Here is a 57,364-nt window from a genome sequence, read left to right as displayed (position 1 = left end):
CCAATTGCCCGGATCGGGAAATCCGCCGCGAATGGATTCAGCGCCTGCTCGACCACGACGGCGCCCCCGGCGAAGACGGCGGTATCGAAGCCTGGCTGCGTCTCGGTCAAGCGGTCGGTCTCGACCCGGATCAACTGCGCTCCCAGGAACTGGTGCTGCCCGGCGTGCGTTTCGCCGTCGACGCCTACGTCAACTTCGCCCGCCGCGCCAGTTGGCAGGAAGCCGCCAGCAGTTCGCTGACCGAGCTGTTCGCGCCGCAGATCCACCAGTCGCGCCTCGACAGCTGGCCGCAGCATTACCCGTGGATCGATCCGGCCGGTTACGAATACTTCCGCACCCGCCTCGGTCAGGCGCGGCGTGATGTCGAGCATGGTCTGGCGATCACGCTGGAGCACTACAAGACTCGCGAAGGTCAGGAGCGCATGCTGGAAATTCTCCAGTTCAAACTGGACATTCTTTGGAGCATGCTCGATGCCATGAGCATGGCCTACGAACTGAACCGCCCGCCGTACCACAGCGTGACCGAACAACGGGTCTGGCATAAAGGAATCACCTTATGAGTTTCGACCGCAGCAAAGTCCCGAGCTGGCGCCCTGGCTACCGCTTCCAGTACGAACCGGCGCAGAAAGGTCACGTGCTGCTCTATCCGGAAGGCATGATCAAGCTCAATGAAACCGCTGCGTTGATCGGCGGCTTGATTGACGGCGAACGCGATGTGGCGGCGATCATCGCCCAACTCGACGAGCAGTTCCCCGGCGTGCCCGAGCTCGGTGACGACATCGAGCAATTCATGGAGGTTGCCCGTGCACAGCACTGGATCGAACTTGCCTGATCTGCCGCCCAAGCCTGAAATCGGCCTGCCGCTGTGGCTGCTCGCCGAGCTGACGTATCGCTGCCCGCTGCAATGCCCGTACTGCTCCAATCCACTGGATTTCGCCGAGCAGGGCAAAGAGCTGAGCACCGAGCAGTGGATCAAAGTCTTTCGCGAAGCGCGGGAGATGGGCGCGGCGCAACTGGGCTTTTCCGGTGGTGAGCCGCTGGTGCGTCAGGATCTCGCCGAGCTGATTCATGAAGCGCGGCAGTTGGGTTTTTACACCAACCTGATCACTTCCGGCATCGGCCTGACTGAGCAAAAAATCAGCGACTTCAAGAAGGCTGGTCTCGATCACATCCAGATCAGTTTCCAGGCCAGCGACGAGCAAGTGAACAACCTGCTCGCCGGTTCGAAAAAGGCTTTCGCGCAGAAGCTGGAAATGGCCCGCGCGGTGAAGGCCCACGGTTATCCGATGGTGCTGAACTTCGTCACCCATCGGCACAACATCGACAAGATCGACCGCATCATCGAACTGTGCATTGCGCTTGAGGCCGACTTTGTTGAACTCGCCACTTGCCAGTTTTACGGTTGGGCGCAGCTCAATCGTGTCGGCCTGCTGCCGACCAAAGAGCAATTGGTGCGCGCCGAACGCATCACCAATGAATATCGAGCGAAGCTGGAAGCCGAAGGGCATCCGTGCAAGCTGATTTTCGTCACCCCGGATTACTACGAAGAACGCCCGAAAGCCTGCATGAACGGCTGGGGCAGCATCTTTCTGACGGTCACTCCGGACGGCACCGCCCTGCCCTGCCATGGCGCCCGACAGATGCCGGTACAATTTCCCAATGTGCGCGATCACAGCATGCAGCACATCTGGTACGACTCGTTTGGCTTCAACCGCTTTCGCGGTTACGACTGGATGCCCGAGCCGTGCCGCTCCTGCGACGAGAAAGAAAAAGACTTCGGCGGCTGCCGCTGCCAGGCATTCATGCTCACCGGTGATGCGAGCAACGCTGACCCTGTGTGCAGCAAATCCGAACATCACGGCGTGATCCTCAAGGCCCGCGAAGAAGCCGAGACCGCCACCCAAACCATCGAACAACTGGCCTTCCGCAATGAACGAAACTCGCGCCTCATCGCCAAGGGCTGAGCCTTTCAGCGCTTCGCAAGCCGTCGCTGCCGGCATGGACTTCGCCGAACTTCAGCTCGGCGTCAACGGGTTGTTCTGGAATGAATATCGCCCGGAAGATGCCGCGTGCCGGATCTGGCACTGGCGCGACGGCGTGGCGAAATGTCTGACGCCGAACGGCTTCAGTGTCCGCAGTCGCGTGTACGAATATGGCGGTGGCGCGTTTTGTCTGACGCCGGATGGGGTGGTTTTCGTCGCGGAGGCGGATCAGCAGCTGTATCGGCAGACGCTGGATGGAGCACCTGAGGCGCTGACGTCGGGCGAGTGTCGGTTTGGCGATCTGCATTTTGCGTTCGGCCAAGTGCTGGCGGTCGAAGAACAGCAAGATCAGCATCGGCTCGTAGCAATCGATCTGGCTGACGGGACGCGGCATTCATTGGCTGAAGGCGCGGATTTTTATGCGGCGCCAATCCTTAGTGTGGATGGCCAGCGTTTAGCGTGGATCGAGTGGAGTCGCCCGCATCAGCCATGGACGTCGACTCGGTTGATGGTGGCTGAGCGATTGACTGACGGGGCATTTGGTTCGCCGCGATGCGTTGCCGGCGCCGAGTTTGAAGAGTCCATCCAACAACCGCGATTCGATGCCGAAAATCGCCTGTATTGCCTGACCGATCGTGGTGGATTCTGGCAGCCGTGGGCTGAGACTTCCGACGGTTTGGAACCATTGCCTGCTGCACAAGCCGATCACGCGCCAGCACCGTGGCAACTGGGCGGCTGCACTTGGCTGCCTGTTGATAATTCGTATTTGGCGAGCTGGAGCGAAGGTGGTTTTGGCCGCCTGACGCTCGGTGACGAAGATTTCACGGGTGACTACAGCCGCTTCCGTCATCTCGCTGTGGATGAGCGACTTATCTACTGCATCGCCGCCTCACCGATCAGTCCTTCGGCGGTCATCGCCATTGATCGAACCACGCGAGAAGTGAACGTGCTGGTGGGTGGCGTGGCGCCCTTGCCTGCTGAACGCATCAGTCGTCCGCAAACACTGCGCTACCCAAGTGGTTCAGGCCAAGCTCACGGGTTCTTTTATCCAGCCATGAGCGGCGAGGCAAAACCGCCGCTGGTGGTGTTCATCCACGGTGGCCCGACATCGGCCTGCTACCCGATGCTTGATCCGCGCATTCAGTACTGGACGCAACGTGGCTTCGCCGTTGCTGATCTCAACTATCGCGGCAGCAGTGGATATGGCCGGGAATATCGCCAGGCCTTGTACCTGAGCTGGGGTGAGGTGGATGTCGAGGATGCTTGCGCGGTGGTGAGTTATCTGGCCGAGCAGGGTTTGATCGACGGTGATCGCGCGTTCATTCGGGGCGGCAGCGCGGGCGGTTACACAACGTTGTGTGCGCTGGCGTTCAAGCAGGTCTTCCGCGCCGGCGCCAGCCTTTACGGTGTCAGTGACCCGGTAGCGTTGGCTCGGGCGACGCACAAGTTCGAGGGGGATTATCTGGACTGGCTGATCGGCGATCCCGAACAGGACGCCGAACGCTACGCTGCCCGCACGCCGTTACTGCACGCGAGCAACATCCGCGTGCCGGTGATTTTCTTTCAGGGTGAACTGGACGCTGTGGTGGTCCCGCAACAGACCCGCGACATGGTCACGGCCCTGGAGCAGAACGGCATCCCGGTCGAAGCCCATTACTACCCCGACGAACGCCACGGCTTCCGCCGTGCGGCCAATCAGGCGCATGCGCTGGAGCAGGAGTGGAAGTTCTATCGGCGGGTGATGGGATTTACAGACTGAAACCCTCTCCCTGTAGGAGCTGCGGCACGCTGCGATCTTTTGATCCTGATCCTCGAATTAAAATCAAAAGATCGCAGCGTGCCGCAGCTCCTACAGGTTTATGCCGCTGACTCAGCGCTTGGCGATGATGTACACCGCATGCACGATCCCCGGAATATACCCGCACAACGTCAGCAGAATGTTCAACCAGAACGCCCCGCCAAACCCGACCTGCAGAAACACACCCAGTGGTGGCAACAGAATAGCGATGATGATGCGAATGAAATCCATGGGGCAGCTCCTGTATGGGGGTTGGCTCACTTGAGCCATACAAGCTAATCGACCTGCGCCGTTCGTCAGGGTTCAGTGCAACTGCCATTTGATCGCCACCACCTCAAAAAAAACGCCCCACGCCAAAAGAATCAGGCGTGGGGCGTGCGTTATACCGCGAGACGGTTCTGGAAATCAGGTAGGAAACTTCAGTTCAGACGGCAATCCCCTTGCGGCATTGCAGTTGTGCGGTGCGCACTCGCGAGAAGGCGCGGCCCAGGCGCAGGAGCATTTCGTCGATGTTGCTTTTGCTGACGGTGAGTGCCGGGGTGAAGCGCAGGCAGTTGGCTCGCGGGGCGTTGAGCAGCAGGCCTTCGTGGAGGGCGGCGTGGACCACGGCTTCGGCGGAATCGTCTGACAGGGTCAGTCCGTAGAACAGGCCTTGGCCGCGCAGTTCGCCGTGGTCGTAGCGGTGCGCCAATCGAGCCAGACCCTCGCGCAGGTGCTGACCGTTGTCGTTGACCTGCTGGAGAAAGCTGCGGTCGTGCACGCTGTCGAGCACCACCAGACCGGCGGCTGTCATCAGTGCGTTGCCGTGATGCGTACCACCGAGTTCGCCCGGCTCGAAACAGCAGGCCTTGCCCCGCGCCAGCAGCGCTGCCAAGGGCACGCCGCCGCCAAGCCCTTTACCGAGCACGACGATATCGGCGCGCACGCCGTAGGATTGTTCGGCGAGCAAGGATCCGCAGCGGCCGATGCCCGTTTGCACTTCGTCGAGGATCAGCAGAATGCCCAGTTCTCGGCACAGCCGCTCGACACCTTTGAGGTAATGTTCGGTGGCCGGCACAACCCCGGCATCACTCTGGATCGGTTCAAGCATGATTGCCACGGTTTGCGCATCGACCGCCGCATGCAGCGCCGGCAAGTCGTTGAATGGCACCAGATCGAAACCTGGCAACAGCGGCGCGAAACGGTTGTGCAGGTTGCAACTGTCCGAGGCAGAAATCGTCGCGAGACTACGGCCATGACACCCCTGCTTCGCGACAATAATCCGCGAGGCGCCGCCGCGATGCAGTTGGCCCCATTTGCGCGCCAGTTTGATTGCCGCTTCACAGGCTTCGCTGCCGCTGTTGAGCAAGTACGCCTGATCGCTGGAAGTGGCGGCGCACAGACGCTCGGCGAGGTTGAGCATGCCGCGATTATGCAGATTGAAACCGGGGTTGATCAGTGCTTGCGCCTGACTGCTGATGGCTTTGACCAACGCCGAGGGGCTGTGGCCAAGGCTATTGGCGCCACCGGCCTGGGAAAAGTCGAGATAAGCGCGGTCATTACTGTCCCACAACCACGATCCCTGCCCCCGGACGAACACCTGTTGCGGTCGTTCGACGCTGGGCATCAGGCGCTCGGCGCTGAGATTTTCGCTGTGGTCAGAAGGATTGGCCTCGAAAGCGAGGTCATCAAGACTCGGCATCTGGCGCCGCAAACTGAACAGATTCATTGAAAAACACCTCGTTTGAGGTGTTTTGAACTGCCTATGTAAACACTATCAAAGCGAACGCTATTCATCGCGCTTTCTGGCCCTGTAAGCCTTGTGAATGCGGTTAGACTAGGCTCACTGACGCCTTCGGGCCATTTCGATTTCCCAGCATTTTCGATAAGCATTACTTATGGATTTCAAACAACTGCGTTATTTCGTCGCGGTCTACGAAGAAGGCCATGTCGGCCGTGCCGCTGAACGCCTGTCGATCTCGCAACCGGCGCTGTCGCAGCAGATTCGCCAGCTCGAACAGAATCTTGACGTCACCCTGTTCGAGCGCAGCAGCAAACGCCTGCTGCCCACCCTCGCCGCGCATACTTTGTACAACCACGCACTGCCGCTGCTTGACGGTCTGCAACGGGCGCGCGAGGCATTGGGCAACTTCAAGGGCCAGGCCTTGCGCACGCTGGCGATTGGCGTGCTGCAGACGGTGCACACCAGTCTGGTGCCGCAAATGCTCGAGCGGGTGCGCAAGGCGCAGCCGCATCTGGTGGTGCAGATTTACGAATTGACCGGGCTTGAGATCGAACGACGTCTGCTCAACGGCTCCCTGGATATCGGCATCAGTTATCTCCCGCCGCGCCAACCGGGCTTGCACGGCGTGATGCTCTACGAAGACGAACTGACACTGGTGATCCCGGCGGATCATCCGCTGCGCGAATTCAAGAAAGTCTCGATGCGCCAGGCCGCTGAATTGCCGATGTTGCTATTGGGCGAAGAGTTTCAGATCCGCCAGATCTGGCAGGCACAACTCACTGCCCTCGGGCGACGTCCGCAGGTGCAGGCCGAGCTGAATAATATGGTGGGGATTCTCGACAGTCTGCCGCACACCAAACTGGCGACGGTGCTGCCGGGTCGTTCGCAGAAGGAATACGACGATCAGGACCTGTTGTGGAAACCGCTGAGCGAACCACGGGTGCCACTGAAGGTTGGTTTGGTCTGTCGTGATGTACAGCGCCAGCAAGCACCTTTGGCGCTGTTGCAGACATTGCTGGAGGAAGTGATACAGCGCGAAGTGAGGCCTGAGCAGGAACCTCTGGCCTGATCACTTTTCTGCGGGCAAAAGAAAACCCCGCCGAAGCGGGGCTTTGCAGACTGTTTCCCTGACATCCATTTCACTCCGCCACCCTGGCAGAATCCTACGTGTCCGTGTTGTTGCTTTGCGCTTCCTGCGCGACGTCCATGAAATGTAGATTAGCCGTGGATCCAATCTACGCATATGGGAGAACAGCAGCACGTCATGTAAGAGAATGCTTACATGACGCTATCGCATCAGAATTGCGCTGCATCCAACAGGAACAACGACTCGCTACCGGCCTTCACTGAGGCGCTCAACGAGTGGATGCGCGGCAGCAGACGGGCGAAGTAGAAGCGCGCAGTGCCAAGCTTGCTGGCGTAGAAATCGTCCTGCGTTTCTTTGCCCAGCGAAGCCTTGGCCATCAGTGCCCACATGTAGGCGTACGCCGTGTAACCGAACGCTTGCAAATATTCGACCGAAGCCGCGCCGATTTCGTTCGGATTGTTTTTCGCCCGATCCAGCAACCACGACGTCAGTTCGTCGAGGGTGTCGACAGCGTCGTTCAACGGTCTGGTGAATTCGCCCAGATCGGCGCTGGCCGTTGCGGTGAAATGACGGATCTCGTCAGCAAACAACTTGTAGAACGCGCCGCCGCTGCCGACGATCTTGCGACCAACCAGGTCCAGCGCCTGAATGCCGTTGGTGCCTTCGTAGATCTGGGTGATGCGCACGTCACGCACCAGTTGCTCCTGCCCCCACTCGCGGATGTAACCGTGGCCGCCGAAAATCTGCTGGCCGTGCACGGTGGTTTCCAGACCCAGATCGGTAAGGAATGCCTTGGCCACTGGCGTCAGCAGAGCGACCAGATCCTCGGCTCGCTTACGCGTTGTAGCGTCTTCACTGAACTTGGCGGTGTCGAGTTGCATCGCCACGTAGGTGGAGAACGCACGGCCGCCCTCGTTCGAGGCTTTCATGGTCAGCAGCATGCGACGCACGTCCGGGTGGACGATGATCGGGTCAGCGACTTTGTCTTTGTTCTGCGCGCCGGTTGGCGAACGGCTTTGCAGACGGTCGCGGGCGTATTCAACCGCGTTCTGGTACGAACGCTCACCAGTCGCCAGGCCTTGGATACCAACGCCCAGCCGCTCGTAGTTCATCATGGTGAACATCGCGGCCAGGCCTTTGTTTGGCTCGCCGACCAGATAACCGACAGCTTCGTCGAAGTTCATCACGCAGGTCGCGGACGCCTGGATGCCCATTTTATGTTCGATCGAACCGCAGTTCGCCGGGTTGCGTGCGCCCAGGCTGCCGTCGGCATTGACCATGAACTTCGGCACCAGGAACAGCGAAATGCCTTTCGGGCCCGCCGGGGCATCTGGCAGTTTGGCCAGCACCAGGTGAATGATGTTTTCGGTGAGGTCGTGTTCGCCACCGGTGATGAATATCTTGGTACCGCTGACCTTGTAGGAACCGTCGGCCTGAGGCTCGGCCTTGGTGCGAATAATCCCCAGGTCGGTGCCGGCGTGCGGCTCGGTCAGGCACATCGAACCGGCCCAGACGCCGGCATACATGTTCGGCAGGTAGGCGGCTTTCAGCTCTTCGCTGGCGTGGGCGTTGATCGACAGGCAGGCGCCAGCGGTCAGCATCGGGTACAGACCGAAGGACAGGCTGGCGGAGTTGACCATTTCTTCAACTTGGGCCGAGACGGCTTTGGGCATGCCCATGCCGCCGTATTGCGGATCGCCACCGACGCCAACCCAACCGCCTTCAGCGTAAGTCTGATAAGCCTGTGGGAAACCGGCCGGGGTGGTGACGGCACCGTCGGCCCAGTGGCAGCCTTCTTCGTCAGCGGCACGGCTCAGTGGCGCGATGCTTTTGCTGGTGACCTTGCCGGCCTCTTCGAGAATGGCTTCAACGGTTTCGGCGTCGACGGTCTCGGCCAGCGCCGGCAGTTCGGCCCAGAGTTTGGCGACTTCGAACACTTCATTGAGGACGAAGCGCATATCGCGCAGCGGCGCTTTGTAGTCAGCCATGGCAAACCTCGCAAGATCTAAACAGGTGATTCGTGGAATGGTGTTTTCGTTGAGCCGGAGTGTACCTCAACAACTTTTGCGACACATAGGGTCAACCGGTGACTGATTTGTTATTTTTAGTCATAACAAAAAAGATCGCAGCCTTCGGCAGCTCCTACAGAGAAATTAGATCCCGTGTAGGAGCTGCCGAAGGCTCGGGCCGCGATTGGACGATCTTTTGATCTTCCTTAAAGCGCAAACTCCTCCGCCGGCAACTTCATCAAACAATCACTCCCCGCCTCGATCGCCGCTCGATGCGCCGCCGTACGCGGCAACAATCGCTTGAAGTAAAACTCGCTCGTCGCCAATTTGCCCCGCAGGTAATCCGCCTCACCCTCGCCCGCTTCCAGTTGCGCCTGCGCCACCAACGCCATGCGCAACCACAGATAACCGAGAATGATGTAACCGCTGTACATCAGGTAATCCACCGACGCCGCGCCCACTTCATCCGGATTCTTCATCGCCGCCATGCCGACCTTCATGGTCAGGTCGCCCCACTGCTGGTTCAACTGATTGAGTTGCGCAACGAAACTGCCCAGTTGCGGATGTTCGGCGTTGGCTGCGCAGAATTTGTGGACGATTTTGGTGAAGCCACGCAGCAACTTACCCTGACTGCCCAGCACCTTACGTCCGAGCAGATCCAGCGCCTGAATGCCATTGGTGCCTTCGTAGATCGGTGCAATCCGACAGTCGCGAACCAACTGCTCCATGCCCCACTCGCGAATAAAACCGTGGCCACCAAACACCTGCATGCCGTGGTTGGTCACTTCCAGCCCGGTGTCGGTCATGAACGCCTTGCAGATCGGCGTGAGGAACGCCAACAGGTCTTCCGCCTCCTGCCGTGCCTCGGCGTCGCTGCTCAGATGCGCGACATCGAGCAACTGCGCGGTGAAGTAGGTCAGCGCGCGGTTGCCTTCGTTGAAAGCTTTCATGGTCAGCAACATGCGCCGCACGTCCGGGTGGACGATGATCGGGTCGGCCGCTTTTTCCGGGGCTTTGGCGCCAGTCAGTGAGCGCATCTGCAAGCGGTCGTTGGCGTATTTGATCGCGCCCTGAAAGCTTGCCTCGCCCAGACACAACCCCTGCATGCCGGTGCCGAGCCGCGCGTGGTTCATCATGGTGAACATGCAGTTCAGGCCCTTGTTCGGTTCGCCGATCAGGTAGCCCTTGGCGCCGTCGAAGTTGAGCACGCAAGTGGCCGACGCTTTGATGCCCATCTTGTGCTCGATCGAACCGCAAGACACGCCGTTGCGCTCGCCTGCTTCGCCCGCCGCATCTGGCAAGAACTTCGGCACGATAAACAGCGAAATCCCTTTGGTCCCTGCCGGCGCGTCCGGCAGTTTCGCCAACACCAGATGGATGATGTTGTCGCTCATGTCGTGCTCGCCGGCGGAGATGAAAATCTTGCTGCCGGTGACCGCATAACTGCCGTCAGCCTGAGGTACGGCGCGGGTCTTGATGATGCCCAGGTCGGTACCGCAATGGGCTTCGGTCAGGCACATGGTGCCGGTCCATTGGCCGGCGGTGAGTTTGCTCAGGTAAGTTTCTTTTTGCTCGGCAGTGCCGTGGGCATGGATTGCCGACATCGCGCCGTGGGTCAGGCCCGGGTACATGCCCCAGGAGGTATTGCTGGAGCCGACCATTTCGCTGATCACCAATCCCAGCGAACTCGGCAAGCCCTGGCCGCCGTAAACCGGATCTGCTGCCAGACCGTGCCAGCCGCCCTCGACGTATTGTGCGAAGGCTTGCTTGAAGCCTGTAGGCGTTGTCACCACACCGTTGTCGAAATGGCAGCCCTCTTCGTCACCGCTGCGATTGAGCGGCGCGAGGACGTTCTCGCAGAACTTCGCACCCTCTTCGAGAATCGCGTTGATCATGTCCGGGCTGGCGTCGTGCGCGCCGAGGGCAGCGTAATTGGCGTGGAAGTCGAAGACGTGGTCGATCAGAAAGCGCATGTCGCGCAGGGGAGCTTTGTACTCAGGCATGGTGGCTTCTCCGTCAGCAGATTTCTCCAACCTACTGCTGGCCACCACGCCCCACAATCACTGTGCAGACGCTGAATGCGCCGTCATCACTCAACCTGCGGCCGTGTCCATGCGCACCGCGCCGCGGCGGTTTTGTCCGTATGCCACCACGCAGTTACGCCCCGCGCCCTTAGCGGCGTAAAGCGCCTCGTCGGCGGACTTCAGCACTTGCTCCGGATTGCGCTGTTCCACTCGTTCGGCGACGCCGATGCTCACCGTCACCGATACGCTGGAGGCACCCGAGCCGGCGCGGCGCTGACGACCTTGCTGATCATCCTGCGGACGGTTTTCCTGATTGCGCAATTGAATGCTGTAGGAAGCAACCGACTCGCGGATCACTTCCAGATGCGGCATGCACTCTTCAAGGGTTTTGCCTGCAAACACCAAGGCGAATTCCTCACCACCATAGCGATACGCCCTACCGCCACCGCTGATTTTCGACAGTTTGCTGGCGACCAGACGCAGCACCTGGTCACCGACATCGTGGCCATGGGTGTCGTTGAATTTCTTGAAGTGATCGACGTCACTCATCGCCAACACGTAGTTACGACCGAGGCGTTGCATGCGTTCGTTAAGTGCGCGGCGGCCCGGCAGACCGGTGAGTTCGTCGCGGAAGGCCATTTGATATGCCTCATGCGCAACTGCTGCGGCAATCATCAGCATCACCTGGCTGCACATGATGTTCAGGGTGAACGGCAGGATGAAGGTTTTCGGCAGCATCCAGAACACGCCGAGCAAGCCGACCAGTTGCGCCGCGTGCAGTGGACGCGGGTTACGCCAGTACTGCCAGGCCAGCAACAGGAAAGCCGAAATGAACACTGGATACGAGAGCTGGATCAGGCTCATCCACGCGCCGTGCAGTGCTGGCCAGCGAATCTCCGACAGCCAGATCAGCAAAGCCTGGGGATAACTTTGCTCAAGGCCCAACGCGACGCTGCCGAATGCCAGTAAAACGGCAAACCGCGCCACCATGTCCTGAAACAGATGCGTGCGCTCCTGCCACGCGGCGAACAAGCCGAATAACAACGGCAGCAATAAACAGACGAGGTGGAAGACCACCGCAGCGTCTTCGCGCACCTTGCCGTTGTCACGGTAATAATCGGTCTGGGTATCGAGAAGAAAGTAGGCGATGTACACCGTGAGCATCAGAAACAGTTCACGCTGACGGCGGTAAACCGCGCAATAAGCACCACCCAACAACAGCACCAACGTCGGCAACACATTGAACAGCGAAGTGAAGAACACGTTGAGGTCTTTGACGTACGCAGCCGCCAACCCCGCGAGTAATAAAAGCAGTGAAGGTAGGAAATGACTGAAACGTACAGCGGAAGAACGCGGCAAGGGTAAAGCTCCGACCCGTCATGGCAAAGAGATGGCATTGTGCCTGCAAAGTGCAGCCAAGCCCACACAATGTGATCCAGATCACACACTGTCTCTTTAACGGCCGGAAGCCCGACTATCTGAGCGATTCGCCAACAAAAAAACCGCTGCCCCCTAACGGGAGCAGCGGTTTTCATAAGACAGCGCTAGAGCTTAGTAACCCAGCGCGAAGTCTTCTTCTTTCATGTCCATCAGGTTGTTGGCGCCCGACAGCATGGTGGCCACGTGCGTACGGGTACGCGGCAGGATGCGCTGGAAGTAGAAGCGCGCAGTTTGCAGCTTGGCGGTATAGAACGCTGCGTCTCCAGTGCCTTCTGCCAGCTTCTCGGCAGCCAGACGCGCCATGTCGGCCCAGAAGTAAGCCAGGCAGGCATAACCGGAGTACATCAGGTAATCCACGGAGGCCGCGCCGACTTCTTCGCGATCTTTCATGGCAGCCATACCGACCTTCATGGTCAGCTCGCCCCACTCTTTGTTGATGGCTGCCAGCGGTGCGACGAACTCTGCAACGGCTTCGTTGCCTTCGTTGTTCTGGCAGAACTTGTGGACGATCTTGGTGAAACCTTTCAGAGCTTCGCCTTGAGTCATCAGCACTTTACGGCCGAGCAGGTCGAGCGCCTGAATACCGGTGGTGCCTTCGTACAGCATCGAAATGCGGCTGTCGCGAACGTTCTGCTCCATGCCCCACTCGGCGATGAAGCCGTGGCCGCCGTAGATCTGCACGCCGTGGTTGGCGGATTCGAAACCGACTTCGGTCATGAACGCCTTGGCGATCGGAGTCATGAAGGCCAGCAGTGCGTCGGCTTTCTTCTTCTCTTCTTCGTCCACACCGTATTTGACGATGTCGACCTGTTTGGCGGTGAAGTACACCATCGCACGGTTGCCTTCGGCGAACGCCTTCATGGTCAACAGCATGCGGCGTACGTCAGGGTGCACGATGATCGGGTCAGCGGCTTTTTCCGGCGCTTTCGGGCCAGTCAGGGAGCGCATTTGCAGACGATCGCGAGCGTATTTCAAGCCACCCTGGAAACCGATTTCGGCGTGGGCCAGACCTTGCAGCGCGGTGCCCAGACGTGCGGTGTTCATAAAGGTGAACATGCAGTTCAGGCCTTTGTTCGCCGGGCCGATCAGGTAACCGGTAGCGCCGTCGAAGTTCATCACGCAAGTGGCGTTGCCGTGGATGCCCATCTTGTGTTCCAGCGAACCGCAGGTCACTGCGTTGCGTGCACCGACGGTGCCGTCAGCATTCGGCATGAACTTTGGAACGATAAACAGCGAGATGCCTTTGGTGCCAGCCGGCGCGTCCGGTAGGCGAGCCAGTACGATGTGGACGATGTTGTCGGCCATGTCGTGTTCACCGGCCGAGATGAAGATCTTGGTGCCGGAGACTTTGTAGGAACCATCAGCCTGAGGTTCGGCCTTGGTGCGCAGCATGCCCAGGTCGGTGCCGCAGTGTGGCTCGGTCAGGCACATGGTGCCGGTCCATTCGCCGGAAACCAGTTTGGTCAGATAGGCTTCTTGCTGCTCAGGGGTGCCGTGCTCGGAGATGGTGTTCATCGCGCCGTGCGACAGGCCTGGGTACATGCCCCACGACCAGTTGGCTTCACCAACCATTTCGCTCACTGCCAGACCCAGCGACTCAGGCAGGCCTTGACCGCCGTGCTCAACGTCGTGGGCGAGGCTTGGCCAGCCGCCTTCGACGAATTGCTTGTAAGCCTCTTTGAAGCCGGTCGGGGTTTTCACGCCGGACTCGCTCCAGGTGCAACCTTCGAGGTCGCCCACGCGGTTCAGCGGTGCCAGTACCTGCTCACAAAACTTGGCGCCTTCTTCGAGAATGGCGTCAACCATGTCCGGAGTTGCGTCTGCGCAAGCCGGAAGGCTCTGATAGTGCGCTTCGTAGCCGAGCAGCTCGTCACGAACGAAGCGAATATCACGCAAGGGGGCCTTGTAGTCAGGCATAGCGATAAACCTCTGCTGATGTAACCGGGAATGAACGACCGTGTTGATTTGTTGTGACGGTCAAACAGTTGTTTGAAACATACGTTTACGCCGAAATCTTGTCAAGCATCGATCTTTTGCCGTTCGTCATCAGATTTTTAAAACGTCGGACACAGCAAACCGCCATGCACTCGAACGAGCCACGGGCGCTGAAAAAAGATTAGTTGAGGGAGAAGGACTTACAACAAAAAACGCCGCGAAAGGTCGCGGCGTTCAGCGTGCAGAAGACAAGAAAATCAGGCGAACGTATCGATGATCGTACCGAGCACTTCATCGGAAGCCTTGGCGACTTTCACACCCAGCTCTGCCTGGATCTTGCCCTGAGACATCTCGACCACATTGCTGGCCAGATCCGATTGCTGGGCACGATCGACACCACGCAGACGATCGATTTGCACTTCGGACGACTGGCTGGTCACCGAGCGTTCGATGGTGTTGTTGGCTATCTGGCTGGCCGCCTGATCGACGCGGTTCTGACCGCTCTGGATCGAGCTCAAACCTGCATAAAAAGCTGTGTTACCGGAGATTTCCATAACAGTTCTCATCCTTGGGAAGGATCAATGACCGCCATTGAAGCAGAGGCGTCAGAAAAACACCCGTCAAAAACACTAATGGCACAGTGCCTGCCCATAGAGAAAAGCTTAGTCGAGCAGATCCAGCTGTAAATGATCTGCCACCGCTTCTGCACTCAAGGCCTTGAGTTTAGGCACGCGTCCAAGACACGGTGCCGGAATCCGCTCAGCCAGCGTCGCGAGATTCTCCTCCAGCCGCGAAGTCTTCGGGTCGATGATATTCGCCACCCATCCCGCCAGTTGCAAACCATCACGGGCAATCGCCTCGGCCGTCAGCAAGGCATGACTGATGCACCCCAACCGCACGCCCACCACCAGAATCACCGGCAGCTTCAGCGCAATCGCCAGATCCGACAGATTATCCTGATCGGCCAAAGGCACTCGCCAGCCACCCGCGCCCTCGATCAGAGTGAAATCGGCGTTCATCGCCAGAATTTCGCGCATCGGTGCCAGCAGCGATTGCACGGTCAAAGCCACGCCCGCCTCTCGCGCCGCCAAATGCGGAGCGATCGCCGGTTCGAACGCCACCGGATTGACCTGTTGATAACTCAGCGGCAACGAACATTCGGCCAGCAGCGCCAACGCATCGGCATTGCGCAACCCCTTGGGCGTCACTTCGCACCCGGATGCCACCGGTTTGCCCGCCGCTGTACTCAACCCGGCGGAGCGCGCCGCATGCAGCAACCCGGCGGCAACCGTGGTCTTGCCGACATCGGTGTCCGTTCCGGTAATGAAATAGGCTGCGCTCATACGGGTTTCTCCAACACGGCGTAGACCACCTGATAAGTCGCCGGCAATCCCGACGCCTCACGGAACTGCTCGTAAGCTTCGACCAGCCCGAGAATCCGCGCGCGCCCGGTCAAACCGCCCGGCCGTCCCGGATTCAGATTGTGCGCACCCAAGGCTTTCAACTCGTGGGTCAAACTGCGCACATCCGGGTAATGCAGTACATGCGCCTGATTCTCCAGACTCAGCGTGCGCAAACCACTCGCCGTGCACAGTTGCTGATAGCGGGCGAACTCGCGGAAGCGGTTGACGTGCACCAGCCCGTCGACCTGCCGCCAGCTATCGCGCAGCTCAAACAACGTCCCTGTACAAAGACTAGCAAACGCAAAGATTCCGCCCGGTTTCAATACGCGAAAGGCTTCGCTGAGCACTGCGTCGAAATCCGCACACCACTGCACCGCTAGGCTGGAGAAGATCAGGTCGCAGGTCGAATCCTGTAACGGCAGCCGTTCCGCATCGCCGGCAATGAAATGCTGCGCGCCACCCAACGGACGTGCGTGCTCGAGCATGCCCTCGGCAATGTCCAGCGCCACACCGTGGCTCTCGGCAAACCGCGAAGCCAACGCGCGGGTGAAGTAACCCGTGCCACAACCGAGATCCAGCCAGCGCGCCGGGACGAAATCCGTCGACAGGCGCTGAATCAACTGTGTACCAACATCACGTTGCAACTCGGCGACGCTGTCGTAACTGGCCGCTGCACGGGAAAAAGACGCTGCGACCTGACGCTTGTCAGGCAAGCCGCCAGGCAGCACAAGAGACAAATCAGTCATCACCGCACTCATGTAAAAAAGCCTGGATCGCACCCGCCAGTCCGTGGGGGTCTTCCAGAAGAAACGCATGACTGGCCTGTTCGATCAGGCCAATTTCGATATCCGGCAAAAGCGCGAACAACGCCCCCGCCGCTTCGGCCGGGACCAGACCGTCCTGCCCGCCGAACAAATGAAACTGCGGGCCACGAAACGCCTGCAGCGCGTCGCGGGTGTCGATCTGCGCGAGCAATTCCAGTCCCGCCATCAACGCCGCCGGCGTAGTCTGCGGTACGCCGCCGAGCATCAATCGCGACAAGCCGCGCGGATCCTGCGCACCTTGAGCACACAGCAGCGAGAAACGTTTGAGGGTCATCCGCGAATCAGCCTGGCAACCGGCAAGAAACGCATCGAAGGTCTCACCCGGCATCGCGTTCGGCCAATGTTCATGAGCAACAAAGGAAGGATTGCTCGCCAGCGTCAGCAAACCGCAGCAACGCTCGCCACGCCGTGCCGCCAATTCGGCCGCAAGCATGCCGCCCAGCGACCAGCCGCCCAGCCACACGTCCTGAGGAATGCGCTCGTCGAGTTCGTCGAGCCAGTCTTGCAGGTCGCTGGAATCCAGCTCCGGCAACGGCTCGATTTCAATGTTGAGATGTTCATCGAGCCCCTGCAGTGCCGCCGCCAGAGGCTCCATTGGCGAAATACCGAGGCCCCAGCCGGGCAGCAGAATCAGGCGATTACGCATGGTTTGGCTCCGGCGTCAGTTGGGCAAAGCAATCAGCCAGTCCCTCTAACAATAGCTGCACCTGCGCCTCGCTGTGAGCAGCGGTCAGGGTCACGCGCAGCCGAGCGCTGCCGGCAGGAACGGTCGGCGGGCGAATCGCAGTGACCATCAGCCCACGCTCGCGCAACATCTGCGACAGACGCACCGCGCGCCCGGCGTCGCCGATCATGATCGGCTGGATCGGTGTGAAGCTGTCCATCAACCCCAGCCCGATCTGCTCGGCGCCACGGCGGAACTGGCGGATCAACGTCTGCAGATGCGCTCGGCGCCAATGCTCGGTGCGCAGCAGTTCAAGACTTTTCAGCGTTGCACACGCGAGCGCCGGCGGCTGGCTGGTGGTGTAGATGTACGGGCGGGCGAACTGGACCAGACTTTCGATCAGCTCCTCGCTGCCAGCGACAAATGCCCCAGCGGTGCCGAACGCTTTACCAAGGGTGCCGACCAGTACCGGCACATCCTCCTGGCTCAAACCGAAATGCTCGACGATGCCACCGCCATTTGCCCCCAGCGGCCCGAAACCGTGAGCGTCATCGACCATCAGCCATGCACCTTTGGCCTTGGCTTCGCGGGCCAGTGCCGGGAGGTCGGCCAGATCGCCGTCCATGCTGAACACGCCGTCGGTGACCACCAGCGTGTTGCCGGTGGCTTTCTCCAAGCGCTTGGCCAGGCTCTCGGCGTCGTTGTGCAAATAGCGGTTGAAACGCGCGCCGGACAACAATCCGGCATCCAGCAACGAGGCATGATTGAGGCGATCTTCCAGCACTGTATCGCCCTGCCCGACCAGCGCGGTGACCGCGCCGAGGTTGGCCATGTAACCGGTGGTGAACAGCAGCGCACGCGGACGGCCCGTGAGATCGGCCAGGGCTTCTTCGAGGGCATGATGCGGACTGCTGTGGCCGATCACCAAGTGCGAAGCACCGCCACCGACGCCCCATCGCTGCGCGCCGTGACGCCAGGCTTCGATGACTTGCGGGTGATTGGCCAAGCCCAGGTAATCGTTGTTGCAGAAGGCGAGCAACGGTTTGCCGTCGACCACCACTTCGGGCCCCTGCGGGGACTCAAGCAGCGGGCGCTGGCGATAGAGGTTTTCGGCACGGCGGGCAGCAAGGCGTGCGGCGAGATCGAAAGACATGCAGGCCTCACATCTGAAAAATGACTGTGTAGGAGCTGCCGAAGGCTGCGATCTTTTGATGTTGTTTTTTAAAGACAAGATCAAAAGATCGCAGACTTCGGCAGCTCCTGCATGGGATCCGTGGGGCGATCAGACGGCGGCGTTGTAGAACTGCTCGCTGCTCTTCTGCTCCACCAACGCCTGCTCGATCGCAGCCTGGTGAACCTCGTCGGCATGCTCTTCACGCGCTTCCGGCTGGATACCCAGACGCGCAAACAATTGCATGTCCTTGTCCGCCTGCGGGTTGGCGGTGGTCAGCAGTTTGTCGCCGTAGAAAATCGAGTTGGCGCCGGCGAAGAACGCGAGCGCCTGCATCTGCTCGTTCATCGCTTCGCGGCCGGCGGACAGGCGCACGTGGGATTGCGGCATGAGAATGCGAGCCACGGCGAGCATGCGGATAAAGTCGAACGGGTCGATGTCTTCGGCATTTTCCAGCGGCGTGCCGGCGACCTTCACCAGCATATTGATCGGTACCGATTCCGGATGCTCCGGCAGATTGGCCAACTGGATCAACAGATTGGCGCGGTCATCCAGCGATTCGCCCATGCCGAGAATGCCGCCGGAGCAGATCTTCATCCCCGACTCACGCACGTAGGCCAGCGTTTGCAGGCGCTCGCTGTAAGTGCGGGTGGTGATGATGCTGCCGTAGAACTCAGGCGACGTGTCGAGGTTGTGGTTGTAGTAATCGAGGCCAGCCTTGGCCAGCGCTTCGGTCTGATCCTGATCGAGGCGGCCGAGGGTCATGCAGGTTTCCAGGCCCATGGCTTTCACGCCTTCGACCATCTTCAGCACGTACGGCATGTCTTTCGCCGACGGGTGCTTCCACGCCGCACCCATGCAGAAACGTGTCGAGCCGATGGCTTTGGCGCGGGCAGCCTCTTCGAGGACTTTCTGCACCTCCATCAGCTTTTCTTTTTCCAGACCGGTGTTGTAGTGACCGGACTGCGGGCAGTACTTGCAGTCTTCCGGACAGGCGCCGGTCTTGATCGACAGCAGAGTCGAAACCTGAACACGGTTGGCGTTGAAATGTGCGCGGTGCACCGTCTGCGCCTGGAACAGCAAGTCGTTGAATGGCTGTACGAAGAGTGCTTTGACTTCGGCCAGAGACCAGTCGTGACGCAGGGTGGCGGTGGTGCTCGCGCTCATGGCTAATTCCTTGGTTATGCTTGCTGGCGGCTGCGGGAATGGAATACCCACAGGCGCTACACGGATGTTCGGCATATTTAAGGAAGAGACATGCGCTGTCAACCACCATGCAAAGAGTCGGTTTACATCTGTTTAAAAAACGTACAAACCTGTTTGTTGTGTGATGAGCCGGCAGAAGCAGAAATGCCAATGTGCGTGGCCTGCGAAACTGAATTGCCCTGGCTCGGCGATCACTGCATCTCCTGTGCTTTGCCGCTTCCCTCCGCCGGTCTGACCTGTGGCGAGTGCCAGCTAGAGCCGCCAGCTTTCGAAGAGGTGGTGGTGCCATGGCTGTATGGCTTCCCGGTCGACAGTTTGATTACACGGTTTAAACACAACGCAAAATGGCCGTTTGGCCACCTGCTCGCCGACGTTCTCGGGCAATACCTGCAACATCGCTTCGATGAGGGTTTGCCCAGACCCGATGCGTTGTTGCCAGTGCCGTTGGCGCGTAAACGTCTGCGCCAACGGGGATTCAATCAGGCTGCGATGCTGGCGCAGTGGCTGAACAAGTCGCTTGATCTGCCAATTGAGGAGACTGTTCTGCGTCGTATCAAAGACACTGATGCCCAACAGGACCTCGACGCCAAGTCGCGTAAACGCAATCTGCATAAAGCCTTCGACCTCATGCCGGACGCGCAGGTGAAAGGCCGGCATCTGGCGCTGGTTGATGATGTGCTGACCACTGGCGCCACTGCGCAGGCGCTTGCGCGTCTATTGGTGGACGCTGGCGCTGCGCGGGTCGATGTCTATTGCCTGGCGCGCACGCCGAAACCCGGAAGCTGAAGCCAACACAATCCCCCTGTAGGAGTGAGCCTGCTCGCGATAGCGTCATCAATGCCAACATCTATGCTGACTGAACCACCGCTATCGCGAGCAGGCTCACTCCTACAGGGATTTGGGTTCGGCTTGACTCTCACGTCGCTAGCGGCCAACTTCCACGTCCACCGCCACAAAAAGCACCCATCCATGTCCATGCCTTCCCTGTTGTCCCAGCACATCGTCCGCCGTCCGCAGCGTATCGCCCTGCTGCAACACATCGCCGAACAGGGCTCGATCACCCGCGCGGCGAAAAGCGCAGGCCTGAGCTACAAAGCGGCGTGGGACGCGATCGATGAGCTGAACAACCTCGCGCAGAAACCGCTGGTCGAGCGTGCCGTCGGCGGCAAGGGCGGCGGCGGCGCGAAACTCTCCAGCGAAGGCGAGCGCGTTTTGCGTCTGTACCAAAAATTGCAGGCCTTGCAGGCGCAGGTGCTGGAGGCAGCGGAAGATGCCAGCGACCTCGATCTGCTCGGTCGGTTGATGCTCAGAACCAGCGCGCGCAATCAGTTGCACGGCAAAGTCGTGGCAATCGAAACGCAGGGCCGTAATGACCTGATCCGCCTCGAACTGGCCGAAGGGCTGTGCCTCGACGCGCAGATCACCCACGACAGCACCGTGCATCTGGAGCTGCAAGCCGGTACCGAAGTGGTGGCCCTGATCAAGGCCGGCTGGCTGGAATTGCTCGGCAGCGAGCAATCTGCAACGTCTGGTCACAATCTTCTGCAGGGCACCATCGAAGCGATTCTCGACGCCGAAGACGGCCCGAGCGAAGTGCGGATTACCCTGCCCAACGGCCATACCCTCTGCGCCCTGGCTGAGCCGCTCGACTTGCGCACGCGCGGATTGAGCGTGGAACAACCGGTGCAGGTGCAGTTTTCGCCGTCCAACGTGCTGATCGGCACACCGCTGTAATCAGGCGCTGCAACGAAAGCGTCATCGACGCTCATTAAGGTGGCTGCCAAAACCAAGCAGGGAGCCTGATGTGAGCCTATTAGAAGAAAACCAATCCACTGACCTGGAAAAAATGGTCGGCCTCAGCCGTCGCGGTTTCATCGGCGCCGGTGCGCTGTGCGGTGCGGCGATGTTCCTCGGCGGCAGCCTGTTGAGCCGCAGCGCGCTGGCCACAGGCATTAGCGCCGGCAACAGCCGTTTGCTCGGCTTCGAGAGCATTCCTGCCGCGACCACCGACGTCATCACACTGCCCAAAGGCTACAAGTCTTCGGTGCTGATCAGTTGGGGCCAGCCCCTGCAAAAGAACGGCCCGGCGTTCGACCCGAGCGGTAACGGCACCGCTGCCGCACAGGAAGTGCAGTTCGGCGACAACAACGACGGCATGAGCTTGTTCGCCTTCCCCGACGACCGCAACCGCGCGTTGATGGCGATCAACAACGAATACACCAACTACCGCTACCTCTACCCGCACGGCGGCATGCCGCAATCGGCCGAAGACGTGCGCAAGGCGCTGGCTTGCGAAGGCGTGTCGGTGATTGAAGTGCAACGCAAGAACGGTCAGTGGCAGTTCGTTCAAGGTTCGCGCTACAACCGGCGCATCCACGGCAACTCGCCGCTGCGTATCAGCGGCCCGGCGGCCGGTCACGATCTGATGAAGACCGCTGCCGACAAGCACGGCAAGAAAGTCCTCGGCACGTTCCAGAACTGCGCCAACGGTAAAACTCCGTGGGGCACCTATCTGACCTGCGAAGAAAACTTCACCGACTGCTTCGGCAGCAGCAATGCCCAGCAGCAGTTCGACCCTGCGCAAAAACGCTACGGCGTCTCGGCTGCCAGCCGCGAAATCAACTGGCACCCGTACGACCCGCGCTTCGACATGGCGAAGAACCCCAACGAACTCAACCGTCACGGCTGGGTGGTCGAGATCGATCCGTTCGATCCGCAATCGACCCCGGTCAAACGCACGGCACTGGGCCGCTTCAAACATGAAAACGCCGCCCTGGCCGAGACCGACGACGGTCGCGCCGTGGTGTACATGGGCGACGACGAGCGTGGCGAATTCATCTACAAATTCGTCAGCCGTGACCGCATCAACCATCGCAACGCCAAGGCCAACCGCGACATTCTCGATCACGGCACCCTGTACGTGGCGAAATTCGATAATGGCGACAGCAACCCCGATCACCCGAAAGGCCAGGGCCAGTGGATCGAGTTGACCCACGGCAAAAACGGCATCGATGCCAGCAGCGGCTTTGCCGATCAGGCTGAAGTGCTGATCCATGCGCGCCTTGCCGCCAGCGTGGTTGGCGCAACGCGCATGGACCGTCCGGAATGGATCGTCGTCAGCCCCAAGGATGGCCAGGTTTACTGCACCCTGACCAACAACGCCAAGCGTGGCGAGGACGGCCAGCCGGTGGGTGGGCCGAACCCGCGTGAGAAAAACGTCTACGGGCAGATTCTGCGCTGGCGCACCGACCGTGACGATCACGCGTCGAAGACGTTTGCCTGGGACCTGTTTGTGGTCGCTGGCAACCCGGGCGTGCACGCGGGTACGCCGAAGGGCGGCTCAAAGAACATCACCCCGCAGAACATGTTCAACAGCCCGGATGGCTTGGGTTTCGACAAGGCTGGGCGCTTGTGGATTCTCACTGATGGTGATTCGAGCAACGCCGGCGACTTTGCCGGGATGGGCAACAACCAGATGCTGTGTGCCGATCCGAAGACCGGTGAGATTCGCCGGTTCATGGTCGGGCCGATTGGCTGTGAGGTGACCGGGATCAGCTTCTCGCCGGATCAGAAGACCCTGTTTGTCGGGATTCAGCATCCGGGGGAGAACGGCGGTTCGACCTTCCCTGAGCATTTGCCGAATGGCAAGCCACGGTCTTCGGTGATGGCGATTACCCGCGAAGACGGCGGGATCGTCGGCGCCTGACAGGCCCTCATCGCGAGCAGGCTCACTCCTACATTTGGCATGCGTGCGTTCCCCTGTAGGAGTGAGCCTGCTCGCGATGGCGTCAGCACAGACACCAACCACCTGCCCCGCTGCCATCTGCGCTACCATGCTGGGCCGGACGCGGCAGCCTGCTGCGCGCAGGAGTCAGCATGGCCCACCCGTTTGAAACCCTCACACCCGACCTCGTGCTCGATGCCGTTGAAAGCATCGGCTTCCTCAGCGATGCGCGCATCCTGGCGCTCAACAGCTACGAAAACCGTGTCTATCAGGTCGGCATCGAAGACTCCGAACCGCTGATCGCCAAGTTCTACCGCCCGCAGCGCTGGACCAACGAAGCCATCCTCGAAGAACACAAGTTCACCTTCGAACTGGCCGACGTCGAAATCCCGGTGGTGGCGCCACTGATCCACAACGGCGAAACCCTGCACGAACATGCCGGTTTCCGCTTCACGTTGTTTCCGCGTCGCGGCGGCCGGGCGCCGGAGCCGGGCAATCTTGACCAGCTGTATCGCCTCGGCCAGTTGCTCGGACGCATTCATGCGGTTGGCGCGACCAAGCCCTTCGAACACCGTGAAGCCCTCGCAGTGCAGAACTTCGGCCACGCCTCGCTGAACACCTTGCTCGAAGGCAATTTCATTCCGAAAAGCCTGCTGCCGGCCTACGAGTCCGTCGCCCGCGATCTGCTCAAGCGCGTGGAAGATGCCTACGCCAACACACCGCACCAGAACATCCGCATGCACGGCGATTGCCACCCCGGCAACATGATGTGCCGCGACGAGATGTTCCACATCGTCGACCTCGACGATTGCCGCATGGGCCCTGCGGTGCAGGACATCTGGATGATGCTCGCCGGTGATCGTCAGGAATGCCTGGGGCAGTTGTCGGAATTGATGGATGGCTACAACGAGTTCCACGATTTCGATCCGCGTGAACTGGCGCTGATCGAACCGTTGCGTGCCTTGCGCCTGATGCACTACAGCGCCTGGCTGGCGCGGCGCTGGGATGATCCGGCGTTCCCGCACAGCTTTCCGTGGTTTGGCACCGAGCGTTATTGGGGCGATCAGGTGTTGGCGCTGCGTGAACAGCTGTCTGCGCTTAACGAAGAACCACTGAAACTCTTCTGATCAAAGATCAAAAGATCGCAGCCTTCGGCAGCTCCTACCCTGGAATACATTCCCATGTAGGAGCTGCCGAAGGCTGCGATCTTTTTGCGTTCTGACACGACACATCTATACAACCTCCTTACAATCCCTCCTTTGTCAGCTGCCTGAGCAAGGATTCTGCATGCAAGCCGCCAACCCGCGTCGCGGGTACATTCTGGGCCTGAGTGCCTACATTATCTGGGGCCTGTTCCCGATCTACTTCAAAGCCATCGCCGAAGTGCCGGCCGTCGAGATCATCATCCATCGGGTGCTGTGGTCGGCGCTGTTCGGCGCGCTGCTGCTGATGGTGTGGAAACACCCGGGCTGGTGGCGCGAACTGCTGGACAACCCGAAACGTCTGGCAATTCTGGCGTTGAGCGGGACGTTGATCGCGGCCAACTGGCTGACCTATGTGTGGTCGGTGAACAACGGACGCATGCTCGAGGCCAGCCTCGGTTACTACATCAACCCGCTGGTCAACGTGCTGTTGGGGATGTTGATTCTTGGTGAGCGTCTGCGGCGGATGCAGTGGCTCGCGGTCGGTTTGGCGGCGGTTGGTGTGGCGCAGCAGGTATGGCAAGTCGGCAGTTTGCCGTGGGTGTCGCTGGTACTGGCGTTGACCTTCGGTTTCTACGGCCTGATTCGCAAACAGGCACCGGTCAAGGCGTTGCCAGGGCTGGTGGTGGAAACCTGGATGCTGGTGCCGATTGCCATTGCCTGGCTGCTGTTCAACCAGACCGCGACCAGCGCGCAACCGGAGTTCTGGACCACGTCCCAAGCCTGGTGGCTGGTGGCGGCCGGCCCGGTGACATTGGTGCCGCTGGTGTGCTTCAACGCCGCCACGCGCCACTTGCCTTACACCACCATCGGCTTCCTGCAATACCTGGCGCCGACCCTGGTGCTGTTGCAAGCCGTGCTGTTGTTCGGTGAGCATCTATCGTCCAGCACACTGATCGCGTTCATCTTCATTTGGGCCGGTCTGGCCGTTTATAGCGTTGACGCCGTGATCAGTTTGCGCCGGCGCAGCTGATCAAAAAACGCACAAACCCTCGCAGGCCGCGGTTCTCGTGGCCTGCATCGTTCTTTCCCAAGGTTATCCACAGCGTGATCCCCGCCGTTTGTGCGCAAGTCACTGAATGTTGGCGGTTTTTTGATCAACTCCAGCAAAGCCACGGCGGGCTTGGCGATGCGGGCAGTCTCTACAGGTTATCCACAGGCAGGTGCACGTTTAAACTGGATAACCTGGGAGACGCTCAAAGGTCTGTGCGTAACACCAGTTCGACCATCAGATCATCGGCCAGGGTTTCCAGGCGCGACTGCAAGACGTCGAGTGACAAAGTCAGCGGTACCGCGAGAATCGCCTCAGCATGGAACAGCGGCTCGCTGCTCATCGGTGCCGGACGCACTTCCGTCACCAGCCGTTCAAGGTTGACGCCCTGCTCGCTCAAAAGCCGTGTGATGTCGCGGACGATGCCAGGCCGATCATTGCCCACCAACTCCATGGCGATCGGCTTCCATGTGCAGGACTGCTCAATGCCACTCTCGGCAATCAATACGCGAATGCCATGCGTCGACAATGCTTGTAGGGAATCGACTAATTCGTCGTAAGCCTCTGCCGGCACGCCCACCCGAAGAATCCCGGCGAACTGCCCGGCCATCCGCGACATGCGACTTTCCAGCCAGTTACCGCCGTGCTCGGCGATGCATTGGGCGATGCGCTCGACCTGTCCGGGCTTGTCCGGGGCAAAAACGGTGAGTACGAGATGGTCCATGGCGTCGCCCTCTTGTCATGACTTTTGTTGTAGAAGGGGAAGTATAGGCAAGGGTCGATTTTGCGTTGAGGCGACCGACGCTTTCGCGAGCAGGCTCGCTCCCACATAAACCGCTGCCATAGCAGCCAAATAGTATTTATGTGTACAACTTTTGATATTTAGCTGGAACAATCCAATGGTTTTTTGAGAACATCCTGTTCCGCGATGTGACCGCAATGCGACATGAGGTCGCAGAACGACGTAATTAGTCTGATTTTCACAAGCGCAACTCATCATGTAGTATGCCGCAGCGCGCACTACATAACGCTGGATCGATGTCTGCCCAAGGCATGTTCGCAACCCTGAAAGCCCCGTCAGCAAGGCCCCAAGCCTTTGATTGGTCCCAGCCCAGCCGCCAGCAATGGCATGTACTGGTCGGCAGGTTTGTGGTTTAAATGGCCAGAGGCTTCATTGTCAAAATTGAAGAGCTGAAAAGCGAAATAGCTGAGCAGAGTGAGGCAAGCAATGACTGAACACGTTCAAGTCGGTGGCCTGCAGGTCGCCAAAGTCCTGTTCGACTTCGTGAACAACGAAGCCATTCCCGGTACCGGCCTCACCGCCGAAAAATTCTGGGAAGGTGCCGACAAGGTCATTCATGACCTGGCGCCGAAGAACAAAGCCCTACTCGCCAAACGCGATGACTTCCAGGCTCGTATTGACGCTTGGCACCAGGAACGCAACGGTCAGGCGCACGACGCCGTGGCCTATAAAGCCTTCCTGCAAGAAATCGGTTATCTGCTGCCAGAAGCGGCTGATTTCCAGGCAACGACGCAAAACGTCGATGATGAAATCGCCCGTACCGCCGGCCCGCAACTCGTTGTGCCGGTGATGAACGCCCGCTTCGCTCTCAATGCTTCGAACGCCCGCTGGGGTTCGCTGTATGACGCCCTCTACGGCACCGACGCGATCAGCGAAGACGGTGGCGCGGAAAAAGGCAAAGGCTACAACAAGGTGCGTGGCGACAAAGTCATCGCCTTCGCCCGAGCCTTCCTCGACGAAGCTGCGCCATTGGCTGCTGGCTCCCATGTCGATTCGACCGCCTACAAAATCGCTGACGGCAAACTGCTGGTCACCCTCAAGGGCGGCAGCAACACTGGCCTGCGCGATGACGCACAACTGATCGGTTTCCAGGGCGACGCCAACGCGCCAATCGCGATCCTGCTGAAACACAATGGTCTGCACTTCGAAATCCAGGTCGATGCCACCACCCCGGTTGGCCAGACCGATGCTGCCGGCGTCAAAGACATCCTGATGGAAGCGGCGCTGACCACCATCATGGATTGCGAAGACTCCGTGGCTGCCGTCGATGCCGACGACAAAGTGGTGATCTACCGCAACTGGCTCGGCCTGATGAAGGGCGATCTGGCGGAATCCGTGTCCAAGGGTGGCCAGACCTTCACCCGCACCATGAACCCGGATCGCACCTACGCCGTGCCGAATGGCGGTGAAGTGACGCTGCACGGTCGTTCGCTGTTGTTCGTGCGTAACGTTGGCCATCTGATGACCATCGACGCGATCCTCGATAAAGACGGTAACGAAGTGCCGGAAGGCATTCTCGACGGTCTGGTCACTTGCCTCGCGGCGATGCACAACCTCAACGGCAACACCTCGCGTCGCAACACCCGCACCGGTTCCGTGTACATCGTTAAACCGAAGATGCACGGCCCGGAAGAAGCAGCGTTCACCAACGAGCTGTTCGGCCGCATCGAAGACGTGTTGGGCCTGAAACGCAACACCCTGAAAGTCGGGATCATGGACGAGGAGCGCCGCACCACGGTCAACCTCAAGGCCTGCATCAAGGCTGCCAGCGAGCGCGTGGTGTTCATCAATACCGGTTTCCTCGACCGCACCGGCGACGAAATCCACACTTCCATGGAAGCCGGCCCGGTTGTACGCAAGGCTGACATGAAGGCTGAGAAGTGGATCGGCGCGTACGAAAACTGGAACGTCGATATCGGTCTGAGCACCGGCCTGCAAGGTCGTGCGCAAATCGGTAAAGGCATGTGGGCGATGCCGGATCTGATGGCGGCAATGCTCGAGCAGAAAATCGCTCACCCGCTGGCCGGCGCCAACACCGCTTGGGTACCGTCGCCGACCGCCGCTGCACTGCACGCGCTGCATTATCACAAGGTCGACGTGTTCGCCCGTCAGGCCGAACTGGCCAAACGTGCGCGTGCTTCGGTAGACGACATCCTGACCATCCCGCTGGCGGTCAATCCGAACTGGACGCCAGAGCAAATCAAGAACGAACTGGACAACAACGCCCAGGGCATTCTCGGTTACGTGGTGCGTTGGATCGACCAGGGTGTCGGCTGCTCGAAAGTGCCGGACATCAATGACGTCGGCCTGATGGAAGACCGTGCCACGCTGCGTATCTCCAGCCAGCACATCGCCAACTGGCTGCGCCACGGTGTCGTCACCGAAGCACAAGTGATGGAAAGCCTCAAGCGCATGGCGCCGGTGGTGGATCGTCAGAACGCCAACGACCCGCTGTACCGTCCACTGGCCCCGAACTTCGACAGCAACATCGCCTTCCAGGCGGCGGTCGAACTGGTAGTCGAAGGCACCAAGCAGCCGAACGGTTACACCGAGCCGGTATTGCACCGTCGTCGTCGCGAGTTCAAGGCTGCCAATGGCCTGTAAATTTGCGTAGATGGTGGATATGAAAAAGCCCTGATCGAGAGATCAGGGCTTTTTTGTTTATGCGGCGGGGCTGGGTTTTCTGGTCGACTTAAGATCCATCCCCCTCACCCCAGCCCTCTCCCCCATGGGGTAGAGGGGAAAGGGAGCAGATCTGTATGCCTTTCAAAATCTGAGCTCGGCTCAGGAATTGCCAAGGATAGAGGGGCAACGGAGCAGATCTTGGTGCTTTTCAAAACCTGAGTTCGGCTGGGAATCTCAGGTCGGTGTACCTCGAACATCCACCGCGGTCAGTCCCCTCTCCCTCCGGGAGAGGGCTAGGGTGAGGGGCTCTTAGGGTTCAATCCCCAATTCATGTTTCACCAGCGCCAACAACTTGCCCGTATCAATCGGCTTGAGCAGAAAATCCACCACGCTCAAATGCATCGCCGCAATCGCGTCTTTCACATCGGCATCGCCGGAGACGATGATGATCGGCAGCGCCGCCCGCACCGACTCACGCACCTGGCGGATCAGTTCAAGGCCATCGACATTGCCCATGCGCAGATCGGTGATCACCAGGCCAATCGAAGGTTTCTCGGCGAGCATCTTCAGGGCTGTCTCGCCACTGGCCGCCGTCATGCAACGAATACCGTCCAACGCGAGAATCTCCGACAACAGCTCCCGGGCGTCCTTGTCGTCATCGACGATCAATACGCGCTGCGGTGGAAGATCAGGTTCGAGCATGACTGCACTGAGCGCTTCTCGCTCGGCATCGCTCAAAATATCGTGGTCGGACATGGCGTTCTCTAAGTGTTCAAAACAGTCCCTTGGCAAGTGGTCAGACATCGCTGGGCAGAGCTTCAATGTGCACTTCGTCGGATTTTTTTCCAAGGGGGTAATCGAGGGAATTTCCGACTGTTTGCGTAGGGCATCTCCGAAACTTCGCCAATGGTGGCAAAACCTAGACTTACGTCCAATGGGCACCCTGTCCGTAGGGGCCGACCATGGCCATAACGATCCGACAACAACAATTCGAAAAAGACTGCGGTAATGGTTATGAGTAAAGCGGATGCCTTCACCCAGGCAGGGAAAACCGCGGTATTGCAGAACATTCAGGGCACCCTGCAATTCCTCCAGCGCTTCCCGCCCTTCAATCAGATGGAACACGCCCACCTCGCTTATCTGGTGGAACAATGTCAGCTGCGGTTTTACGCTCAGGGCGAGAGCATCATCAAACCCAGCGACGGCCCGGTCGAACACTTCTATATCGTCAAGCAAGGCCGGGTGGTCGGCGAACGCCAGCACATCACCAAACCCGGTACCGAAACCACTTTCGAGATCACCACGGGCGAATGCTTCCCGTTGGCCGCGCTGCTTGGCGAGCGGGCAACGCGTACCGAACACCTGGCTGGCGATGACACCTTCTGTCTGCAACTGAACAAACTGGCGTTCATCAAACTGTTCGCGCTCTCCAGCAGCTTCCGTGACTTCGCCTTGCGCGGGGTCAGCAGCCTGCTTGATCAGGTCAATCAGCAAGTGCAGCAGAAAGCCGTGGAAACCCTCGGCACACAGTATTCGCTGAATACCCGCCTCGGCGAACTGGCGATGCGTCATCCGGTGACGTGCAGCCCGGACACGCCACTGCGCGAAGCGGTGAAGTTGATGCACGAACAGCAGGTCGGCAGCATCGTCGCGGTGGATGAGCACAAGGCACCGCTGGGGATTTTCACCCTGCGCGATTTGCGTCATGTCGTGGCGCAAGGCATCGGCGACTTCAGTGAAGCCATCGAGCGTCACATGACTCGCGCGCCCTTCTATCTTTCACCGGATCACAGCGCATTCGATGCGGCCATTGCGATGACCGAACGGCATATCGCCCACGTCTGCCTGGTCAAGGATCAGCGCCTGTGCGGCGTGGTCTCCGAGCGTGATCTGTTTTCCCTGCAACGGGTCGATCTAGTGCATCTGGCGCGCACCATCCGCAGCGCCCAACGTGTCGAGCAACTGGTGACCTTGCGCGGCGAGATCGGTCAACTGGTCGAGCGCATGCTCGCCCACGGTGCGTCGTCGACGCAGATCACCCACATCATCACCTTGCTCAACGACCACACCGTGTGCCGGGTGATCGAGTTGACCCTCGCCGAAAAAGGCGACCCCGGCGTGCCGTTCAGTTGGCTGTGTTTCGGCAGCGAAGGCCGCCGCGAACAGACACTGCACACCGATCAGGACAACGGCATTCTGTTCGATGCCCGTGATGCGGCACATGCCGCCGAGATTCGCGGCAAGCTGTTGCCGATTGCCCAGCAGATCAACCAGAGCCTGGCGCAGTGCGGCTTCACCCTGTGCAAGGGCAACATCATGGCCGGCAACCCTGAGCTGTGTTTGTCGCGGGCGGAATGGGCGCGGCGTTTTGCGGCGTTTATTCGCGAGGCGACACCGGAGAATCTGCTGGGCTCGAGCATCTACTTCGATCTGCGCGTGGTCTGGGGCGATGAACAAGGTTGCGCGCAACTGCGCCGGGGCATTCTTGATCAGGTCGGCGACAACCGTTTGTTCCAGCGCATGATGGCCGACAACGCGCTGCGCAATCGTCCCCCGGTGGGACGCTTCCGCGAGTTTGTGCTGGCGCGCAAGAATGGCGAGAAAGCCACGCTGGACCTCAAGGTTCAAGGCCTGACGCCGTTCGTGGATGGCGCGCGACTGTTGGCGCTGGCCAACGGTATCGACGCCAACAACACCCTCGAACGTTTCCGCCAGTTGGTCGACAAAGAGGTCATCGAACGGCTCGACGGCGCAGCGTATGAAGAGGCGTATCACTTCATTCAACAGACGCGCATGCAGCAGCATCAGTTGCAGACCCGCGAGAATCTGCCGTACTCCAATCGCGTCGATCCCGACAGCCTCAATCACCTCGACCGGCGCATCCTGCGTGAATCCCTGCGCCAAGCGCAGCGCCTGCAAACCAGCCTGACCTTGCGGTATCAGCTATGAGCCTGTTTTCGTGGCTGCGCCCGGCCAGTCCGGTGGTGCCGGCGCAGTTGCAGCAGCGTTTGGCGAAGCTGCCGGCGACCGGCGAGTTGAGCGACTGTACCCTGCGCGAGCAGCGTTGGGTGGTGCTGGATCTTGAAACTACAGGGCTCAATCTGAACAAGGATCGGGTGTTGTCGATTGGCGCGGTGGTGATCGAGGATGGCGCGATCGATTTCCGTCAACAGTTCGAACGCACGCTGCAGTGCCGCGAATTGAAGTTGAGCCCCAGCGTGCTGATTCATGGCTTGGGGCCGAATGCGATTGCAGCCGGCAGTGAACCCGCCGAGGCCTTGCTGGAACTGCTCGAGTTTATCGGCGACAGCCCGGTGCTGGCATTTCATGCGCCGTTCGATCAGCACATGCTCGGGCGGGCGTTAAGGGAACATCTGGGGCACAGGTTGCAGCAGGTGTTTCTGGATGTCGCTGATATTGCGCCGCTGCTGTGTCCACAGGCGCAGATTCGCGAGGCCGGGCTGGATGAGTGGATCGAGTGGTTCAAGCTTGAAGTGTTCGAACGGCATAACGCGAGTGCCGATGCGCTGGCCACGGCGGAGCTGGCGTTGATTCTGTTCAGCCGGGCGCGTCAGCAGCAGATTCACAGTCCGATAAACCTTCAGCAACGCCTGAGCCAGTGGAAGCGGCGGCAGCAGGCGCCGTCGTTCTGAAGTTCAGTCAAGTCCAAGATCCATCCCCCTCACCCCAGCCCTCTCCCAGAGGGAGAGGGGGCCGACCGCGGTGTCTGAAGCTTTTCATCGACCTGAGAAATCGAGTCGGTTATGGATTCACTGAAAATCGTTCAGGTCGGTGCACCTCCAGAATATCCCCCGATCAGTCCCCTCTCCCTCCGGGAGAGGGTTAGGGTGAGGGCAGCCCTTCAACGGCTCACCTGACCAGTGGCCAATTGCTAACCATTCCCACCTCTGCCAGAATCGCGAACAATTCGCGTTAGTTAATATTTCCCAATCGGTGATATTTGGTGTCTTCAGCTCAGAGTCCTCACAGTGAACTCGTTGGTGCGATGTATCGCGACCATCGCGGTTGGCTATTGGCCTGGCTGCGACGCAATGTGGCGTGCCCGCAACGGGCCGAGGATCTGAGTCAGGACACTTTCGTGCGCCTGCTCGGCCGCGATGAAATGCTGACACCCCGCGAGCCACGAGCGTTTCTGGTGGCGATCGCCAAAGGCCTGCTGTTCGACTATTTCCGTCGCACCGCGCTCGAACAGGCCTACCTCACCGAGCTGATGCTGATCCCCGAAGGCGAGCAGCCTTCTATAGAAGAGCAGCAACTGATCCTCGAAGACCTCAAGGCCATCGACCGCTTGCTCGGCCAACTGTCGACCAAGGCCCGCGCCGCTTTCCTCTTTAACCGCCTCGATGGCCTCGGCCATGCCGAGATTGCCGAGAAGCTCGGCGTATCGGTGCCGCGTGTGCGCCAATACCTGGCGCAGGGCATTCGGCAGTGCTACATCGCCCTGTACGGTGAGCCGACGTGAGCCCGGCCAGTTCCCGCCCCGTCCCGGCGCATGTGCTGGACGCGGCGATTGCCTGGCAACTGACTCTCGATTCGAGCAGCCCGCTGGAACGCGAAGAGTTCGCCAAATGGCACGCCGCGCATGAAGAACACGCCCGCGCCTGGCGCCAGTTGGGCATGCTTGATCAACGTTTCAGTGTGGCCAAAGGCCCGGCGCGCAGTGCACTGCTGCAATCACGCGAAGGCATCCGACGGCGAGTGCGCAAGCTCGGCAGCGGGCTGGCCAGCGTTGTGGTGATCGTCGGTCTCGGGCTGTTCGCCAGTGAACGGTGGCTGCCGCTGGACTACTGGCTCGCCGATCAGCGTACGGCCACGGGCGAACAACGCACCGTGCGCCTGGCCGATGGCACCGTACTCAACCTCAACACCCACAGCGCGGTAGATGTGCGTTTCGATGACAAGCGCCGACTGATCGTTTTGCAGGAAGGCGAGATTCTCGTCGAAACCGGTCATGGCGATGCGCGGCCGTTTATAGTCGAAACCCGCGAGGGCAGCATGCGCGCCCTCGGCACGCGGTTCCTGGTCAAGCGCGAGGAAGATGGCACCCGCCTGAGCGTGTTGCAGTCGGCTGTCGCCGCCCATGCGCAGGCAAATCCTGATGAACAGATCCTGCGTGAAGGCCAGCAAGTGCTGCTGCGCAGTGATGGCCTGGGCTCGATTGTCGCCCTTAATCCCGGCGCCGATGCCTGGACGCGCGGGATGCTGGTGGTTGACAACGCACGACTGAGCGATCTGGTGCATGAGCTCGGACGTTATCGCCGTGGGCATCTGGGCGTGGCGCCGGACGTGGCGGACTTGCGTATTACCGGCAGCTTCCCTCTGCATGACACCGATAAGGCTTTGAGCGCGCTGCTGCCAACTTTGCCGGTGCAGATCGAGCGGCATACGCCGTATTGGGTCACAGTCGCGAAGGCTGATTCCAAGCCTGAATGATCGGGTGGCTGAGTGGTTGCCATCGCGAGCAGGCTCACTCCTACAGTTGAAATGCGTTCCCCTGTAGGAGTGAGCCTGCTCGCGATGGCGTCATCCGCCACACCGCTGTTTTCCTTAATCAAAATTATTTTCACCCAGCCCTATCACTTTTCGAGTTTCATCCGGCACACAGGCAATTGAGAAATATTTCCATTCAGGAGCCGCCGTATGTCCCGTTCGCTAGACACCTTGTTGCGCCCCAGTCTGCTGGCCGTCGCCATCGCGCTCAGCGCGCCGCTGATCAGCAACCCGTTGCTCGCTGCTGAACAAGCGTCCAGCGTGCGCGCCTACAACCTGCCGGCAGCTCCGCTGTCGACCACCCTCAACCAGATCGCCAGCCAGGGTGGCCTCGCGCTGTCGCTGAGCCCGGCACTGGCGGCGGGCAAGACCTCGGCACCGGTCAACGGCCAATACGACGCAGCCGGCGCTCTGCGCGCAGCCCTGCGCGGCACCGGTCTGCAACTGGAGCAGAGCGGCGCTGGCACCTACACTTTGGTCGCCGTGCCTGACGGCGCGATGGCCCTGCCGGAAACCGCGATCATTGGCGCGGAAAACAGCGAAAGCGCCTGGGGCCCGGTCGAAGGCTACACCGCCACTCGCACCGCCGCCGGCACCAAGACCGACACCGCGCTGGTCGAAGCGCCGCGGTCGATCTCCGTGGCCACCCGTCAGCAAATGGAAGATCGTGGCGTGCACAGCCTCGACGACGCGGTGCGTTACATGCCCGGCATCACCGCCAGCAGCTACGGCAGCGACACCCGCATCGACTGGCTGCGCGTGCGTGGTTTCGAACCGACCCAGTACCTCGATGGCCTGGCGCTGCCACGCGGCATATACGCCAACCCGAAACCGGAAACCTGGAACCTCGACCGCCTCGCCTTGCTCCGTGGCCCGGCGTCTTCGGTGTACGGCCAAACCCCGCCAGGCGGCCTGCTCGACATGGTCAGCCGTCGTCCGAGCGCCGAAGCCAGCAGCGAAATCCAGTTGCAGTACGGCAGCGACAACCACCGCCAGATCAACTTCGCCAGCACCGGCAAGATCGATGAAGCAGGCCAGTTCCTGTATGGCATCAGCGGCGTCGTGCGTGACAGCGATACGCAGATCGACCACATCGAAAACAAGCGCTACAACATTGCGCCGAGCCTGACCTGGAACATCGACGACGACACCAGGCTGACCTTGCTCACGCAGTTCACCCGTGACGATACCGGGGTCACCAGCCAGTTCTACCCGATCCAGGGCACCAAGATCGACATGCCCTTCGGCAAGATCTCCCACCACAAGAACCTCGGCGATCCTGACTACGATTTCTACGACCGCACCTACTACGCGCTCGGTTATGCCTTCGAACATCGTCTGAACGATGTCTGGCAATTCAAGCAGAACCTGCGCTACACCAAGTCGGATCTGGCGTTCCAGACCGTCACCGTCAATAGCTACAACCCCTCGTTCGCCGGTTTCACCGTGGACAACCAGGGCAATGTCGGTCGCGGAACCACCAACGTCGATGAGGACATCAGCCAGTTCGCCGTGGACAACAACTTCCAGGCCGACTTCGCTACTGGCGACATCCGTCATACCCTGCTGCTGGGTCTCGATCACCAGCGCAGCAACGACAACTACACCTCGATCTTCGGCAGTGCGCCGGACATCAACGTCAACAACCCGGTCTATGGCCAGACGATCGTTCGTCCACCGCGCTCCAGCGCGTTTTACGATTACGACCAGAAGACCACCCAGACCGGCCTCTATGTGCAGGACCAAATGGCCCTGGACCAATGGCGTCTGACCCTGGGCGGGCGCGAAGACTGGGTGCACACCAGCACCAGGTTCTTCAACAAGGACGACGCCACCAACACCCAGCGTGACAAAGCGTTCAGCGGCAACGCAGCGATCAGCTACGTGTTCGACTCGGGCTTCGTGCCGTACCTGTCGTACGCCGAATCCTTCCAGCCGACCGCTGGCGCCGATGCCACCGCCACGGACTCCTTCAAGCCGACCGAAGGCAAGCAGTGGGAACTGGGCATCAAATACCAGCCACCGGGCAGCAAAACCCTGCTCAGCGCCGCGGTGTATGACCTGACCCAGAAGAACGTCTCGGTCAACAGCATCGTCAACAACGTGACCATCACCAGCCAGACCGGCGAAGTGAAAGTCAAAGGCCTGGAGCTCGAAGCGGTCTCCGACGTGACCGACAACCTGAAAGTCATCGCCGCCTACACTCTGGCCAAATCCGAAGTGCAAAAAGGCGTCGACAAGGGCAATCGCCTGCAACTGATGCCGAACCAGCAAGCTTCGCTGTGGACTGATTACACCTGGCACTCCGGCGTGCTCGATGGCTTCGGCATCGGTGGCGGTGTCCGATACACTGGCAACACCTACGGCGACAAAGGCAACACCTGGCTGGGCAAGGCGGACGCCTACACCGTGTTCGACGCGGCCGTGCATTACGACCTCGGTCGTCTGGACAACAGCCTCAAAGGTGCGTCGCTGGCACTCAACGCGACCAACCTGTTCGACAAGGATTACATTTCCACCTGTGACGGTTTCTATTGCTACTACGGCGACCAGCGCAGCGTCGTCGCCAGTGCCACTTACAAGTGGTAAACCACTGAGCTGAAACAGGCCCTGTTACCAGGCCGTCCTTCGTGGACGGCTTTGGTGTTTTTGAAGGTCATGAAATGAAAAGTAAAACAATTCGTCGCTGGTCGTTTATCCACACCTGGACCAGCCTGATCTGCACCGTGTTTTTGCTGATGCTGGCCTTGACCGGTCTGCCGTTGATTTTCAGTCACGAAATCGACCATTTGCTCGGTAACGCCCCGGAATTGCGGGAGATGCCGGCCGACACGCCGCAGCTCAATCTGCAGCAACTGGTGGATGCCGCGCAGCAACATCGACCGGGCGAGGTCATGCAGTACTTCGGTTATGACGACGAAGACCCGAATGCAGCGTTCGCGATCATGGCGAAAACCGCCGGCACCGAGCCCAACTCCTCGCACACCTTCATGCTCGATGCGCGTACGGGTGAAGCACTGGAAACCCCGTCGGCCAACGGCGGTTTGATGCTGTTTATCCTGCGCCTGCACGTCGACATGTTCGCCGGACTGCCGGGCAAGTTGCTGCTGGCGTTCATGGGGCTGCTGTTTGTCGTGGCCATCGTGTCGGGGACGGTGTTGTATTTGCCGTTCATGCGACGCTTGAACTTCGGTACGGTGCGTCAGGACAAGTCCACGCGGTTGCGCTGGCTCGACCTGCATAACCTGATCGGCGTGGTCACCCTGACTTGGGCGTTGGTGGTCGGCGTGACCGGCGTGATCAGCGCCTGCGCCGATCTGCTGATTGCCGCCTGGCGCAACGACGCACTGACCGCGCTGATCGAGCCTTACCGCGATGCGCCACCGCTGACACACCTGGCACCGGCCACCCGCTTGCTCGACATCGCCGCTGAAGTCGCCCCGGGCATGAAGCCGGATTTCATCGCGTTCCCCGGCACGCGGTTTTCCAGCGAGCACCATTACTCGGTGTTCATGAAGGGCGGCACGCATTTGACTTCGCACTTGCTGACGCCGGTGCTGATCGACGCCACGACCCTGAAGGTCACCGCCGTAGCCGAAAGGCCGTGGTACATGGACGCCATGGGCATGTCGCAACCGCTGCACTTTGGTGACTACGGCGGCATGCCGATGAAGATCCTCTGGGCCACGCTTGATGTGCTGACCATCATCGTCCTCGCCAGTGGCGTGTATCTGTGGGTGGTGCGACGCAAGGCCGCCAAGCCTGTGCTGGAAACGGCGGAGGCATCTGCATGAAGCCGCGTCAGTCGAATTTCTGGAAAGTCTTCAGCACGCCGATCGTGATAGCGCTGCTCAGTGCGGCGGGGTTGTTTGCGGCGTTGCTGGGGGATGGCATCTGGGATGCGTTGAGCTGGGTCGGCTTGGGTGTTCCTGCGGTTCTGGCCATAAGAGGTCTACTGCTGCGAAGCTGAAAAACCTTGGTAGGAGTGAGCCTGCTCGCTATAGCGGTGGGCCATCCAACATTGATGTTGAATGTGATTGCGCTATCGCGAGCAGGCTCACTCCTGCATTGGGTCCGGCGTGAGGCTTGAGCTCGTGCGCTGACGCGCTATGCTGCTCCCTCATCGTTCTGATCGAGACCCTGCCAATGTCCGCCCCCAGCATGACCCTTTACCACAACACGCTCTCCCCGTTCGTACGCAAAGTGATGGTGTTGCTGCACGAGACCGGTCAGCAGGATCGCGTCGCGCTGCAAGACTGCGTGCTCAGCCCGGTCAGCCCCAGTGCTGAACTCAATGCCGACAATCCGCTGGGTAAGATCCCGGCCCTGCGTCTGGCCGACGGCAATGTCATCCATGACAGCCGTGTGATCCTCGAATACCTCGACCATCAACATGTCGGCAACCCGCTGATTCCGCGCGAAGGCGCGTCCCGCTGGCGCCGTCTGACCCTCGCCTCGATGGCCGACGGGATCATGGATGCCTCGGTGATGGTGCGTTATGAACAAGTATTGCGGGCCCCGGAAAAACACTGGGACGAATGGCTGGAGGCGCAACGCGAGAAGATCCGCCGTGCGTTGAACCTGCTGGAAAACGATGCGATTGCCGAGCTGACCAGCCACTTCGACGTGGCGGCGATCAGTGTGGCCTGCGCGTTGGGCTACCTCGATCTGCGTTTCCCCGATCTGGGCTGGCGTGAAGCCAACCCGCAACTGGCCAACTGGTTTTTTGAAGTGAGCCAGCGACCGTCCATGATCGCGACCATGCCCAAGCCTTAGTTTTTTGGCGCCTGCTCCGGCATCATCGCGAGCAGGCTCACTCCTACAGTTGAGCGCATTTCCCTGTGGGAGTGAGCCTGCTCGCGATGGCCCCACCTCGGTTCCACAGGCAAAGAACCGATAATCCGCGTCACCAACTCATCCTTCCAGCGCTGATCCTCACGCAACCCCAGCGACCGGCTCATTCCACCACCCCGATATCAAACTCCAACGGCTTGCCCGGCTTCTGCCCGATCCCGTACCAGTCCAGTTTTCGCGTCAGCACCATAAACACGCCAAGCAAGCCGAACAGCAACAGCGAGCCCATCAGCAACGCGTAATCCTCGGCACTCAGCAATCCATACAGCAGGCCATACAAGGCCGCCAGCCCCGCCGAAAAACTCAAGCCATGACGCACGCTGTGCAGCACATGGCAGACATAAAAGCCGATCAACAACACACAACCACTGGCCGACAGCAAATACGCCAGAGCGAACCCGATGTGTTCCGACAACGACAGCAACAACAGGTAAAAGAACGCCAACGCTACGCCCACCAGTGCGTACTGCACCGGGTGCACCGCCAGGCTTTTGAGCACTTCGAAGAGAAAGAAACCGGCGAACGTCAGAACGATGAACAGCAGCGCATATTTGATCGCCCGGTCACTCTTCAGGTACTGATCCACCGGGTCGATAAAACTCACGCCGAAACTGCGGCCGTTGAACGCCGCGCAATCATTGCTGGCCACACAACGGCTCATCGCGTCCTGCAAATTGGTGGAAAAGAATGTGGTCTGCCAATCAGCGTTGAAGCCCTGATCATTGATCTCGCGCTTCGCCGGCAGGAAGTTGCCGATGAAGCTTGGATGCGGCCAGTTGGCACTGAGGCTGACACTGCTGGTTTTGCCCACCGGCAGCACTTGCAATGAACCGGTGCCTTGCAGGCGCAGGTCGAACGCAAAGGCCAGCTCGGTGTTTTTGCTGGTATCGAGCAGCGGCAACGTCACGCGCACACCTTCGCCGAGCCAGCCGACCTGCGTACCCGGCACAAAGTCCAGGCGCTGTCCCTCGAACTCCAGTTTCAGGGCATTTTCGATCCCGCGAATGTCGCTGATACCGACCGCGAGAAATGGCGCATCAAACCGATAGTCAGTGAAATCTTCCTTGATGCCCAATTGCGCCGGCAACGAGAAATGTCCGTCGATGCGATTGTCGGCGTGGAACAGCCGCGCCTCGTAAATGCCCCGGGCGCGCAGTTCAGTCTGCACCTGGCCATCCAGCTCGAAACGCTCCGGCAGGAAGTACAGACGCCCGCGTTCCTCGTGTGGATCGTCGTAGCGCTGATTGGTCTTGTCGTTGATCTTCCAGTTGTGAATCACTTTACGATACGGCACCACCATCACCGGCCCGCTCAATTGCTGGCTGTAACTGGAGCTGCGGGCGATGTCTTCGAGTACGCCGTCACGCAGTTGCTGACGCTCGTCGATGACGCCATCGATCATCAGCAGGGGAATCAGCAACAGCAGGATCAGCAGGGCAATCGCCCCCAGTTTCAGTGCCAGACTTCGGTTCATCAGGACGCTCCCTTGTTGGAATGGGGCGAGTCTGCGAGCGCTGTGTGGTTTTGTGATGGAGGTTGTGTGGGATTTGCGTGGAAATACCTGTAAAAGGTTTTTCCCATTTACGGGGCAGTGCTCAGACAAAGGACGATCACGTTGCGCAACAACTCTTTCGATTTGATCAGGCACCTGGCGGCGCTGATGGTGCTGGTCAGTCATCACTTTGCCCTGTCGGGCCTGGAAGAACCGGGCATTGCCGGTTACAACTCGCTGGGCGGTATCGCCGTGACGGCGTTCTTTTCGATTTCCGGCCTGCTGATCAGCCAAAGCTTTTTCAACTCGCGCAGCTTTGCCGATTATCTGGGCAAGCGCGTTGTGCGGATCTTCCCGGCTCTGATCCTTTGTGCGTTTGTGATGACTTACCTCGCCGGGGCGGTGTTTGCCGACGGCTATGTTACGAGCTTCGGCGCCCTGGCTGACTTTCTGCGCATCTCGGTGTTCGGGCGGGCCAACATCGAACCGATCACCCAGGGGTTTATCCTCAGCGAATCCTTCAACGGCAGCCTCTGGACGCTGAAGATCGAATTCGGCTTTTACCTGTTGCTGGCGCTGGCGTTGGGCATGTATCGACGGGCACTGATGCCGTGGGTTTTGCTGACTGTGTTTGCAGTAGCGACCTACGCTCTGGGCAATCACGTGCCCGGCGCGCTGGCGCAAAAGCTGGCGGTTTACAGCGCGGCCGGCATCGCGTTCTTTGCCGGCGCAGTGATTGCCTTCAACCAGCAATACCTGAGCGATCGCCGCGTACTGGCAATCGCTCTGGTGACAGCGGCAGGCTTGATATTTTTCAGCCTCGGCACGCCGCTGGCCAGCGTGCTGGCGACCCTGGGTGTGTGCCTCGCGACCCTGAGCCTGGGTTTGCTGTACGTCGACAAAACCATCCGCAGACGATTCGATATTTCCTACGGGATGTATCTGTACGCCTTCCCGGTGCAGCAACTGATCATCAACAAGACCTCACTGACGTTTATCCCGTCGATGCTCGTGTCGGCCTTGATCGTCATCGTTCTGGCCACGGTTTCGTGGCGCTTGGTCGAGCAACCAGCGCTGCAGTTTGTCCATCGCAGAAAGCACGCGCTGGCCGCCACGCAGCCCTGACGTTACGGCAGGCTGAGCGTCACTTCGACGCCGCCGGGCACATTGCGCACTGCCAGCCGGCCACCATGCAACTTGGCCACTTCTTCGACGAAGTTAAGTCCCAGACCGGTGCTTTTGCGGCCGCTGTCGGGACGAGGCAGTGAGTAAAAGCGTTCGGTCAGACGCGGCAAGGCGTAATCGGGAATCGGTGCGGTTTCATTGAACAGCTGCACCTCGATGTACTCGCCATGCCGTGCAGCACTGAAGCGCAGCAGGCACTGTGGCGCGGTGAAATCGAGCGCATTTTCCAGCAGATTGCCCAGCGCCTGACGCAATAGAAACGGCTCACCGATCAGCAGAAGATCCGCCGCAATCGTCTGTTCGACATGCAATTGTTTGCCTTCAATCCGCGCGGCCTGCCCTTGCAACAATTCGTCGACCAACACGGCCAGCGGCACGGCGACCCGCTCCTCCAATCCTTGGCGTTGTTCGACCTGCGCCAGATTCAGCAAGCGTTCGATCAACTGCTGCATGCGTGCACTTTCACTGTCGATATTGCCGACAAAACGCAGACGCTGAATCGGCGACATTTCCTCTTGCAGCAATTCCGCCGCACCACGAATCGCCGCCAGCGGGCTCTTCAATTCATGGGTCAACGTGTGCACGTAACGCTCGACGTAAGCCTTGCCCTCCAGTTGCGTGCGCATCTGTTCGACCGCCGAAGCCAGTTGCTCCAGCTCGCCGCCGCGATAGTGCGGCACTTCCACGCGCCGGCCTTCGCTCACGGCCTGGGCATAACCGGTCAAGCGATGCAGCGCACGGCTCAGCCACCACGACAGCAGCGCGCCAAACAACAGGCCGAGGCCGATCAGGCCGGCGCCGTAAAACAGCAAACGCCGTTCGGTGCGATCGACATAGGGCTGCAATGAGCTGTTGGGCTTGGCCACAGTGACCACGCCGATAATCTGGCCGTTGTCGCGGATCGGCGCGCCGACGTGCATCACCGATGAACTCGCATCATGCGGATCGCTGCGGGTCGAGCGTGCGCCGTACTCACCGCGCAACGTCAGGTAGACGTCGTTCCAGCGCGAGTAATCCTGACCGACCGCGACACCACTGGAATCGAGCACGACGATGCCCTTGGCGTCAGTCACGTAGATGCGGTGGTTGACCTGATTTTTCGGCAAGCCCCAGATCGTCGCTTGTGGCTGACGTTCGCCGTAAGCGCGGAGCAATTCTGGCCAGCGGTTCTCGCTGAGGGTGCCGGCCTTGAAATCGTCGCGCAGGATTTCCGCCATCAGGTTAGCGGTATCGACCAGGGTTTCTTCGGTGGACTGGCGCACGCCGGGACGGATTTCTTCCATCACCGTGTTGAGCACGAAATAACCGGTAAGGCCGATGAACAGCACGTACACCAGAAAAATCCGCAGCCCCAGGGACATCAGCTGTGCCCCGGGCTGTAGCTGTAACCGAGACCGCGATGGGTCTGGATCGGCTCGGCGTCGGCGCGCACCAGGCGCAGTTTGGCGCGCAGGCTTTTGATGTGGCTGTCGATGCTGCGCTCGTAACCGGCGTCTGCGGCCACGCCCAGTGCGTCGAGCAATTGCTCGCGGCTGAACACTCGCTCGGGTTGTTCGAGCAGGCATTGCAGCAGACGGAATTCATGGCGGGTCAGGCTCAGGTTCTGGCCGCGATAACTGATTTGCACACGTTCAGGATCGACGCGAAACAGCGCTGAGTTGGCTTCAATCGGGGGGCGCGGCGCCATGCGTTTGAGGATAGCCTTCACCCGCGCGGCGACTTCCCGCGGGCTGAACGGCTTGACCACGTAGTCGTCGGCGCCGATCTCCAGCCCGACCACGCGGTCGATCTCGGCATCGCGCGCGCTGAGGAACAGCACCGGCACTTCACTGAAGCGCCGCAGCTGTTTGCAGGTTTCGAAACCGCTGATGTCCGGCAGGCCGATGTCGAGGATGATCAGGTCGGCCGGGGTCTGGCGCTGATGCTCCAGCGCCGCCGCGCCGAGGCTCAGCCACGTGGTGGTGAAGCCCTCGCCCTGCAAGGCAAAAATCAGCGTGTCGGCAATCGCCGCTTCGTCTTCGACAATCAGGATATGAGGCATGGCGTCCGAGCCCGTAGGTTAAGTGCGCGAACGGTGCCCCAAGCCTGACGTTACGTCAATCAGACCACTTGGCTCAGCAGTCAGGTTTGTCTGCGGTAAAGCGACGCGCCGGGTTCACCGCCGCGCCGAATTCGCGCAAGGCCTTGGCACCGATCAGCAACGGATAATTGAAGTTGCTGCGGTCGGTCAGGTTGACCTCGACAGTACGCTTGACGTTACCCAGACACAGCTCGAGATCGACCACCGGGCGTTTGGCGACTTCGGTGCTTTCGCCCTCGTCCTCTTCATCCGAACGGCTCTTGATCTTGCTGATCCGCGCGACCTTGTGTTCGTAGACCTTGTTGCTGGCGTCCTTGGTGCCGAGGCGGAAACGCACCCAGTCATCGCCGTCGCGAGTGAAGGTTTCGATGTCCTTGGCCGACAGCGAGGCGGTCAGTGCACCGGTGTCCATCTTGGCCTTGAGCACTTCGCCGCCGATTTCCGGCAGCGCAATGTATTCGTAGCGCCCGTACAGGGTCGGCTCGGCGGCCATGACCGGCAGGGCGACGAGGGCAAACAGTGCAAGGAGGGATTTCACGTAAGGGGCTTCCTTGGGGAGTTGGGCAACGGGATTTTAGACCGTTGCGCGCTTGATCGTTCCCACGCTCTGCGTGGGCATGCATCCAGTGACGCTCTGCGTCACAGGGACGCGGAGTGTCCCGGGCGGCGTTACCACGCAGAGCGTGGGAACGATCAGGTTAACGCGACTGAAGTGAAACATTCGTCACCGCCGATTTGGCCTGCCGCGCGAAGCTGCTTATCATGGCGCGCCCATCCGTTTGCAAAGAGTTGCTTATGCGCCGCCTGCTCACCGGCTGTTTCGTCACCTTGCTGCTATTGCTCAACACCCTGATCCTGATCGGGCCGTTGCTGGTGTTTGCCCTGCTCAAACTGGTCGCACCGGGCCGCTGGCGTGACTACGCATCGGCGGCGGTGATGTGGATCGCCGAGACCTGGGCAGAAATCGACAAACTGATTTTCCGCTTGTGCATTCCCACCCAATGGGACATTCGCGGCGGCGAAGGCCTGCGTGGCGACACCTCGTATCTGGTGATCAGCAATCACCAGTCGTGGGTCGATATTCCGGCACTGATCCAGACGCTGAACCGACGCACGCCGTTCTTCAAATTCTTCCTCAAGAAAGAGCTGATCTGGGTGCCGTTCCTCGGGCTGGCGTGGTGGGCGCTGGATTACCCGTTCATGAAGCGCTACACCAAGGCGTTCCTGGCGAAGAACCCCGAGCTGGCGGGTAAGGATCTGGAAATCACCAGACAGGCCTGCGAGCTGTTCAAGCGTCAACCAGTGACCGTGGTGAATTATCTGGAAGGTACCCGCTACACCGCCGCCAAAAGTGTCGAGCAACAATCTCCGTTCAACCACTTGCTCAAGCCCAAGGCCGGCGGCGTGGCGTTCGTGCTGGCGGCGATGGGTGAACAGCTGGACGCCATTCTCGATGTCACCGTGGTTTATCCACAGGCGAACATTCCGGGCTTCTGGGATCTGATCAGTGGCAACGTGCCGCGCGTGATCATCGACATCAAGACCCGCGAACTCGACCCGGCGTTGTGGCAGGGTGATTACGAGAATGATCCGGCGTTTCGCCAGACGGTCCAGAGCTGGGTCAACCAGCTCTGGAGCGAGAAGGATCAGCGCATCGCCGAACTGCGCAGCGAGCGCCGCTGAATCAGCTACCGGTGCCGGCGCCCCAGATGCTGCCCAGGCTTTGCAGCAGCGGGCCGCCGACGCCTTGGTCACCCAGATACTTGAGCAGCACCGGGGCAAACTGGCCGACCATGCCGCTGTCCATGCCCAGCGCGCCGAAGGCGTTGTTCAGGTCATTGGTGTCCTTGACGTTGCCTAGGGCGTTTTCCAGACCGGCGGACTTGCCCGACGAGCCCAGCAAACCACTCAACGCCGCCAGGTTGCCGCTACCGCCCGACAGCTTGTCGATGCCTGGCACTTCTTTGGCCAGTTGCGAATAATCGGTGCTGCTCAATTGATTCTTGGCCAGGCCCAGCATGGCGCTGGTGCCGCCAACCGCTTGCTGCGGCGTAACACCCAGACCGGTGACGGCCTGCAGCAGACCGGCGGTTTCCGAAGTCGGCGCGGCGGCGGTGGCAGCGTTGCCGCCCTGCATGCTCGAAGCAGCCTTGGTCACGTCGTCCAGGCTGAAACCGGCAAACACCGGGCTGGCCGCAAGGGTCATCAGCGAAGCCATTGCAATACCGCGTGAAATCTTCATTCAGACATCCTCTTGCGCTGTGAAAACCGTCCGTCGATAGACGATAAAACTGCCGGTTTGACCGGGTACTCGCGGGCATGTTCCTCGCCTGCGCATCCATTTTCATCATACCCACGTATATGAATCGTGAAACCCTGGAATTACCGCGATGAATGGCACAACCGCTATCGCTGAACTAGCCTGTGAACATTCCGAGTCTAGCCCTCGTGCACTCAGCCTTGTCTGGAGAGTCGTCATTTCCATCGCCGACACCGATCAGTTGCGACAGCTGTTGGCCCAGTGTTCATTGGGTGATCGTCGCGCCTTCGAAACCCTCTACCGCAGTGTCGGCCCGCGTCTACATGGCGTGGCCTTGCGCTTCATGGGCCGGACTGATCTGGCCGAAGAAGTGTTGCAGGAAGCCTTCGTGCGCATCTGGAACAACGCCTCACGCTACGAAGCGCACCTGTCGGCACCGCTGACCTGGATGATCAACATCACCCGTAATCAAGCCATCGACCAGTTGCGCAAGCACCGCGACCGGGCGCTGACCGACCTCGAACAAGACGCCTTGCCGGACCAAAGCCCGTCAGCCCATGACCAGTTGAACAGCGCCCGCGAGGCCACGGCCCTGAACCGTTGTCTGGAAACCCTGGAAAGCATGCAGCGCCAATCGATCAGCGTGGCTTACTTTCAGGGCTTGTCCTGCTCGGAACTGGCCGAACACCTGGCGGCGCCGCTCGGTTCGGTGAAATCGTGGATCCGCCGGGGTATGGAACGCCTGCGCCGGTGCCTTGAATCATGAATTACCAGACCCCTGCCCTGCGCCGAGCCCTCGCAGCCGATTACGCCATCGACCTGATGTCGGCGGCGGCGCGTCGACGGTTTGAACAGCTATTGCTCGATGACGCCGCGCTCCGGGCGGAGTTGGCGCAGTGGCAGGAAACGCTGGTCAGCCTCACCGAATCCCTGCCGGACCATCCAGTGCCCGACCGCGTCTGGCAAGGCATCACCGCGCGCATCGAACCCCAAGTGCTGCATGTCCCCGAGAAACGACCGTTCTGGAACTGGCTGCGACTCACCGCAGCGGTGTGCTCCATCGCGGTGCTGGTGCTCCTCGGCTCGCTGTACAACCGCGACGACGCCCGCTATCGCGCCACCCTGCTGACCGCCGACGCGCAACCGGCGTTGAAGGTCGAGGCGCATGAAGATTATCTGCAGGTTGAGCCACTGACATTGGCGGCGGTCGATGCGGATCGCAGCCTGGAACTGTGGGCGATTCCTGCTGATGGAAAACCGATTTCCCTCGGCGTTATTCCGGCGGGTAGCAAAGGCAAGGTTGAGTTGAGTGAGGCGCAGAAGGTGTTGATCGATAAGCCGATTGCGCTGGCGGTCAGTCTTGAACCTAAAGGTGGTTCGCCGACTGGGCAGCCGACGGGGCCGGTGCTGTATCAAGGGGCGTTGGCGGCCTTGTAAAGCCCCTCACCCTAGCCCTCTCCCAGAGGGAGAGGGGACTGACCCTGGGATATTGACGTAATACGCCGACGTGAAAGACTTGCGTTGAATCCATAGTCGACTCGATCTTTCAGGTCGATGTACGACGCGAGACACCTCGGTCGGCCCCCTCTCACTTAGGGAGAGGGCTGGGCGGGCGGCGTTCCGATGAGGGTAGCTTTTGACCTTGCCTGCCAACAAAAAACGGCGACCCTGAGGTCGCCGTTTTGTATTGCGCTTAAGCCTTACGCCGCACTGAACAACTTGTGCGGATCAATCACAAACTTCTTCGGCACGCCCGCATCGAACTCGCCGTAACCTTCCGGCGCCTGATCGAGGCTGATCACTTGCACGCCCACCACTTCAGCAATGTTGATGCGATCCCACATGATCGCCTGCATCAATTGGCGGTTGTACTTCATCACCGGCGTCTGGCCGGTGTGGAAGCTGTGCGACTTGGCCCAGCCCAGACCGAAGCGAATGCTCAGGCTGCCCATTTTCGCGGCAGCGTCGACGGCACCCGGATCTTCGGTGACGTAGAGGCCCGGAATACCGATCTTGCCGGCAACACGTACCACACCCATCAGCGAGTTGAGCACGGTGGCCGGGGCTTCGGCTTTCACGCCGTCGTGGCCGTGGCCGCGCGCTTCGAAGCCGACGCAGTCCACTGCGCAATCCACTTCCGGCTCGCCCAGCAGTGCGGCGATCTGCTCATGCAGCGGCGTGTCTTGCGACAGGTCGACGATCTCAAAACCCTGAGCCTTGGCGTGGGCCAGGCGGATGGTGTTGACGTCGCCGACGATCACCACCGCCGCCCCGAGCAAACGCGCGGAAGCTGCGGCGGCCAGACCGACCGGGCCGGCACCCGCGATGTAAACGGTGCTTCCCGGACCCACGCCAGCCGTGACGGCGCCGTGGTAACCGGTTGGCAGAATGTCGGAGAGGCAGGTCAGGTCGCGGATTTTCTCCATGGCCTTGTCGCGGTCCGGCAGTTTCAGCAGGTTGAAGTCGGCGTAGGGCACCAGCACGTACTCGGCCTGGCCACCGGTCCAGTCGCCCATGTCGACATAACCGTAAGCGCCCCCGGCACGGGCCGGGTTGACGGTCAGGCAGACGCCGGTGTGTTGCTCCTTGCAGGAACGGCAGCGCCCGCAGGCAACGTTGAACGGGACGGAGACCAGATCACCGATTTTCAGGTTTTCGACGTCGGAGCCTTTTTCGATCACCTCGCCGGTGATTTCGTGGCCCAGCACCAGACCGGTCTGCGCCGTGGTACGGCCGCGCACCATGTGCTGGTCGGAGCCGCAGATGTTGGTGGAAACCACTTTGAGAATGACCCCGTGCTCGATCTTGCGACCGCGCGGGTCCTGCATTTTCGGATAGTCGATTTTCTGTACTTCGACCTTGCCAGCGCCGAGATACACCACACCACGATTGCCAGACATGCTTTCACCTCGCTGTTGTTTTTATGGAACCGCGTTGCCCAGGCAGGCAGCGCGTTAAGTGCTCGGGTACAGATGCTGTTTCTTGTGTTGCCTGTCAGGGCCTCATCGCTGGCAAGCCAGCTCCCACAGGATTTGTGTCGTTTACAGAATTTGAATTCAACACCGAATCCTGTGGGAGCTGGCTTGCCAGCGATGGCGATCTAAAGTACGACCGTACGATTGGCGTTCAAAAAAACCCTTCTTTCGATGTGATACCCAACCGCCCGCGCCAGCGTCAGGCCTTCGATATCACGCCCCTTGGCAATCAGATCCTCGGGGTAATGACTGTGATCCACCGCCTCGACGCCCTGGGCAATGATCGGCCCTTCATCGAGGTCGTTGTTGATGTAATGCGCCGTCGCGCCAACCAGCTTCACGCCCTTGTTGTAGGCCTGGTGGTACGGTTTGGCGCCCTTGAAGCCCGGCAGCAACGAGTGATGAATGTTGATCGCCTTGCCATCGAGCTTGCGGCACAACTCCGGCGACAGCACCTGCATATAGCGCGCGAGGATCACCAGTTCGGCGCCGGACTCTTCGATCACCTGCCACACCTGACGCTCCTGCGACGGTTTGTCGTTGGGGTCGAGGGGGAAATGGTAGTAGGGAATCTGGTGCCAGTCGGCCAGCGGCTTGAGATCCGGGTGATTGGACACCACCGCCGCGACGTCCATCGACAACTGACCGATGCGCTGGCGATAGAGCAAATCGTTAAGGCAGTGATCGGCCTTGGAAACCATGATCACCACTTTCGGCCGGTAGTTCGGCGCTGTCAGCTCGAAGATCATGCCAAAGGCCTGACCGCGTTCGGCTAAACCGGCGCGGAAGGACTGTTCGTCGAAACCATCGGGTTGGCGGAATTCCACGCGGATGAAGAAACGCCCCGAGAGGCGGTCATCGAACGAGTGGTGCTCGGTGACGTAGCAACCCTGCTCGAACAGAAAACGCGTCACCGCGTCCACGGTGCCGAGGACGCTGGGGCAGTCGGCGGTCAGAATCCATGTGTCTGGGGCGCGGCTCATGGTGCGGTGACTCCTGTTCTTTGTGCGGGGTGGCAGGTTTTTCCCTCACCCTAGCCCTCTCCCAGAGGGAGAGGGGACTGACCGAGTTGTTCTCTCGTGTTACGCCGACCTGAGATATCGGGTCGAACTCAGGCTCGAAAACCACACAAATCTGCTCCCTTTCCCCCTCTCCCCCTGGGGGAGAGGGCTGGGGTGAGGGGGGTGGCTTTTGATCTTCAGGCCTGAACGCTCAACCCGTACTCAGCCGAAGCATCCTGCAACCACAACCACCAGTAATCCGAGAAGCTGCGACGAATCAGCAGTTCCCAAGTGTCTTCGGCGGTATGACGAATCATCAGCTGCGACTTGGCGAACACCGTGCCGACCGCTTTACCGACCGGGAAGCTGTTCGGGTGCACGTCATAGCTGGTCGATTTCATCAGCACCTGACGCACGTTCGGCCCGCTGAGTTCGAGCACCTGCTGGCCGCCGCTGACGTTGACGATCGCGATGTGCAGATCGCCCAGTGTTTCACGCAGTTTCTGTTCGGCAGCGAATTCTTCGCCGCTCGGCACGATCAGCAGCCACTCGTCCGGGCCCATCCATTGCAGGCTGGTTTCGCCTTTGACGATCACGCTCAGGGCGCCGGGCAATTCGATACCCAGCGCTTTATGGACGCCGGCGGCGAACGCCGCATCGTGGCCATCGCCACGGATGGTCAGGTGGCCGAGGAGTTTCTTTTCCCGCACGATCACGCCGGCGTTCTTGCGACCCTTGCCGACCAGGCTGGCGAGGTCGGCATGGTGCAGCGACGACTCGGCCTTGGCGCCGGTGGTCGGGCGTTGTTGGTAAACATTGGCTGTGGTCATAAAGCACCTTCTGAATTCTGACTTGAGCCCTGTGTAGGCAGATCTACCGCTATCGCGAGCAGGCTCACTCCTACAAGGGGTACGCGATCACCTGTAGGAGTGAGCCTGCTCGCGATAAAGTCACCGCGGTGCAACTGCACTCCCCAGGAGCCGAACCATCAAATGTTCTGGCGATCACCCTTCGGATCGAAGAACACCGAAGAAACGATTTCCGCCTCGATCACGCTGCCATCGGCCAGCGGTGCAAACACCCGCTCACCGAGGCGCTTCAGACCGCCCTTGACCACACCCATCGCAAACGAATAGCCGAGGGAGTTGTGCGCGTAGCTGGAAGTCACGTGGCCAACCATGGTCATCGGAATCGCCTGCTTGGTGTTGAACACCAGCTGCGCACCTTCCGGCAGCCATACATTCGGATCGATCGGTTTCAAGCCCACCAACTGCTTACGCTGATCCTTCACGCAGTCTTCACGGTTCATCCCACGCTGGCCGATCCACGAGAACGGTTTGGTGCGACCCACGCACCAGCCCATGTTCAAGTCGTCCGGGGTCATCGAGCCGTCAGTGTCCTGGCCAACGATGATGAAACCCTTCTCGGCACGCAGCACGTGCATGGTTTCAGTGCCGTACGGGGTCAGGTTGTACTGCTTGCCGGCCTCGACGATTTTCTCCAGCACGCCCATCGCATAGTCGGCCTGCACGTTGACTTCGTACGACAGCTCACCGGTGAACGAAATGCGGAACACCCGCGCCGGCACACCGCCGACCAGACCTTCTTTCCAGGTCATGAACGGGAACGCTTCGTTGCTCAGATCAATGTCGGTCACGGCGCTGAGCAGCTTGCGGCTGTTCGGCCCGGACAGGGTCATGGTCGCCCAGTGGTCGGTGACGGAGGTGAAGTAAACCTTCATGTCCGGCCATTCGGTCTGGTGGTACAGCTCCAGCCACTGCAATACGCGAGCGGCGCCGCCGGTGGTGGTGGTCATGACGAAATGGTTGTCGGCCAGACACGCCGTGACACCGTCGTCGAAGACCATGCCGTCTTCTTTGCACATCAAACCGTAGCGGGCCTTGCCCACGTCGAGCTTGGTCCAGGCGTTGGTGTACACGCGGTTAAGGAACTCGCGGGCATCCGGGCCTTGAATGTCGATCTTGCCGAGGGTCGAGGCGTCGAGCAGGCCGACGCTGTCGCGCACGGCTTTGCATTCGCGCTTGACGGCGGCATGCAGATCTTCACCGTTTTTCGGGAAGTACCATGGACGCTTCCACTGACCGACGTCTTCAAACTCGGCGCCGTTCTTCACATGCCAGGCGTGCAGTGCGGTATGACGCACCGGCTCGAAGATGTGCCCACAGTGACGACCGGCCACGGCGCCGAAAGTCACCGGCGTGTAGTTCGGGCGGAACATCGTGGTGCCCATTTGCGGGATGGTCACGTTCAGCGAGCGGGCGGCGATGGCCAGACCGTTGACGTTGCCGAGCTTGCCCTGATCGGTGCCGAAGCCCAGCGCGGTGTAGCGTTTGACGTGCTCGACCGACTCGAAACCTTCGCGGGTTGCCAGTTCGATCGCTGCAGCGGTCACGTCGTTTTGCAGGTCGACGAATTGCTTCGGCGCCCGTGCGGTGTTCTTTTCATGCGGCACCTGGAACAGCGCCAGCGTCGGTTCTTCGTGACGGCTCAGGGCTTTCGGCAGCACGCCTTCGACAGTCTGGAAACCGGCTTCAGCGGCAGCACGCACGCCACCTTCAAAACCGTCAGCCAACGAATCGCCGAGACCGTAAACGCCGTTGATGCCACCGACGCACACGCGTTTCTGCGGTGCTTCGCCCGGTACGAAGCCGAGGATGTCTTCGCGCCAGGTCGGCTTGCCACCGAGGTGCGAAGCCAGGTGAACGACCGGGCTGTAACCACCGGAACTGGCGACCACATCGCAGTCGAGCCATTCGCCTGGGCTGGTCACGGCGTGGGCTTTGACATCAATCGCAGCAACACGGGCAGCGGTGACACGCTTGCTGCCACGGGCTTCGATCACGGCGCTGCCGGTGAGAATCCGAATACCTTTGGCGCGGGCTTCTTCCACCAGCGCACCACGCGGATTGCTGCGCGCATCGGCGATGGCGACCACTTGCAGGCTGGCGTCGAGCCAGTCCAAAGCAACGCGGTAGGCGTGATCGTTGTTGGTCGAAAGAACGAGCTTCTTGCCCGGTGCCACGCCATAACGACGCACGTAAGTCGACACAGCGCCGGCCAGCATGTTGCCCGGCACGTCGTTGTTGCCGTAAACCAGCGGACGCTCGCAAGCACCGGTTGCCAGCACGACACGCTTGGCGCGAACACGGTGAATACGCTGACGCACCTGGCCAATCGGCGCACGGTCACCGAGGTGATCGGTGAGGCGTTCGTGAATGGTCAGGAAGTTGTGGTCGTGGTAACCGTTGACCGTAGCGCGCGGCAACAGCAGCACGTCCGGGGTGTTCTTCAGTTCAGTGATGACACTGGCAACCCAATCCATCGCCGGTTTGCCGTCGAGGCTTTCGCGTGAGTCGAGCAAGCTGCCGCCGAACTCTTCCTGCTCATCGGCCAGAATCACTCGGGCACCGCTGCGCGCAGCGGCCAGTGCAGCGGCGAGACCGGCCGGACCAGCGCCGACGATCAGCACGTCGCAATGCTGGTTCATGTAGTCGTAGGTGTCCGGATCGACTTCAGTCGGCGAGCGGCCCAGACCGGCAGCCTTGCGAATGTACTTCTCGTACGTCATCCAGAACGATTGCGGGTACATGAAGGTTTTGTAGTAGAAACCCGGCGGCATCAGCTTGCCGCCGACCTTGCCGAGAATGCCCATCATGTCGTTGTTGACGCTCGGCCAGCCGTTGGTGCTGGTCGCGACCAGACCTTGATACAGCGCTTGTTGCGTGGCGCGCACGTTGGGAATCTGGGTGGCTTCGGTGGCACCGATCTGCAGCACCGCGTTCGGCTCTTCGGCACCGGCAGCAAAGATCCCGCGAGGACGCGAATACTTGAAGCTGCGGCCAATGATGTCGACGCCGTTGGCGATCAGCGCGGCGGCCAGCGAGTCACCCTCGAAGCCTTTGTAGCTCTGACCGTTGAAGGTGAAGCTCAGCACTTTGTTGCGGTCGATCCGTCCACCGTTGGACAGGCGATTGGTCTGGCTCATACCTTCTCTCCCTGCGCCGTCGTGGCTGTTTTCGCCGAATCAGCCTTGTCGGTGAATTGCGGCTTGGTGCCGATCTTGTAGGTTTCGAGAATCTCGTAAGTCACGGTGTCGCGGGTGACGTTGAAGTACTGACGGCAACCGGCAACGTGATCCCACAGCTCGTGGTGCAGACCGCGCGGGTTGTCGCGGAAGAACATGTAGTCGCCCCACTCCTCGTCGGTGCAGGCGCCTGGATCGAGCGGGCGCGGAATGTGCGCCTGACCGGATGCGTGGAATTCCTCTTCGGAGCGCAGTTCGCCGCAGTGAGGACAGAAGATATGCAACATGGGGATTTCTCCTGTTAGTGGGCGACGGCAGCAGCGCCGTGTTCGTCGATGAGTGCGCCGTTGTGGAAACGGTCGATGGAAAACGGTGCGGCCAGCGGGTGCATTTCACCCTTGGCCAGACTCGCGGCAAACACGTTGCCCGAGCCAGGCGTTGCCTTGAAGCCACCGGTGCCCCAACCGCAATTGAAGAACATGTTCGGCACCGGGGTTTTCGAAATGATCGGGCAAGCGTCCGGGGTGGTGTCGACGATGCCGCCCCACTGGCGGTTCATGCGCACGCGGGACAGCACCGGGAACATCTCGACGATGGCCTGAATGGTGTGCTCGATCACCGGGTACGAACCACGCTGGCCGTAGCCGTTGTAGCCGTCGATACCAGCGCCGATCACCAGGTCGCCCTTGTCGGACTGGCTGATGTAACCGTGCACGGCGTTGGACATGATCACGATGTCGATAATCGGCTTGATCGGCTCCGACACCAGCGCTTGCAGCGGGTGGGATTCGATCGGCAGACGGAAACCGGCGAGCTTGGCCATGTGCCCGGAGTTACCGGCGGTGACCACACCGACGCGTTTGGCGCCGATGAAACCCTTGTTGGTTTCAACACCGATGCACACGCCGTTTTCCTTGCGGAAACCGATGACTTCGGTCTGTTGGATCAAGTCCACACCGAGGGCGTCAGCGGCACGGGCAAAGCCCCAGGCCACGGCATCGTGACGGGCGACGCCGCCGCGACGCTGAACGGTGGCGCCCATCACCGGGTAGCGGGTGTTTTTCGAGCAGTCGAGGTACGGAATCTCGTCAGCGACTTGCTTGGCGTTGAGCAGTTCGCCATCGACGCCGTTGAGGCGGTTGGCGCTGACCCGACGCTCGGAATCACGGATGTCCTGCAGGGTGTGGCACAGGTTGTAGACGCCACGCTGAGAGAACATCACGTTGTTGTTGAGGTCCTGCGACAGGCCTTCCCACAGTTTCATTGCGTGTTCGTAGAGGTGCGCCGACTCGTCCCACAGGTAGTTGGAGCGCACGATGGTGGTGTTGCGCGCGGTGTTACCGCCGCCCAGCCAGCCTTTCTCGACCACGGCCACATTGGTAATGCCGTGTTCTTTTGCCAAGTAGTAGGCAGTCGCCAGACCGTGCCCGCCGCCGCCGACGATGACCACGTCGTAGACCTTTTTCGGCGTCGGCGTGCGCCACATGCGCTGCCAGTTTTCGTGGTGGCTGAGGGAGTGTTTGAAGAGGCCGAAGCCCGAATAGCGTTGCATAGTCAGTTACTCCAGAACACTCAGCGATAAACCGGGAAGTCTGCGCACAGGGCCGACACTTGCTGGGCAACATTGGCCTCGACGTCGGCATCACCGAGGTTGTCGAGGATGTCGCAGATCCAGCCAGCCAACACTTCGCACTGGGTCACCTTGAAGCCGCGAGTAGTGACCGCCGGGGTACCGATGCGCAGACCCGAGGTCACGAACGGCGATTGCGGGTCGTTCGGCACGGCGTTCTTGTTGACGGTGATGTGCGCACGGCCAAGGGCGGCGTCAGCATCTTTGCCGGTCAGACCCTGACGGATCAGGCTGACCAGGAACAAGTGGTTGTCGGTGCCGCCGGACACTACATCGTAGCCACGTTTGATAAACACGCTGGCCATCGCCTGAGCGTTGTCGATCACTTGCTGCTGATAAGCCTTGAAGCCTGGCTCCAGCGCTTCCTTGAAGCACACGGCTTTACCGGCGATGACGTGCATCAGCGGGCCACCCTGAGCGCCGGGGAATACGGCAGCGTTGAGCTTCTTCTCGATCTCTTCGTTGGACTTGGCCAGGATCAGGCCGCCACGAGGGCCGCGCAGGGTTTTGTGCGTGGTGGTGGTGACCACGTCGGCGTACGGCAGCGGGTTCGGGTACAGACCGGCAGCGACCAGGCCGGCGACGTGGGCCATGTCGACGAACAGCAGCGCGCCGACCTTGTCAGCGATCTGACGAAAGCGCGGGAAGTCCAGAGTCTTCGAGTAAGCGGAGAAACCGGCGACGATCATTTTCGGCTTGGATTCGACGGCGAGACGTTCGACTTCGTCGTAATCGATCAGCCCGGTGTCGGTGTTGATGCCGTACTGCACGGCGTTGTAGAGCTTGCCCGAGGACGACACTTTGGCGCCGTGGGTCAGGTGACCGCCGTGGGCCAGGCTCATGCCGAGGATGGTGTCGCCCGGCTGGATCAGCGCCAGGTACACGGCGCTGTTGGCCGAAGAACCGGAGTGCGGCTGGACATTGGCGTAATCGGCGCCGAACAGCTGCTTGGCGCGCTCGATGGCCAGCGCTTCGACTTTATCGACGTGCTCGCAGCCACCGTAGTAGCGCTTGCCCGGATAGCCTTCGGCGTATTTGTTGGTCAGGCCGCTGCCTTGCGCTTCCATGACGCGTTTGCTGGTGTAGTTCTCTGACTCGATCAGCTCGATGTGATCTTCCTGACGTTGCTCCTCGGCATTCATCGCCGCCAGCAGTGCATCGTCGTAACCCTGGATCTGGTCTTGCTTGCTGAACATCGCGTCTCTCCCAGCGGCATCTGTGCGCCATTCGTCTCGGTAAGGCACTGGCAATCACGGCAGTGCCCTTTGATGCCGATGGTATGACCGGCGCAGACAGCTCAAATGCCTGCGCGCGCCACGCAAAGGTGCGTTTACGACATGGCTGAAAATGGCTTGTTGAATCTGCACAGATCCCCTGTAGGAGTGAGGGGGGGGGGGGGGGGGGGGGGGGGGGGGGGGCCCCCCCCCCCCCCCCCCCCCCCCGCCTCACTCCTACAGGGGGTTATGCGGCGAGCTGGCGGATAAGTAGCAGCAGGAGGAAATGCGCGGGATAGAGGGCATAAGCCCAGCGCCGCATCGGCGGTGGCTGGAGATGTCGCACATGTCGCAACAGGAACATTCCGAGCATGGGCGCAAACAGACAGGTGGCAATGCCAAGAATGGCGACGCTGCTGCCAAACCTCGCCGACTCATACAGCACTTGCCATTGGTTGGCGGCGAGACAAACCAATCCCGGCAACAGGCTGAAATACCAAGGCCGGC

50 protein-coding genes (2 of these 50 only partly in view) are annotated in these 57,364 nt (G+C 60.2%); 23 read left to right on the top strand and 27 right to left on the bottom strand.

The window, feature by feature from the left end; all coding sequences use genetic code 11:
• The 4 genes in view from pqqC to ACIPIZ_RS13090 are tightly spaced (each overlapping or abutting the next) and all read left to right on the top strand, a layout consistent with a single transcriptional unit that may run on beyond the window.
• Positions 1–560, top strand: the 3' portion of a protein-coding gene (gene pqqC / locus ACIPIZ_RS13105; RefSeq protein WP_150647667.1) for a pyrroloquinoline-quinone synthase PqqC. The gene continues 193 nt to the left of window position 1, outside the view; only the last 560 of its 753 coding nucleotides appear in the window; the start codon falls outside the window, past its left edge; it ends in the stop codon at positions 558–560.
• Positions 557–832 (top strand): pyrroloquinoline quinone biosynthesis peptide chaperone PqqD, encoded by a 276-nt coding sequence (pqqD, locus tag ACIPIZ_RS13100; RefSeq protein WP_129395779.1) that lies wholly within the window; start codon positions 557–559, stop codon positions 830–832. The genes pqqC and pqqD overlap by 4 nt, the downstream gene beginning before the upstream one ends.
• Positions 804–1,964 carry a pyrroloquinoline quinone biosynthesis protein PqqE gene (gene pqqE, locus ACIPIZ_RS13095; RefSeq protein ID WP_159815430.1) on the top strand — a complete coding sequence of 387 codons (1,161 nt, stop codon included), beginning with the start codon at positions 804–806 and terminating at the stop codon, positions 1,962–1,964. Before pqqD ends, pqqE begins: the two co-directional genes overlap by 29 nt.
• Complete coding sequence (locus ACIPIZ_RS13090) at positions 1,930–3,741, top strand: prolyl oligopeptidase family serine peptidase (protein ID WP_401165612.1); 1,812 nt, start codon at positions 1,930–1,932, stop codon at positions 3,739–3,741. Before pqqE ends, ACIPIZ_RS13090 begins: the two co-directional genes overlap by 35 nt.
• A gap of 111 nt (positions 3,742–3,852) precedes the next feature.
• On the opposite strand, the gene ACIPIZ_RS13085 is transcribed toward ACIPIZ_RS13090, so the two are convergent.
• Both ACIPIZ_RS13085 and ACIPIZ_RS13080 read right to left on the bottom strand, forming a co-directional pair.
• Positions 3,853–4,011 (bottom strand): YqaE/Pmp3 family membrane protein, encoded by a 159-nt coding sequence (locus tag ACIPIZ_RS13085; protein ID WP_003228885.1) that lies wholly within the window; start codon positions 4,009–4,011, stop codon positions 3,853–3,855.
• Positions 4,012–4,204: 193 nt separating this feature from the next.
• Positions 4,205–5,488: an aspartate aminotransferase family protein gene (locus ACIPIZ_RS13080; protein ID WP_401165610.1), complete on the bottom strand. Its 1,284-nt coding sequence runs from the start codon at positions 5,486–5,488 to the stop codon at positions 4,205–4,207.
• Positions 5,489–5,657: 169 nt separating this feature from the next.
• On the opposite strand from ACIPIZ_RS13080, the gene ACIPIZ_RS13075 reads away from it, so the two are divergent.
• Complete coding sequence (locus tag ACIPIZ_RS13075) at positions 5,658–6,572, top strand: LysR family transcriptional regulator (protein ID WP_105705743.1); 915 nt, start codon at positions 5,658–5,660, stop codon at positions 6,570–6,572.
• 227 nt (positions 6,573–6,799) lie between these two features.
• Here ACIPIZ_RS13075 and ACIPIZ_RS13070 read toward each other — a convergent pair whose 3' ends face one another.
• The 10 genes from ACIPIZ_RS13070 to bioB all read right to left on the bottom strand — a co-directional run bounded on the left by ACIPIZ_RS13070 (position 6,800) and on the right by bioB (position 19,227).
• The gene (locus tag ACIPIZ_RS13070) at positions 6,800–8,578 is read right to left on the bottom strand and encodes an acyl-CoA dehydrogenase C-terminal domain-containing protein (RefSeq protein ID WP_236429390.1); all 1,779 of its coding nucleotides are present in this window, start codon (positions 8,576–8,578) and stop codon (positions 6,800–6,802) included.
• Between the two features lie 227 nt (positions 8,579–8,805).
• A complete protein-coding gene (locus ACIPIZ_RS13065; RefSeq protein ID WP_401165608.1) occupies positions 8,806–10,602 on the bottom strand; it encodes an acyl-CoA dehydrogenase C-terminal domain-containing protein in 1,797 nt (598 codons plus the stop codon).
• A 90-nt stretch (positions 10,603–10,692) separates the two neighbouring features.
• On the bottom strand, positions 10,693–11,982 hold the full coding sequence (locus ACIPIZ_RS13060) for a GGDEF domain-containing protein (RefSeq protein ID WP_401165606.1): 1,290 nt from the start codon (positions 11,980–11,982) through the stop codon (positions 10,693–10,695).
• A 192-nt stretch (positions 11,983–12,174) separates the two neighbouring features.
• A complete protein-coding gene (locus tag ACIPIZ_RS13055) occupies positions 12,175–13,980 on the bottom strand; it encodes a phenylacyl-CoA dehydrogenase (protein ID WP_122660119.1) in 1,806 nt (601 codons plus the stop codon).
• Between the two features lie 275 nt (positions 13,981–14,255).
• Positions 14,256–14,552, bottom strand: a complete 297-nt coding sequence (locus tag ACIPIZ_RS13050) for a hypothetical protein (protein WP_064388199.1) — start codon at positions 14,550–14,552, stop codon at positions 14,256–14,258.
• Positions 14,553–14,660: 108 nt separating this feature from the next.
• On the bottom strand, positions 14,661–15,341 hold the full coding sequence (gene bioD, locus ACIPIZ_RS13045) for a dethiobiotin synthase (RefSeq protein ID WP_016983173.1): 681 nt from the start codon (positions 15,339–15,341) through the stop codon (positions 14,661–14,663).
• Positions 15,338–16,147: a malonyl-ACP O-methyltransferase BioC gene (gene bioC / locus ACIPIZ_RS13040; RefSeq protein ID WP_401165603.1), complete on the bottom strand. Its 810-nt coding sequence runs from the start codon at positions 16,145–16,147 to the stop codon at positions 15,338–15,340. The genes bioD and bioC overlap by 4 nt, the downstream gene beginning before the upstream one ends.
• Entirely contained in the window at positions 16,140–16,871 is a 732-nt protein-coding gene (locus ACIPIZ_RS13035; protein WP_401165601.1) for an alpha/beta fold hydrolase, read from the bottom strand. Before ACIPIZ_RS13035 ends, bioC begins: the two co-directional genes overlap by 8 nt.
• Positions 16,864–18,042, bottom strand: a complete 1,179-nt coding sequence (gene bioF, locus ACIPIZ_RS13030; protein WP_401165599.1) for an 8-amino-7-oxononanoate synthase — start codon at positions 18,040–18,042, stop codon at positions 16,864–16,866. Before bioF ends, ACIPIZ_RS13035 begins: the two co-directional genes overlap by 8 nt.
• A 129-nt stretch (positions 18,043–18,171) precedes the next feature.
• A complete protein-coding gene (bioB, locus tag ACIPIZ_RS13025; RefSeq protein WP_064388191.1) occupies positions 18,172–19,227 on the bottom strand; it encodes a biotin synthase BioB in 1,056 nt (351 codons plus the stop codon).
• A 90-nt stretch (positions 19,228–19,317) separates the two neighbouring features.
• Here bioB and ACIPIZ_RS13020 point away from each other — a divergent pair, with 90 nt between their 5' ends.
• From ACIPIZ_RS13020 to rarD, 5 genes are all read left to right on the top strand, one after another.
• The gene (locus ACIPIZ_RS13020) at positions 19,318–20,052 is read left to right on the top strand and encodes a ComF family protein (protein WP_401165597.1); all 735 of its coding nucleotides are present in this window, start codon (positions 19,318–19,320) and stop codon (positions 20,050–20,052) included.
• A 183-nt stretch (positions 20,053–20,235) separates the two neighbouring features.
• Positions 20,236–21,000: a TOBE domain-containing protein gene (locus ACIPIZ_RS13015; RefSeq protein ID WP_064388186.1), complete on the top strand. Its 765-nt coding sequence runs from the start codon at positions 20,236–20,238 to the stop codon at positions 20,998–21,000.
• A 70-nt stretch (positions 21,001–21,070) separates the two neighbouring features.
• Positions 21,071–22,972 carry a PhoX family phosphatase gene (locus ACIPIZ_RS13010; protein WP_064388184.1) on the top strand — a complete coding sequence of 634 codons (1,902 nt, stop codon included), beginning with the start codon at positions 21,071–21,073 and terminating at the stop codon, positions 22,970–22,972.
• A 170-nt stretch (positions 22,973–23,142) separates the two neighbouring features.
• Complete coding sequence (locus ACIPIZ_RS13005) at positions 23,143–24,117, top strand: serine/threonine protein kinase (protein WP_016983182.1); 975 nt, start codon at positions 23,143–23,145, stop codon at positions 24,115–24,117.
• Positions 24,118–24,277: 160 nt separating this feature from the next.
• A complete protein-coding gene (rarD, locus tag ACIPIZ_RS13000; RefSeq protein WP_064388182.1) occupies positions 24,278–25,165 on the top strand; it encodes an EamA family transporter RarD in 888 nt (295 codons plus the stop codon).
• A gap of 223 nt (positions 25,166–25,388) precedes the next feature.
• Here the strand turns inward: rarD and ACIPIZ_RS12995 are convergent, their stop codons facing one another.
• The gene (locus tag ACIPIZ_RS12995) at positions 25,389–25,907 is read right to left on the bottom strand and encodes a glycine cleavage system protein R (RefSeq protein WP_064388181.1); all 519 of its coding nucleotides are present in this window, start codon (positions 25,905–25,907) and stop codon (positions 25,389–25,391) included.
• Positions 25,908–26,411: 504 nt separating this feature from the next.
• On the opposite strand from ACIPIZ_RS12995, the gene ACIPIZ_RS12990 reads away from it, so the two are divergent.
• Positions 26,412–28,589 carry a malate synthase G gene (locus ACIPIZ_RS12990; RefSeq protein WP_105705724.1) on the top strand — a complete coding sequence of 726 codons (2,178 nt, stop codon included), beginning with the start codon at positions 26,412–26,414 and terminating at the stop codon, positions 28,587–28,589.
• 330 nt (positions 28,590–28,919) lie between these two features.
• Here ACIPIZ_RS12990 and ACIPIZ_RS12985 read toward each other — a convergent pair whose 3' ends face one another.
• Positions 28,920–29,366, bottom strand: a complete 447-nt coding sequence (locus ACIPIZ_RS12985) for a response regulator (protein WP_064388178.1) — start codon at positions 29,364–29,366, stop codon at positions 28,920–28,922.
• A 252-nt stretch (positions 29,367–29,618) separates the two neighbouring features.
• Between ACIPIZ_RS12985 and ACIPIZ_RS12980 the strand changes: the two genes are divergently transcribed.
• The 8 genes from ACIPIZ_RS12980 to ACIPIZ_RS12945 all read left to right on the top strand — a co-directional run bounded on the left by ACIPIZ_RS12980 (position 29,619) and on the right by ACIPIZ_RS12945 (position 38,897).
• Positions 29,619–31,559 (top strand): DUF294 nucleotidyltransferase-like domain-containing protein, encoded by a 1,941-nt coding sequence (locus ACIPIZ_RS12980; protein WP_064388176.1) that lies wholly within the window; start codon positions 29,619–29,621, stop codon positions 31,557–31,559.
• Positions 31,556–32,263 carry a PolC-type DNA polymerase III gene (locus ACIPIZ_RS12975; RefSeq protein WP_064388174.1) on the top strand — a complete coding sequence of 236 codons (708 nt, stop codon included), beginning with the start codon at positions 31,556–31,558 and terminating at the stop codon, positions 32,261–32,263. The genes ACIPIZ_RS12980 and ACIPIZ_RS12975 overlap by 4 nt, the downstream gene beginning before the upstream one ends.
• A 353-nt stretch (positions 32,264–32,616) precedes the next feature.
• Positions 32,617–33,093 carry an RNA polymerase sigma factor gene (locus tag ACIPIZ_RS12970; RefSeq protein ID WP_401165593.1) on the top strand — a complete coding sequence of 159 codons (477 nt, stop codon included), beginning with the start codon at positions 32,617–32,619 and terminating at the stop codon, positions 33,091–33,093.
• The gene (locus ACIPIZ_RS12965; RefSeq protein ID WP_401165592.1) at positions 33,090–34,064 is read left to right on the top strand and encodes a FecR domain-containing protein; all 975 of its coding nucleotides are present in this window, start codon (positions 33,090–33,092) and stop codon (positions 34,062–34,064) included. Before ACIPIZ_RS12970 ends, ACIPIZ_RS12965 begins: the two co-directional genes overlap by 4 nt.
• 207 nt (positions 34,065–34,271) lie before the next feature.
• Positions 34,272–36,710 (top strand): TonB-dependent siderophore receptor, encoded by a 2,439-nt coding sequence (locus tag ACIPIZ_RS12960; RefSeq protein WP_401165590.1) that lies wholly within the window; start codon positions 34,272–34,274, stop codon positions 36,708–36,710.
• 74 nt (positions 36,711–36,784) lie between these two features.
• Entirely contained in the window at positions 36,785–37,915 is a 1,131-nt protein-coding gene (locus ACIPIZ_RS12955; RefSeq protein ID WP_150647655.1) for a PepSY domain-containing protein, read from the top strand.
• Positions 37,912–38,091 carry a hypothetical protein gene (locus tag ACIPIZ_RS12950; RefSeq protein WP_064388170.1) on the top strand — a complete coding sequence of 60 codons (180 nt, stop codon included), beginning with the start codon at positions 37,912–37,914 and terminating at the stop codon, positions 38,089–38,091. Before ACIPIZ_RS12955 ends, ACIPIZ_RS12950 begins: the two co-directional genes overlap by 4 nt.
• Positions 38,092–38,267: 176 nt before the next feature.
• Positions 38,268–38,897 (top strand): glutathione S-transferase, encoded by a 630-nt coding sequence (locus ACIPIZ_RS12945; RefSeq protein WP_401165588.1) that lies wholly within the window; start codon positions 38,268–38,270, stop codon positions 38,895–38,897.
• Positions 38,898–39,078: 181 nt separating this feature from the next.
• Here the strand turns inward: ACIPIZ_RS12945 and creD are convergent, their stop codons facing one another.
• Positions 39,079–40,449 (bottom strand): cell envelope integrity protein CreD, encoded by a 1,371-nt coding sequence (gene creD / locus ACIPIZ_RS12940; RefSeq protein ID WP_064388168.1) that lies wholly within the window; start codon positions 40,447–40,449, stop codon positions 39,079–39,081.
• A 141-nt stretch (positions 40,450–40,590) separates the two neighbouring features.
• Between creD and ACIPIZ_RS12935 the strand changes: the two genes are divergently transcribed.
• On the top strand, positions 40,591–41,592 hold the full coding sequence (locus ACIPIZ_RS12935) for an acyltransferase (protein WP_150647653.1): 1,002 nt from the start codon (positions 40,591–40,593) through the stop codon (positions 41,590–41,592).
• 2 nt (positions 41,593–41,594) lie between these two features.
• Here the strand turns inward: ACIPIZ_RS12935 and creC are convergent, their stop codons facing one another.
• The 3 genes from creC to ACIPIZ_RS12920 all read right to left on the bottom strand — a co-directional run bounded on the left by creC (position 41,595) and on the right by ACIPIZ_RS12920 (position 44,270).
• Positions 41,595–43,013: a two-component system sensor histidine kinase CreC gene (gene creC / locus ACIPIZ_RS12930; protein ID WP_401165585.1), complete on the bottom strand. Its 1,419-nt coding sequence runs from the start codon at positions 43,011–43,013 to the stop codon at positions 41,595–41,597.
• On the bottom strand, positions 43,013–43,693 hold the full coding sequence (gene creB, locus ACIPIZ_RS12925; RefSeq protein ID WP_401165584.1) for a two-component system response regulator CreB: 681 nt from the start codon (positions 43,691–43,693) through the stop codon (positions 43,013–43,015). The genes creC and creB overlap by 1 nt, the downstream gene beginning before the upstream one ends.
• A gap of 73 nt (positions 43,694–43,766) precedes the next feature.
• On the bottom strand, positions 43,767–44,270 hold the full coding sequence (locus tag ACIPIZ_RS12920; protein WP_008078089.1) for an ATP-dependent zinc protease: 504 nt from the start codon (positions 44,268–44,270) through the stop codon (positions 43,767–43,769).
• Positions 44,271–44,527: 257 nt separating this feature from the next.
• On the opposite strand from ACIPIZ_RS12920, the gene ACIPIZ_RS12915 reads away from it, so the two are divergent.
• Entirely contained in the window at positions 44,528–45,415 is an 888-nt protein-coding gene (locus ACIPIZ_RS12915; protein ID WP_122660129.1) for an acyltransferase, read from the top strand.
• Between the two features lies 1 nt (position 45,416).
• Here the strand turns inward: ACIPIZ_RS12915 and ACIPIZ_RS12910 are convergent, their stop codons facing one another.
• Positions 45,417–45,974, bottom strand: coding sequence for a DUF2780 domain-containing protein (locus ACIPIZ_RS12910; protein WP_236429442.1), 558 nt, complete (start codon positions 45,972–45,974; stop codon positions 45,417–45,419).
• Positions 45,975–46,122: 148 nt separating this feature from the next.
• Between ACIPIZ_RS12910 and ACIPIZ_RS12905 the strand changes: the two genes are divergently transcribed.
• Both ACIPIZ_RS12905 and ACIPIZ_RS12900 read left to right on the top strand, forming a co-directional pair.
• A complete protein-coding gene (locus ACIPIZ_RS12905; RefSeq protein WP_064388163.1) occupies positions 46,123–46,758 on the top strand; it encodes a sigma-70 family RNA polymerase sigma factor in 636 nt (211 codons plus the stop codon).
• Positions 46,755–47,429 (top strand): anti-sigma factor domain-containing protein, encoded by a 675-nt coding sequence (locus tag ACIPIZ_RS12900; RefSeq protein ID WP_401165580.1) that lies wholly within the window; start codon positions 46,755–46,757, stop codon positions 47,427–47,429. Before ACIPIZ_RS12905 ends, ACIPIZ_RS12900 begins: the two co-directional genes overlap by 4 nt.
• A 263-nt stretch (positions 47,430–47,692) precedes the next feature.
• Here ACIPIZ_RS12900 and fdhA read toward each other — a convergent pair whose 3' ends face one another.
• The 8 genes from fdhA to ACIPIZ_RS12860 form a co-directional block, all read right to left on the bottom strand.
• The gene (fdhA, locus tag ACIPIZ_RS12895) at positions 47,693–48,892 is read right to left on the bottom strand and encodes a formaldehyde dehydrogenase, glutathione-independent (protein WP_064388161.1); all 1,200 of its coding nucleotides are present in this window, start codon (positions 48,890–48,892) and stop codon (positions 47,693–47,695) included.
• 200 nt (positions 48,893–49,092) lie between these two features.
• Positions 49,093–49,950, bottom strand: coding sequence for a formyltetrahydrofolate deformylase (gene purU, locus ACIPIZ_RS12890; RefSeq protein ID WP_008086918.1), 858 nt, complete (start codon positions 49,948–49,950; stop codon positions 49,093–49,095).
• A gap of 215 nt (positions 49,951–50,165) precedes the next feature.
• Positions 50,166–50,798 carry a sarcosine oxidase subunit gamma gene (locus ACIPIZ_RS12885; RefSeq protein ID WP_401165578.1) on the bottom strand — a complete coding sequence of 211 codons (633 nt, stop codon included), beginning with the start codon at positions 50,796–50,798 and terminating at the stop codon, positions 50,166–50,168.
• 158 nt (positions 50,799–50,956) lie between these two features.
• Positions 50,957–53,974 carry a sarcosine oxidase subunit alpha gene (locus ACIPIZ_RS12880; RefSeq protein ID WP_122660132.1) on the bottom strand — a complete coding sequence of 1,006 codons (3,018 nt, stop codon included), beginning with the start codon at positions 53,972–53,974 and terminating at the stop codon, positions 50,957–50,959.
• Positions 53,971–54,300, bottom strand: coding sequence for a sarcosine oxidase subunit delta (locus ACIPIZ_RS12875; RefSeq protein WP_105705687.1), 330 nt, complete (start codon positions 54,298–54,300; stop codon positions 53,971–53,973). Before ACIPIZ_RS12875 ends, ACIPIZ_RS12880 begins: the two co-directional genes overlap by 4 nt.
• Before the next feature lie 14 nt (positions 54,301–54,314).
• The gene (locus ACIPIZ_RS12870; RefSeq protein WP_401165575.1) at positions 54,315–55,565 is read right to left on the bottom strand and encodes a sarcosine oxidase subunit beta family protein; all 1,251 of its coding nucleotides are present in this window, start codon (positions 55,563–55,565) and stop codon (positions 54,315–54,317) included.
• Between the two features lie 20 nt (positions 55,566–55,585).
• Positions 55,586–56,839: a serine hydroxymethyltransferase gene (locus tag ACIPIZ_RS12865; RefSeq protein ID WP_401165573.1), complete on the bottom strand. Its 1,254-nt coding sequence runs from the start codon at positions 56,837–56,839 to the stop codon at positions 55,586–55,588.
• Positions 56,840–57,104: 265 nt separating this feature from the next.
• Positions 57,105–57,364, bottom strand: partial view of a TraX family protein gene (locus ACIPIZ_RS12860; RefSeq protein WP_150647645.1) — the final stretch only. It continues 451 nt past the right edge of the window; 260 of the gene's 711 nt are visible here — the last part of the coding sequence; the start codon falls outside the window, past its right edge — the gene reads right to left on this strand; it ends in the stop codon at positions 57,105–57,107.

The sequence above is a fragment of the Pseudomonas sp. NPDC087690 genome (assembly GCF_044743175.1).
In the GTDB taxonomy this organism is placed as follows: domain Bacteria; phylum Pseudomonadota; class Gammaproteobacteria; order Pseudomonadales; family Pseudomonadaceae; genus Aquipseudomonas.
This window is presented reverse-complemented; position numbering and strand designations above follow the sequence as displayed.

Bases quoted from the DNA above. Each gene is read 5' to 3' on its own strand.
- pqqD (WP_129395779.1), top strand. From the start codon at position 557: ATGAGTTTCGACCGCAGCAAAGTCCCGAGCTGGCGCCCTGGCTACCGC.
- ACIPIZ_RS13090 (WP_401165612.1), top strand. From the start codon at position 1,930: ATGAACGAAACTCGCGCCTCATCGCCAAGGGCTGAGCCTTTCAGCGCT.
- ACIPIZ_RS13085 (WP_003228885.1), bottom strand. From the start codon at position 4,011: ATGGATTTCATTCGCATCATCATCGCTATTCTGTTGCCACCACTGGGT.
- ACIPIZ_RS13080 (WP_401165610.1), bottom strand. From the start codon at position 5,488: ATGAATCTGTTCAGTTTGCGGCGCCAGATGCCGAGTCTTGATGACCTC.
- ACIPIZ_RS13075 (WP_105705743.1), top strand. From the start codon at position 5,658: ATGGATTTCAAACAACTGCGTTATTTCGTCGCGGTCTACGAAGAAGGC.
- ACIPIZ_RS13070 (WP_236429390.1), bottom strand. From the start codon at position 8,578: ATGGCTGACTACAAAGCGCCGCTGCGCGATATGCGCTTCGTCCTCAAT.
- ACIPIZ_RS13065 (WP_401165608.1), bottom strand. From the start codon at position 10,602: ATGCCTGAGTACAAAGCTCCCCTGCGCGACATGCGCTTTCTGATCGAC.
- ACIPIZ_RS13055 (WP_122660119.1), bottom strand. From the start codon at position 13,980: ATGCCTGACTACAAGGCCCCCTTGCGTGATATTCGCTTCGTTCGTGAC.
- ACIPIZ_RS13050 (WP_064388199.1), bottom strand. From the start codon at position 14,552: ATGGAAATCTCCGGTAACACAGCTTTTTATGCAGGTTTGAGCTCGATC.
- bioD (WP_016983173.1), bottom strand. From the start codon at position 15,341: ATGAGCGCAGCCTATTTCATTACCGGAACGGACACCGATGTCGGCAAG.
- bioC (WP_401165603.1), bottom strand. From the start codon at position 16,147: ATGACTGATTTGTCTCTTGTGCTGCCTGGCGGCTTGCCTGACAAGCGT.
- ACIPIZ_RS13035 (WP_401165601.1), bottom strand. From the start codon at position 16,871: ATGCGTAATCGCCTGATTCTGCTGCCCGGCTGGGGCCTCGGTATTTCG.
- bioF (WP_401165599.1), bottom strand. From the start codon at position 18,042: ATGTCTTTCGATCTCGCCGCACGCCTTGCTGCCCGCCGTGCCGAAAAC.
- bioB (WP_064388191.1), bottom strand. From the start codon at position 19,227: ATGAGCGCGAGCACCACCGCCACCCTGCGTCACGACTGGTCTCTGGCC.
- ACIPIZ_RS13020 (WP_401165597.1), top strand. From the start codon at position 19,318: ATGCGCTGTCAACCACCATGCAAAGAGTCGGTTTACATCTGTTTAAAA.
- ACIPIZ_RS13015 (WP_064388186.1), top strand. From the start codon at position 20,236: ATGTCCATGCCTTCCCTGTTGTCCCAGCACATCGTCCGCCGTCCGCAG.
- ACIPIZ_RS13005 (WP_016983182.1), top strand. From the start codon at position 23,143: ATGGCCCACCCGTTTGAAACCCTCACACCCGACCTCGTGCTCGATGCC.
- rarD (WP_064388182.1), top strand. From the start codon at position 24,278: ATGCAAGCCGCCAACCCGCGTCGCGGGTACATTCTGGGCCTGAGTGCC.
- ACIPIZ_RS12995 (WP_064388181.1), bottom strand. From the start codon at position 25,907: ATGGACCATCTCGTACTCACCGTTTTTGCCCCGGACAAGCCCGGACAG.
- ACIPIZ_RS12990 (WP_105705724.1), top strand. From the start codon at position 26,412: ATGACTGAACACGTTCAAGTCGGTGGCCTGCAGGTCGCCAAAGTCCTG.
- ACIPIZ_RS12985 (WP_064388178.1), bottom strand. From the start codon at position 29,366: ATGTCCGACCACGATATTTTGAGCGATGCCGAGCGAGAAGCGCTCAGT.
- ACIPIZ_RS12980 (WP_064388176.1), top strand. From the start codon at position 29,619: ATGGTTATGAGTAAAGCGGATGCCTTCACCCAGGCAGGGAAAACCGCG.
- ACIPIZ_RS12975 (WP_064388174.1), top strand. From the start codon at position 31,556: ATGAGCCTGTTTTCGTGGCTGCGCCCGGCCAGTCCGGTGGTGCCGGCG.
- ACIPIZ_RS12970 (WP_401165593.1), top strand. From the start codon at position 32,617: ATGTATCGCGACCATCGCGGTTGGCTATTGGCCTGGCTGCGACGCAAT.
- ACIPIZ_RS12960 (WP_401165590.1), top strand. From the start codon at position 34,272: ATGTCCCGTTCGCTAGACACCTTGTTGCGCCCCAGTCTGCTGGCCGTC.
- ACIPIZ_RS12955 (WP_150647655.1), top strand. From the start codon at position 36,785: ATGAAAAGTAAAACAATTCGTCGCTGGTCGTTTATCCACACCTGGACC.
- ACIPIZ_RS12950 (WP_064388170.1), top strand. From the start codon at position 37,912: ATGAAGCCGCGTCAGTCGAATTTCTGGAAAGTCTTCAGCACGCCGATC.
- ACIPIZ_RS12945 (WP_401165588.1), top strand. From the start codon at position 38,268: ATGTCCGCCCCCAGCATGACCCTTTACCACAACACGCTCTCCCCGTTC.
- creD (WP_064388168.1), bottom strand. From the start codon at position 40,449: ATGAACCGAAGTCTGGCACTGAAACTGGGGGCGATTGCCCTGCTGATC.
- creC (WP_401165585.1), bottom strand. From the start codon at position 43,013: ATGTCCCTGGGGCTGCGGATTTTTCTGGTGTACGTGCTGTTCATCGGC.
- creB (WP_401165584.1), bottom strand. From the start codon at position 43,693: ATGCCTCATATCCTGATTGTCGAAGACGAAGCGGCGATTGCCGACACG.
- ACIPIZ_RS12915 (WP_122660129.1), top strand. From the start codon at position 44,528: ATGCGCCGCCTGCTCACCGGCTGTTTCGTCACCTTGCTGCTATTGCTC.
- ACIPIZ_RS12910 (WP_236429442.1), bottom strand. From the start codon at position 45,974: ATGAAGATTTCACGCGGTATTGCAATGGCTTCGCTGATGACCCTTGCG.
- ACIPIZ_RS12905 (WP_064388163.1), top strand. From the start codon at position 46,123: ATGAATGGCACAACCGCTATCGCTGAACTAGCCTGTGAACATTCCGAG.
- ACIPIZ_RS12900 (WP_401165580.1), top strand. From the start codon at position 46,755: ATGAATTACCAGACCCCTGCCCTGCGCCGAGCCCTCGCAGCCGATTAC.
- fdhA (WP_064388161.1), bottom strand. From the start codon at position 48,892: ATGTCTGGCAATCGTGGTGTGGTGTATCTCGGCGCTGGCAAGGTCGAA.
- purU (WP_008086918.1), bottom strand. From the start codon at position 49,950: ATGAGCCGCGCCCCAGACACATGGATTCTGACCGCCGACTGCCCCAGC.
- ACIPIZ_RS12885 (WP_401165578.1), bottom strand. From the start codon at position 50,798: ATGACCACAGCCAATGTTTACCAACAACGCCCGACCACCGGCGCCAAG.
- ACIPIZ_RS12880 (WP_122660132.1), bottom strand. From the start codon at position 53,974: ATGAGCCAGACCAATCGCCTGTCCAACGGTGGACGGATCGACCGCAAC.
- ACIPIZ_RS12875 (WP_105705687.1), bottom strand. From the start codon at position 54,300: ATGTTGCATATCTTCTGTCCTCACTGCGGCGAACTGCGCTCCGAAGAG.
- ACIPIZ_RS12870 (WP_401165575.1), bottom strand. From the start codon at position 55,565: ATGCAACGCTATTCGGGCTTCGGCCTCTTCAAACACTCCCTCAGCCAC.
- ACIPIZ_RS12865 (WP_401165573.1), bottom strand. From the start codon at position 56,839: ATGTTCAGCAAGCAAGACCAGATCCAGGGTTACGACGATGCACTGCTG.